This is a genomic window from Neorhizobium sp. T6_25 (assembly GCF_002968555.1).
Classification (GTDB): Bacteria; Pseudomonadota; Alphaproteobacteria; order Rhizobiales; family Rhizobiaceae; genus Neorhizobium.
Window position 1 is genome coordinate 1 of the sequence record NZ_PVBL01000037.1, and the last position, 49,233, is coordinate 49,233.

The window sequence follows — 49,233 nt, forward strand, 5'->3', positions numbered from 1 at the left end:
CTTCAACCGAATGAAGCACTTCCGCCGCTTCGCGACGCGCTACGACCGCAGAACCATTCACTTCCAAGGCTTCGTATATCTCGTGGCCACTATCATTTGGCTGCGATGAATGTCGATTCGTCCTAGGCCTTGAGCTGCTTCTTCAGCGCATAAAGCGCGTCCAGAGCCTCGCGGGGCGTCATATCGTCCGGGTTGATGGCCTTCAGTGCGTCCTCGACCTTGGACGGCCCGGCCCGCTTGGCCTCTTCGCGGCGGACCGCGACCTGGAAGAGCGGCAGGTCGTCGATCAGCTGGCTCGCGGGGTTCTTACGGTCGGAATCCTCGAGCTTGGTCAGCACGTCGCGGGCACGGGCGACCACCGAGTCGGGCAGGCCTGCAAGCCGCGCGACCTGGATGCCGTAGGACCGGTCGGCAGCACCGGGGCCGACTTCGTGCAGGAAGATCACCTCGCCATCCCATTCCTTCACCCGCATCGTGGCGTTGGAAAGCCGGTTCAGCTTTTCCGAAAGCACGGTCAGCTCATGGAAGTGGGTGGCGAAGAGGCCGCGGCATCTGTTCGCCTCGTGCAGGTGCTCGACCGCCGCCCAGGCGATCGACAGGCCGTCGAAGGTCGCCGTTCCACGGCCTATCTCGTCGAGGATGACCAGCGAACGGTCGGTCGCCTGATTAAGGATGGCGGCGGTCTCGACCATCTCCACCATGAAGGTGGAGCGGCCGCGGGCCAGATCGTCCGACGCGCCGACGCGCGAAAAAAGCCGGTCGACGATGCCTATATGGGCGGAGGCCGCGGGCACGAAGGAGCCCATCTGCGCGAGGATGGCGATCAGCGCGTTCTGGCGCAGGAAGGTCGATTTACCACCCATGTTCGGACCGGTGAGCAGCCAGAGCGCGCCGAACTCGCCGCCATTATGCGGCGAGAGATCGCAGTCGTTGGCGATGAACGGGCCGACGGACTGCCTGCGCAGTGCCTGCTCGACCACCGGGTGGCGACCGCCTTCGATCGCGAACATGCGCGAGGCATCCACGACCGGCCGGCGATAACTCCATTCGTCGGCGAGCATGGCAAGGCCTGCCGCGACGTCGATCACCGCCAGCGCCCGGGCGCCGGCCTTGATCGCCTCTGCCTCCGAGGTCACGGCTGCGACCATCCTGTCGAAGGCTTCGAGCTCGATGGTCAGGGCCTTGTCGGCGGCATTGGCGATGCGGCTTTCGAGATCGGCAAGTTCCGTCGTCGTGAAACGCATCGCACTTGCCATGGTCTGACGATGGATGAAGCGCGCCTTGCCCTCCGGCGTATCGGTCATCGTGCCGGAATTTCCGGCCGTCACCTCGATGAAATAGCCGAGCACGTTGTTGTGCTTGATCTTCAGCGACTTGATGCCGGTCTCCTCGGCATATTGGAGCTGGAGCGCGGCGATGACCCGGCGCGACTGGTCGCGCAACGCCCGCACCTCGTCCAGTTCCGAATGAGCACCATCGGCGAGGAACCCGCCGTCGCGCTTCAGGAGCGGCAGTTCCTGCGCCAGCATGTTGCCGAGCATGGATTCCAGATGAAGCGGCAAGGCCTTCAGGTCGTCGAGCGCCTGCCCCAGTTCCTCCGGCAGCATGGCCCTGTCGAGAAAGCCCGCGACACCGCGGGCCGCTTCCAGCCCCTGCAGGATACTGCCGAGATCACGCGGGCCGCCGCGGTCGAGCGCCAGGCGCGACAGGGCGCGTGGCATATCCGGCACGTGCTTCAGGCCGGAGCGCAGTTCACTGCAGAGCGACGGCTCTTCGAGCAGGAAGGAGATGGAATCGAGACGCCGGTTGATACGGTCTGGATCCGTCAGGGGCGACATCAGTCGTTCGGCGAGCAGGCGAGCCCCGCCGCCGGTGACCGTGCGGTCGATCGCCTTCAGGAGCGTGCCTTCACGCTCCCCGGACAAAGTCTTGGTCAGTTCCAGGTTGCCGCGGGTCGCGGGGTCGATGAACAGCGTCGAGGCGCCGCTTTCACGCTCGGGGCGTCCGAGCGGCGGACGTTCGGCGATCTGGGTCTTTTCCACATAGGCGACGGCAGCCGCGGCGGCGGCGAGCTCGGCGCGCGAAAAATTGCCGAACCCGTCGAGCGTGCCGACGCCGAAATAACGGGTGATGCGGCCCTCGGCGCTGGCGCTGTCGAAGAGCACGGACGGCTGCGGGACCGCGACCTTGCCGAGCACGTCGAAGACGGGCTTCAGCTCAGCGTCGTGAAACATCGTATCCGGCAGGATCAGTTCGCGCGGTTCGATGCGCAGGATATCGGCGAGCAGCCGGGACTGATCGGTCTCCGCCAGCCGGAAGACGCCGGTCGAGATATCGATCCAGGCGAGCGCCAGAAGCGGTTCGGCGGCACCCTTGATGCGGGCAAGCGCCATCAGGTAGTTCGACTCGGAAGGTGAGAGGAGTTTTTCCTCGGTAATCGTGCCCGGCGTCACCAGCCGGACGACGTCACGCTTCACCACCGATTTCGAGCCGCGCTTCTTGGCCTCCGCCGGGTCTTCCATCTGTTCGCAGACGGCCACACGGAAACCGAGCGAGATCAGCTTCTGCAGGTAGTCGTCGGCAGCGTGCACCGGGACGCCGCACATCGGGATTTCGCGGCCGAGATGCTGGCCACGCTTGGTGAGCGTGATGCCGAGCGCGCGAGACGCATCGACCGCATCCTCGAAGAACAGTTCGTAGAAATCGCCCATGCGGTAGAAGAGCAGCGAACCCGGATTATTCGCCTTGATCTCGATATATTGCTCCATCATCGGCGTCGCCGAGGCGCGGCTTTCCTCCGAGGCGAGCTCGGCAGTATTCAGGGCTTCGATGGGGAATCTTTCAAACTGGGTCACGGAACCGATTTTTTGTTGCGCGCTGGAACTTGCGACACTATCGATGAAGACACCTGAAAGACAACATCTGCCGCGGCCTAGAGGACGGCTGCCCACAAAAAGCTGGAGGAGACATGCCTGCTAAGGACAAGGCCACGGGGAAGGCCGCACGTGCGCGGGCTTCCGTGACCGAACAGGAAGCACTCGATTTCCATTCGGAAGGCCGCCCGGGTAAACTCGAAATCAATCCCACCAAGCCGATGGCCACCCAGCGCGATCTGTCGCTCGCCTATTCGCCAGGCGTTGCCGTGCCTGTCCTGGCAATCGCCGCAAACCCGGCAACCGCCTATGACTACACGACGCGCGGCAACATGGTGGCCGTCATCTCCAACGGCACCGCGATCCTCGGCCTCGGCAATCTCGGGGCGCTTGCCTCGAAGCCGGTGATGGAAGGCAAGGCCGTGCTGTTCAAGCGCTTCGCCGACGTCGATTCCATCGACCTTGAAGTCGATACGGAAAATGTCGACGAGTTCATCAACTGCGTGCGGTTCCTCGGCCCCTCTTTCGGCGGCATCAATCTCGAGGACATCAAGGCGCCGGAGTGTTTCATCATCGAGAGCCGCCTGCGCGAGCTGATGGACATCCCGGTCTTTCATGATGACCAGCACGGCACTGCGATCATCGCCGCCGCCGGCCTGATCAATGCGCTGGAACTGACCGGCCGGGACCTCAAGACCACCAAGCTCGTCTGCAACGGCGCTGGTGCTGCGGCAATCGCCTGCGTCGAACTCATCAAGGCGATGGGCTTCAATTCGGAAAACGTCATCCTCTGCGACACCAAGGGCGTCATCTATCAGGGCCGCACTGAAGGCATGAACCAGTGGAAGTCCGCCCATGCGGTGAACACCGCCAAGCGGACCCTCGCCGAGGCCATGAAGGACGCGGATGTCGTGTTCGGTCTTTCCCAGAAGGGCGCTTTTACCGAAGAGATGATCCGCTCCATGGCCGACAGGCCGATCATTTTCGCGATGGCCAACCCCGATCCGGAAATCACGCCGGAAGAAGTCGCCCGCATCCGCGACGACGCAATTATGGCGACCGGCCGTTCGGACTATCCGAACCAGGTCAACAACGTGCTCGGCTTCCCCTATATCTTCCGTGGCGCGCTCGACGTGCGGGCCAGCCAGATCAACGACGCGATGAAGATCGCCGCCGTCAAGGCGCTCGCCAATCTCGCCCGCGAAGACGTGCCCGACGATGTTGCCGCCGCCTACCAGGGCAACCGCCCCCGTTTCGGCGCGCAATACATCATCCCGGTCCCGTTCGATCCGCGCCTCATCTCGGCGATCCCGGTCGCCGTTGCCGAAGCGGCGTTGGAAAGTGGCGTCGCCCGCAAGAACATCGCCGATCTTGCCGCCTACGCCTCAGAACTCTCCGCCCGCCGCGATCCGATCGCCGCGACGACACAAGGCATCTACGAGCGTGTCCGCCGCTTCCCGAAACGCGTCGTCTTTGCCGAGGCAGAAGAAGAACAGGTCATGCGCGCGGCGATTTCCTTCACCAACCAGAAGCTCGGCACTGCCATCCTTCTCGGGCGTGACGACGTCATCCGCGCGACGGCGGAAAAGGCCGGCATCGATCTCGACCGTCCCGGCATCGAGGTCGTCAATGCACGCCTCTCCAATCGTGTCGATGCCTATATCGACCACCTTTATGCGCGCCTGCAGCGTGAAGGCTTCCTCCATCGCGATGTCCAGCGCCTTATCCATAACGACCGCAACCATTTCGCCGCGACCATGGTCGCCATCGGCGATGCGGATGCGATGGTGACCGGCACGACCCGCAATTATGCGACGGCCCTCCAGGACGTCCGCCGCTGCATCGATCCGAAGCCGGGGCACAAGGTGATCGGCATATCGCTGGTGATCGCGCGCGGCCGGACGATCTTCGTCGCCGACACGGCTGTCCACGACATGCCGAATGCCGAGGATCTCGCCGACATCGCCGTCGAAGCCGCCCGCGTCGCAAAGCGGATGGGTTATGAGCCGCGTGTCGCACTCGTTGCCTACTCGACGTTCGGGCAACCGATCGGCGAACGGTCGGAGCGGGTTCGCGAGGCGGTCAAGATTCTCGACCAGCGCCGCGTGGATTTCGAATACGACGGCGAAATGGGCGCGGACGTGGCGCTCAACTCACACCGGATGGAGCAATATCCGTTCTGCCGGCTCTCGGGCACAGCCAACGTGCTGGTCATGCCGGCGATCCATTCTGCCTCGATCTCGACCCGCATGCTGCAGGAACTCGGCGCTTCGACGGTGATCGGCCCGCTGCTTGTCGGTCTCGACAAGTCGGTGCAGATCACCTCGATGGGTGCAAAGGACAGCGACATCGTCAACATGGCGGCAATTGCGGCCTACAACGCCGGTACGTGAGTTTCTTGTAAACAGAACCCAGGTGGACTAAGTTTAGTGAACTAAGTCCACTTGGAGACTTGCTCCGTGAAAACCGTCAACATCCACGAAGCCAAAACGCATTTGTCGCGCCTCGTCGAAGAAGCGGCAAACGGCGAAGCATTCGTCATCGCCAAGGCCGGCAAGCCCATGGTGAAGGTCGTGCCGCTGGAGGAAGCGCCGGTAGAGGAACCGAAGAAGAAGCGTAGGATCGGCTTTCTGAAAGGCCAGATTTCAGTTCCGGACGACTTCGACACGATGTTCGCCAAGGAGATCGAAGACATGTTCTATGGCGAGGACAAGTGAGGATCCTTCTCGACTCGCACCTTCTTGTGTGGATATCCGAAGAGTCGCCAAGGTTGCCTAAAATCGTCGAGCGCCTTTTGGAAGATGGCGAACACCGTTTCTTTTTCAGCGCCGCAAGCCTCTGGGAACTTGCAATCAAGAGCGCACTCGGAAAGAGCGATTACCACGTTGATGTCATGCAGCTCTATTCCGAACTGCTGGACAACGAATATGAAGAACTCCCTCTGAGCAGCCGGCACGCTTTTGCCTTGGCGGGCCTGCCTCCCATCCACAAAGACCCATTCGACCGGATGCTGATCGCGCAGAGCATTTCGGAAGGCATGCTGCTGCTAACCTCGGATGAGACGATCGCGCGATATAACGGAACGATTCAGCTTGTAAGGTAATTTCACCGTGTGGGCAGAGGCCGTCATTTTAGCGGATAACTCAGCTCGCAAACCGTCCGGCGTCGGCGCCGAAGTGGGTGATGTAGCGGTCCGAGATCGAGGCAATCGGCAGGACAATCAGCACGTCGGTGGTGTTGAAGGCGTGGTCGATGACTGCACCGTCGCCCACCATGGCACCGAGGCGCAGGTAACCCTTGATCAGCGGCGGCAACAGGGAGAGTGCCTTGCGGGTGTTGACGCCTTCCATCGGCATCAGGTCCATCGAGCGATAGAGTTCCGGCAGTGCCGAAACCGCCCAATCGCCCTTGGTCGAGACCGTGTGGTGCAGGAAAGACAGCGCCATGGCGTGCTCTTCAGGCGAAACGCCCGGGAAGGACGCGCAGCCGAACATCGCGTTCATGCCGTGCTTCAGCGAATAGGCCCAATTGCCCTGCCAAAGCAGTTCGACGGTGCGTTTGGTGCGATAGTCCGGCAGCACGCAGGAGCGGCCGAGTTCCATGAACTGTTTGTCGGGATGACGCGCAAGCAGCGGCTCGATGTCGAATTCCGAGGCCGAATAGAAGCCGTTATTGGCCAGCGCCACTTCCTGGCGCAGCAGACGGTAGGTGCCGACGATCTGATCTTCGATGTCACCCTCGATTGCGTTGTCGACGACCAGAAGGTGGTCGCAGATCGCGTCAAAGGCGTCGACGTCGCGGCGGCGGCGCATGGCGTCCGGGCTCAAGGTCGCGTGCATTTCTTCAACGAAGACGCGGTAGCGAACCGCCTGCGCAGCATCGATTTCACGCTCGCTGCGGGCAAGCCGCGTTTCGAGCGTGCCAATGCGGCCGAAGACATCGCCGCTTACCGGAGCAGAGGCCGGCGCCTGGGTTGTTTCAGGTATCACTTTACGGTTCAGGAGTTCGATTGCCAAGGTGATTCTCCCCGTCCCGGTTTGATCACCGCCTTAAATCACTTCTCTGCGACAAGAACGTGACATTCGCTGTCACAATAGGTTCCAGGGATGATCGCGTCAACGCGCCTGTTGGCGCTCGGTGGAGAGAACTCCCAAAATTCGAACCTCCTCCAGAAGCGTCAGCGGATCGACCGGCTTTGCGAAGACGCGGCTGGCCCCATTCAGAAGCACCTCGCGATGCGTCGCTTCGCGGCTCTCGCCTGTCAGCACGATCACCGGGACCAGAGGCCGGACGCCCTCCTGCTCCTCGGCACGCAGCGCCGCCAGGAGATTGAAAACATCTCCTCCGGGCATGTACATGTCGGAAATGATGAGATCGAGCGGCGTGCCCCGGTTGAGTACCGTCTCGATCAGCGTGGGGAAATCGTCGACGAGACGGACCCGATGTCCGGCCTTTGTAAGAACCGAGCGGATGATCAGCGCGTTGACGGGGTCGTCCTCACCGAGCAGCACGTCGAGCCCTTCACCATGTTTTTCGATAACGGGCGGCGGGGGCATTGCCTGGTTGTCGTTCAGGGCGTCGCGCGTGCCGAAGCCGCGCAGGCGGCCGCTCAAGACGTCGATCAGGGATTTTTCCCGGAGCGGCCGGATAAGCCAGGCGTCGAAAAAATCCTGCGGCTGGGAAGCCCGTTCCTCGGGGTTGACGAGCAGGATGCGGTGGAGCGGCGCATGCGCCTTCTCATTTGCATAGTCGGAGGCCAGCCGGTGATCGACGATCAGGTCGGTATAGGGCAGCGGGCCCGTCTCGGCGCGGTCGATCAGCATCTGGGCGTCGGCCGTGTTGGCGACATGCCGGCAGCGGCCGCCAAGCGTTTCGATCGTCGCGACCGTCGCCTTGGCGGCAGGTCCTTCCGGGGCCAGAAGCAAAACCCGGGACATCGCCAGCAACTGGTTGCGTTCACCGGTACCCGATTGCGCCGTTTCCGCGAAATGCAGAGGGAAGCGGATCGTGAACGTGCTGCCGGTCCCCCTCTGGCTGGCGACGGAAAGCGAACCGCCGAACTCCGTCAGAATGCGCGAGGCGATGCCGAGACCGAGACCGGTGCCGCCGCTGCGGGCCTCGGCGGAACCCACCTGTTCGAATTCACCGAAAACCCGCGTCAGCTCATCGGCCGCCATGCCGGGACCGGTATCGATGACGGCAATGACGACGTTGCCGTCTTCGACCGCCGCCCGCACCAGCACGCCGCCACGGGCGGTGAATTTCACCGCATTGCCGATGACATTGAAAAGCACTTGCCGGATGCGGCCCGGATCGAGATCGAGAAGGTCGGGGAGATCGGCGGTCATCGTCGCGGCGATCTCGATGCGTTTCTCGTGGGCGCGCGGCGCCAGCATCTCGACGACGTTTTCGATGAGGTGGCGAAGATTCTCCGCCCGGTTGTTGAGCCGGAAGCGGCCGGCTTCCAGCGTCGAATAGTCGAGCAGGTCTTCGACTAGCTGCGCCAGCGCATAACCGGACTGGCGAATGCCGCTCAGATAGTTCTGCTGTTCCGCCGTCAGCTTGGTCTGGCCGAGAAGATGGGTCATGCCGAGAATGCCGTTGAGCGGCGTGCGGATTTCATGGACGACGGTGGCGATCTGCCGGGATTTCGCGGCGCTGGCCGCCTCCGCATTCTTCAATGCATGCTGGAGCCGGGGAACCGTGCGCTGGCGGCGCCACGCGGATATTCTGGAAAAGAGCGCGGCAAAGACGCCGCGCGGCGCCCTGTTTTCTTCATCCTGCCGCAGCCCCAGTGCGGGCACGACTTTTTCCGGCACCGGTTCGGCCATGTCGGCCGCGGCGGGAGACGCGAACGCCTTCGAGATCCGTGCATGTATGTCGGCGATATCTCGCATTGGGAAAGACTAACCGGGTTTCTTTCCCAATCCTTAGAGCAATCAGGTAAAATTTTACTGATCGGCCTTTTTCGGGCCGAACAGCTCGTCGAGGATGACCAGGCCTGCCCCGATGGTGATGAAACTGTCCGCCAGATTGAAGACCGCGAAGGACCACGTCTCGGTATGAAACAGGATGTAGTCGATCACGTGGCCATATGTGAAGCCGTCGATCAGGTTGCCGATCGCGCCGGCGATGATCAGCGCGAAGCCGCTGTGGGCGAGAGGACGATCCTTCGGAGTGCGGCGCCAGAGCCAGAGCACGAAGGCGACGATCAGCACCCGCATGCCGACGATGAATTCCCGCTCCATGCCGGACAGCAGGGAGAAGGCGACGCCGAGATTGTAGGTTCGGTAGAGCGCCAACACCGGCAGAAGCGGCACCGCCTCCTGCATCGGAAGATAATTCTCGACGGCGATCTTCACTGCCTGATCGAGAATGACGGCGATGACGATGACGATCAGAGCCACCAGAGGCCGCGAAAGAAGGGCTACGCGTGCGGTCATTTCTTCTCGTCCAGGGTCAGCAGATGGCGGCGGGCCTCGAAGAGCATCACGGCGGACGCGACGGCGAGGTTGAGCGAGTCCGCCCTGCCCTGCTGAGGAATCCGAACGGTGCGATCGGCAGCCCTGGCGAGATTATCCGGCAGGCCGGACTGCTCGTTGCCCATCAGCAGCACGACCGGCTTTTTCGAATAATCCACGGTGCGATAATCGACGGCGCCTGCGAGATGGGTCGCCACGACCTGGGTGCCGGAGCGCTTCTGCCAGATCAGGAATTCTTCCGGCGAACATTTGACGACCGGCACCGCGAAGACCGAGCCCATGGTGGCACGCACGGTTTCCAGCGAAAACGGGTCTGTGCATTCGCCGACCAGGATTACCCCGGTCGCGCCTGCCGCATCGGCGGTGCGGATGATGGTGCCGAGATTGCCGGGATCGCGCACGCGGTCGAGCGCGACCAGCGTCTCGTCCCTGCCCGGCTTCAGATCGTCGAGCCTTTTCCAGCGCTGCTCAAAAATGCCGACGACCATCTGCGGATTGTCGCGACGGGTGACCGAGGAGAGTACCTTCTCGCTGACTTCCAGCACCAGGCCGCCATGGGCGACGGTCTTTGCCGCCACCTGCTCGACAAGCGTCTTGCCCTTGGCCGCCTTGGCATAGACCAGCGTACGGATTTCCCAGCCGAGCTCCAGCGCGTCGATGACGAGCTTCAGGCCTTCGGCCATGAAGGTGCCGCTCTCTTCGCGGTCCCTCTTGTTGGTGAGCGCCTTGATGTCCTTGATGATCGGATTGGAAAGCGAGGTGACTTCCTTCACCTGGCCGACCCGCCGAGGTCCGGACTTGTGAAAATCGTCGTTCATGCCGGTACCCAGCGACTGAAAAGGGAAGTGGAAAGCGCGCGGCCCGGCGTCTTGCCGTCCAGCCCCGCCTCGCGGATGACGAGCTCGCCCGATTCCACGGCGCCGCCGGCGCCGCGCATCGTCTCGCGCATCAGCTCATGGATGGAATAGAAGCTGGCACGGATGGAATAAGCGGTCAGCACCAGGCCTATCGCCTTCGGTGACAACAGTTCGCGGCAGATGTCGAGCATCAGCGGCAGATGATCGAAAAGCTGCCAGACTTCGCCGTTCGGGCCGCGGCCGAATTTCGGCGGATCGGTGAGGATGATGTCGTAGCGGTTGCCGCGACGCTCCTCGCGCAGGATGAACTTCATCGCATCCTCGCAGATCCAGCGGATCGGCGCCTTGTCGAGGCGGGCGAGCGACTGGTTTTCCCGCGCCCAGCCAATAGCCTTCTTGGAGGCATCGACATGGGTGACTTCCGCCCCGGCAGCCGCCGCGACCAGCGATGCGACGCCTGTGTAGCCGAACAGGTTGAGCACCTTCACCGGCCGCTTCGCCTCCTCGATGCGGTTCTTCATCCACTCCCAGTGAACGATCTGCTCCGGGAAGACGCCGACATGGCGGAAGGACGTGAAGCGGCCGAGAAAATCGGTGCCGAGTAGCGACAGCGGCCAGGTTTCGCCCAGCGCTTCCTTGGTGAACCGCCAGCGGCCCATGCCGTCCTCGTCCGTGTCGCCGGTAAAGAGCGCATCCGCCTTTTCCCAGACGTGGGCGGGAAGAGACGGTTGCCAGAGCGCCTGAGCTTCCGGCCGGACGATGCGATAAGGGCCGTATTGCTCGAGTTTGAGCCCGTTGCCGCTATCGATCAGGTGAAAATCACCGGCACCGGACGATTCGAGAATGATCGGCACGCGCTCGGGCGGCCGCTCGCCGCTGCGCGGCAAAAGCGGACGGGTTTCCGCCGGTACTGCGGCCGGCGCGGGTTTGGCGGCCCTTTCCGGCGGCCGTGGGGCCTGCCTAACTGCCGCCGGTTTTGCGGTGGCGTGCCCGCGGGAGGACCGGTTGCCCGCCTCGCTCCGGGTTTTTTCACCCGGCCGCCTTTCCTTGTTCTTCAATACGTTCATCCGCCTGGATTTTGAGACTTGCGGCAGCAGATAGCATTTGCTCGCCATTCTTCAAAGCCGGGGAGCCGATGGCGGCGTGTTTTATTGATGACCCGGGCTGTCCGCCTTTTGTCCCCCTTGGCAAAGATCACCACCCTTGCAATAAGTCTGGCAACGATGGACGGAGGATCATCACATGGACATGGGCGGCGAAGAACGTATTGCAGCACCTCGCGACGTGGTCTGGGCGGCGTTGAACGACCCGGAAATCCTTCGCCAGTGCATCCCGGGTTGCCAGACGCTCGAACAGAAGTCTCCGACCGAGCTCTCCGCGACCGTCAAGTTGAAGGTCGGCCCGGTTTCGGCGAACTTCTCCGGCGAAGTGACACTCTCCGACATCAACCCGCCGGAAAGCTACACGATATCGGGCGAGGGCAAGGGCGGCATCGCCGGTTTTGCCAAGGGCTCAGCGACCGTTACGCTGGTCGAAGACGGCAGCGATACACTGCTGCGCTACTCCACCAAGGCTCAGGTGGGCGGCAAGATCGCGCAGCTCGGCTCGCGGCTGATCGATTCCACGTCGCAGAAACTCGCCGGCCAGTTCTTCGCGGATTTCAACAAGGCTGTGGTCGCCAAGGCCGCGCAAGCCTGATTCAGCTCGCGCCTCAATTCACCTGGAAGGAAGTTGGGTCGAGGCCGGCCGGCCAGCGACGACGGCCTTGTGCTCGTTCTGCCACCGGACTGCTTCGCGCGCTTCGACGCGAGCCTGCTTGCGGTGCTTGCCCTGGCTCCACCAGGTCACGAACGAGCCGATGAACATCCCGATCAGCAAGGCCAGGAACAGGAACAGGAAAAACGGTGCGCTCACCGCCAGTATGCCGTCTTCCGGCCGGAAGGGATTGAGCGCCAGGGTGACTATCTGGCGGTTCGCGACGGCGAGCACGATCAGCACTATGCCGAGCGGCACGAAAACCACGAGCGAGACGATCTTTTTGAACTTGTCCATAGGATTCTCCGGCAGCAGACTGCATGCTGTTTACCAGCATCTGTTGCAGAATAGGCGCGCTTTATGGGGTTTCAAGGGCAGCGCAAACCGCGCCGGAAGGATCAGTCCTCTTCGTCGTCAAGACCCGGATTCAGGCGCTCGCGCAGTTCCTTGCCTGTCTTGAAGAAGGGAACCCATTTTTCCTCGACGAAAACGCTCTCGCCGGTGCGCGGATTGCGGCCGGACCGGGAGGGGCGGTTCTTCACGGAAAACGCGCCGAAGCCGCGCAGTTCGACACGATTTCCGCCTGCCAGGGCATCTGTGATCTCGTCGAGCACGGCATTCACGATGTTCTCGACGTCGCGGTGGTAGAGATGCGGATTGCGAGCCGCGACGATCTGCACCAGTTCTGACTTGATCACGGTTGCCCCCTGAAAAGTTTAGATTTTCAACCGCGCCCAACCTGCCAAACGGAGACAAGACCGTCAAGAAACAACTTGTCTGCGCCGAAGGTGCGAAGGGCATCGGGAGTGATTGTCTGGCCGAAACCGGAGAGCTTGAACAACTCGCTGACGGCGCTCGCCAACCAGAAGGACGAGGAGGAATTACGCTCCTTCCAGTCGACGACCGGCAGGTCCTTGGAAACGCCGCGTGATTCAAAATAGGCGCGGATGTCCTCCTCGCCGCCCAGCTTGTCGACAAGCTTGGCGCTGAGAGCCTGGCGGCCGGTGAAGATCGTGCCGTCCGCGAGCTTAAGAACCTCGTCGCGCGGCAGCTTGCGGCGATCGGCAACGAGATCGACGAACCAGGCGTAGCTGTCCATGACCATGTTGCGGATCATTGTCTTGGCTTCCTCGCTTGCCGGATGGAAGGGCGATGGTTCGGCCTTCAGCGGGGCAGACTTGATCTCCTGCAGAGAGACGCCGATCTTCTTCATCACCTCGTCGATCTGCGGGTATTGGAAGATCACCCCGATCGATCCGGTGATCGAGCTTTCGCCCGCGACGATCTGGTCGCCAGCCATGGCGACCATGTAGCCGGCAGAGGCGGCCAAGGTGCGGATATCGGAAACGACGGGCTTCTTTTCGGAAACCTTCCGGATCGCCTTGAAGATGCGCTCGCCGCCATAGGTCGTCCCGCCCGGCGAAGAGATCGAGACGATCAGCGCCTTGGCCTGGCTGCTTTCGGCGATCTTGTCGAGGCGCTCCAGCAGATCCTTGTCATCCGTGATCATACCGGAGATTTCGATGCGGGCGACATGCGGCACCGCAGATCCGGCACCCTCACCGGCAACGACACGGTAAAGCGCGAATCCGATGCCAACGAGGAAAACAAGTGCGACGACCCGCCAGAAACTCAGCTTGCGGCGCAGGGAACGCCGGTCCGCAATTGCCATTTGATCCATAAAATCACCCTTCGAGCTGAACCGCCGTTGCTAAATAGGCTCTCTAGCGTGTTTTGCAGCAGACCACATCACGTTTTTATGTTGTCCATTATTGTTTGTTGATTGAATCAAAACCATATTGGCGGACAAAGCAAAGCTCGCAACCGCTCCATCCGGCACAACCGGGATGAGAACGAAGATGGGCTAGTAAGGAACTATCCGGCACTCATGCTGCAGCATATTCGAAAAACGGCAGGCTTTACGTCGGCGTTGGAGCCGCGCCCGGATGCCTATCAGGCGGCGCTGGCGCATTCCACGATCGTGCGCAGGCTCAAGATACTGCTGCCGATCCTGGCCGGCGTGATTTCGGCCGCCTTCATCGGGGTCTCGATCATCCGCGCCTATCTGCCGGAGAACCTCTCGATTGAAAACGCCCGGATCGAAAACGGCAAGATCGTCATGGAACGGCCGGCGATCTCTGGCCGCAACAAGGACGGCATCAGCTACTCGATGACCGCCAACCGCGCGCTGCAGGATATCCAGAACTCGAACATGATCACGCTCGAGGACGTCAAGGCCGCCGTACCGGTCAATGACGACGTGATCGCGCGGGTGACCGCGACCGCCGCCAACTTCGACCGCGGCACCGACATGCTCGATCTCAACTCCCCGTTCGACGTCAATATGAGCAACGGGATCACCGCCCGCTTCAAGTCCGCGCACCTCGATATCAACGCGGGTGTGATGGAATCACCCGAGCACGTCGATATCTCCATGAAAGAAGGCTCTATTGTTGCAGAGTCTTTAAAGATAACGGATAAGGGGCGTACCATCACCTTCAAGGGCCAGGTTCGCCTCCATCTCGATCCAGCCACCATCCGCAACCAAGGCAAGTAGAGCCCGGCCGTCATGATCAATCGCCGCCTTCTTACACGCAATACCGCAGTTCTGATCGCGGCAGGATTTATCTCCTGTCTGGCAGCGACCGCACATGCCCAGACCACCACCAGCCAGATGGAAGGCCTGAAGCTTTCCGGCGACCAGCCGATCCAGATCCAGAGCGACCAGCTCGAGATCAAGGAGCAGGAAAAGAAGGCCTATTTTACCGGCAACGTCCAGGTCGTGCAGGGCACGACCACGATGAAGGCCGGCAAGATGACGGTTCTTTATACCGGTGAAGGTGGTTCGGTGACCTCAGGCAGCGCCAATATCGACAAGATCTTTCTTGACGAGACGGTATTCCTGACCTCGGGAACGCAGCAGGCGACCGCCGAGAAAGGCGAGTTCGACATGAAATCCCAGACCTTCGTGCTTTCCGGCAAGCAGGTCGTGCTCTCGGAAGGCCCCAACGTCTTCAAGGGTTGCAAACTCACCGTACTGATGGAAACCGGCCAAGCCAAGCTCGACGCCTGTGGCGGGCGTGTGGAAATCCTGCTCGACCCGAAATCGCGACCAAAGCAATAATAGACATTTAACGTGAAAATACCGTTCCTCCCCAGTCTGTCGGCAAGGAAGCCGTCCGCGCCCGAACCCTTCGTCGTACGCGATAAAGCGCGCTACGAAGGTACGCTGGTCGCGCATGGTCTTTCGAAGACCTACGATACCCGTCGCGTCGTCAACGGCGTGTCACTGGTCGTGCGCCGCGGCGAGGCCGTCGGGCTGCTCGGGCCGAACGGTGCGGGCAAGACGACCTGTTTCTACATGATCACCGGCCTGGTGCCGGTGGACGAAGGCATGATCGCGATCAACGGCAACGAAGTCACCCACATGCCGATGTATCGCCGCGCCCGCCTGGGCGTGGGGTATCTGCCGCAGGAAGCCTCGATCTTCCGCGGCCTGACCGTCGAGGAAAACATCCGCGCGGTGCTGGAAGTGCACGAGCCCGACAGGGACAAGCGGGAGAGCAAGCTCGACGAGCTGCTGGAAGAGTTCCACATCAGCCAGCTGCGAAAATCGGCGGCCGTGGCGCTTTCCGGCGGTGAACGCCGACGCCTCGAAATCGCCCGGGCGCTTGCGACCGACCCGGCCTTCATGCTGCTCGACGAACCTTTTGCCGGCGTCGATCCTATTTCGGTCTCCGACATTCAGAACCTCGTACGCCACTTGACGGCGCGGGGGATCGGCGTTCTGATAACGGACCACAACGTCCGCGAGACGCTGGGGCTGATCGACCGGGCCTACATCATCCACGCGGGCGAAGTGCTGACGCATGGCCGGGCAGACGATATCGTCAACAACCCCGATGTTCGCCGTCTTTATCTCGGTGACAAATTCAGCCTCTAGGCGCGAATTGGTCGTTGCAGCGTGACAAAGAAATTTACTTTCCCGCACTGCAGCGCTTGACCAAATCTTTCAAAAAAGCAATTCTTGTGCCAGATGCAAATTTGGCCTTGTGGGGCTCGGCGAAGTCGAGCGTCCACCACTCCATGACCGGGTGGTTCAAGGGGATTGCAGGGGAGTTTCGCGTCCGCCATGGGTTTATCCGCTAATCTTTTCCTACGCCAAACCCAATCGCTGGTGATGACACCGCAGCTGATGCAATCCATCCAGCTGCTGCAGATGACGCATTTCGAGCTCAACCAGTTCATCGCCCAGGAAGTCGAAAAGAACCCGCTGCTCGAAATTACGTCAAGCGAGAGCGAAAACGACGCGGAAACAGGCTTCGAAACCGCCGACGACTTTGCCCCGACCGAAGGCCGCGACAGTTCGGCAGCCGCCGAAGTCGATAGCGACTGGTATGAGGGCTCCTCCTCCATCAGCGCCGAGAGGCTCGGCGAAGGGCTCGATACGGGCTTCGAAAACGTCTTCCCGGACGACGGCCCGGTGCGGCGCGCCGATGCGCCGGAGCTGCTCAGCCAGTGGAAATCGATGCCGGGCGGCGAGTCCGGCGAAGACTACGACCTGGATGATTTCGTCGCCGGCCAGGTGACGCTGCGCGACCACCTGAATCAGCAAATCCCCTTCCTGATCATCGATGCGGCCAGCCTCCTGATTGCTCAGCATCTCGTCGATCAGCTCGACGAGGCCGGTTACATGCTGGGCGACATTGAGGAGATTGCCGCCCGCCTCGGCAGAAGCGCCGAGAATGTGGAAGCCATCCTGCACTCGCTGCAGACGCTCGATCCGCCGGGCGTCTTTGCGCGATCGCTCAGCGAATGTCTGGCAATCCAGCTTCGGGAAAAGGACCGGCTCGACCCGGCCATGGATGCACTGATCAGACATCTGGATCTGCTCGGCAAACGCGACTTCGCCTCGCTTCGGAAGATCTGCGGTGTCGACGACGAAGACCTGATCGACATGCTGGGGGAAATTCGCGGCCTCAACCCGAAGCCCGGCGCGGGTTTCGAGCGCGGCATGTCGGAGACGATTTCACCGGATATCGTCGTGCGGGCATCACCCGACGGTGGCTGGATGGTGGAACTCAATCCGGACACCCTGCCGCGCGTTCTGGTGAACCACACCTATTTCCAGACGGTGTCCAAGAACTGCCCGAAAAACGGCGACGATCATAATTTCCTTTCCGACTGCATGCAGAACGCCAACTGGCTGACGCGCAGCCTCGACCAGCGGGCCAAGACGATCATGAAGGTGGCGACCGAGATCGTCCGCCAGCAGGATGCCTTCCTGATGCACGGCGTCGATCACCTGCGGCCGCTCAACCTAAAGACCGTTGCCGAAGCGATCAAGATGCATGAATCCACGGTCAGCCGCGTCACCTCCAACAAATACATGCTGACGCCGCGCGGCCTGTTCGAACTCAAATATTTCTTCACGGTGTCGATCGGCTCGGCAGAAGAAGGCGGCGACAGCCATTCGGCGGAGGCCGTGCGCCATCGGATTCGCCTGCTCATCGCTCAGGAGACGTCGGATGCGGTGCTTTCGGACGACGATATCGTAATCAGCCTGAAACGCGGCGGCGTCGAACTTGCGCGCCGGACCGTCGCCAAATACCGTGAGGCGATGAACATCCCCTCCTCCGTTCAGCGCCGCCGCGAAAAGCGTGCGATCGCCGGGGTTGGGGCATACTGAAACGCGGCCGAAACAGGCGGTTTTCCACAGGCCTACGTAGAAATCCCGAGACCGGCCACCGTTGACATTTAAAACATCGGGCGCTAGAAGCCCGCCGCAACTGCACGGGACATGGCACGAAACCTATCCCATCATCCAGACAGGCACCGATTGCAGCAATTTAGCGCGATGGCGTGTGAACGGCTTGGATGAGGGGACGGCTTGGCGTAGACTGGAACACGCAAGTCACGACAAGAAGGAAGAACTCCATGAGTGTGCGTGTATCCGGTAAGCATATGGAAATTGGCGAATCGTTCCGTCAAAGGATCGAGGAGCAAATCGGAGAAGCGGTTACAAAATACTTCGACGGAGGCTATTCAGGCCAAGTCATCGTGGAAAAGGCTGGTTCGCGCTTTTCTGCCGACTGCAAGGTGCATCTCGATACCGGGATCGTCCTGCATGCGGCTGGCGAGGCGAATGATCCGCAGATCAGTTTCGACGCCGCAGCACAGCGGATTGAAAAACGTCTGCGCCGCTACAAGCGGCGGCTCAAGGATCATCATGCCGGCAACCATGTGAATGGTTATGAGGAAATTGCCTACACTGTAATGGACAGCGTACCGGATGAAGGGGAGGAAGTGCCCGAGGATTTCGCGCCGACCATTGTCGCGGAAAGTTCGAAGCAGTTGAAGACGATGACGGTCGCAAGCGCCGTCATGGCACTTGATATGACTGACGAACCTGTTCTTCTGTTCCGCAGCCCCGGCAAGGAACATCTGAACATTGTGTATCGCCGCAATGACGGCAATATTGGCTGGATCGATTCCACCAATATCAAGAACTGACACCTGGGGAGAGCGTCGGAGACGGCGCTCCCCTTCGCCTAGGGCACAAGCTCTTGCGGCACGAAGGATGACGAGAATGGCATTGGCAGATTTGCTGCAGCAAGATGCGATTATTCCTGCCCTAAAGGTAAATTCCAAAAAGCAGCTATTGCAGGAGCTGGCGGCCAAGGCTTCCAAGCTGACGGGCGTGAGCGAACGAGAAATCTTCGACATCATCCTGCAGCGCGAAAGGCTCGGTTCCACCGGCGTCGGCCACGGCATCGCCATCCCGCACGGCAAGCTCAACAGCATCTCGTCGATCAAGGGTATTTTCGCACGCCTTGAAGCGCCGGTCGATTTCGAAGCGCTCGATGACGAGCCGGTCGATCTGGTGTTCCTGCTGCTCGCACCCGAAGGCGCCGGCGCCGACCACCTGAAGGCGCTGTCGCGCATCGCCCGCGTCCTGCGCGACCAGGACCTTGTCGCCAAGCTGCGCAAGACGGATTCCGCTTCGGCGATCTATGCCTTCCTCAATGAGGAGCAGGCAAACCACGCCGCCTGACCGCATACACATTCGTGGGGACGAAACGAGCCGCTCGGCCGCTGACAAAGCGCCGGGCGGTTTTGTTTGCATGCAGCCGTTTTAACGGGAAGATCTACGGGGACTTGGTGCAGGGACGCTTGCCGTCAGGGCCGCGAAGCCCCGATTGAGCGTCCGGCGCAAAGCGAAAAGCGGGCTGGCGCCCGCTTTTCAAAGCTTTCAGGCGTTCTTCTCGCCGGCAGCTTCCGCGGAGACTTCCGCCTTCGGGCCGCCCTTTGCAACACCGACCATGGCGGGGCGCAGCACGCGTTCGCCGATCGTGAAACCGGCCTGGACGACCTGAACGACGGTATTGTTCGGAACAGCAGGGTTCGGAATCTCGAACATGGCCTGGTGGAAGTTCGGATCGAACTTCTGGCCCTCCGCATCGATCTTCTTCACGCCGTGGCGTTCCAGCGCCGATAGCATGGAGCGCTCGGTCATCTCGACGCCCTCCAGGAGCGTGGTCAGCGAGGCATCTGCCGTGGCGCGCATTTCGGTCGGCACGGCGTCCAGCGCCCGGCGCAGGTTGTCCGAAACGGCGAGCATATCGCGCGCAAAGCCGGCCGCCGCATAGGACTTGGCGTCCTTGATTTCGCGTTCGGTGCGGCGGCGCAGGTTGTCCATTTCGGCTGCCAGCCGCAGGAAGCGGTCGCGCAGCTCGTTATTTTCGGCTTTCAGCAATTCCAGCGGATCCGGTTCGGCGGCAGGCGCCTCGGCATTTTTCTGGTTGGCCGCGTCCTCAAGAGCAGATGCAACAGCTTCAACCGTGTTCTCCGCGGCAGTTGCGTCAGGTCCGTTCTTGTTGGTTTCGTCGGTCATGACGGTCTCCGGTTATTCTTGGCTTGGATTTACGGGCTTGGATTTGTGCCCGATATCGAGGTTTAAAGTGAAAAAATCAAGGCTTGCTGGGAAAGTTGGGGCGGCTCCGTCGCGAATTCAGCGCGACAGCCTGGCAAGCAGCTGCGCAGTGTAATCCACCATCGGCACGATGCGCGAATAATTGAGCCGCGTCGGCCCGATGACGCCGACGGCACCGACGATCCGGTCTTCGCCGTCACGATAGGGCGCGACGATGAGCGACGAGCCCGACAGGGAGAACAATTTGTTTTCCGAGCCTATGAAGATTCGCACGCCCGGTCCCTTCTCGGCGAGATCGAGGATCTCGATCAGGCTGTCCTTCTTTTCGAGATCGTCGAAAAGCAACCGCAGGCGATCGAGATCGGCCACATCCGCCAGGCCTTCGAGCAGATTGGCCCGGCCGCGGACGATGAGCTGGGTCGGCTTGCCTTCCTCGCTGTCGCCGGACCAGACGGCAAGGCCGCGCTCGACCAGTTCCTGCGAGAGCGCATGGAGCTCGCCTTGCACCTGATCCTTGAGCGTCTTCAGCTGGCCGCGCAGTTCCGGAAGCGTCTGGCCGCTCAGGTGGGCGTTGAGGAAATTAGCCGCCTCGGTCAGCTGCGACGACGTCACGCCGGCCGGAAGTTCGATGATACGATTTTCCACCTGGTTATGATCGCCGACGAGCACCGCAAGCGCCTTGGTCGGCTCGAGGCGGATGAACTCGACGTGCTTCAGGACCGGGTCGCTCTTGGTGGTAATGACGATCCCGGCGCCGCGCGAGACGCCCGACAACATGCGACTCGCCTCCGCCATCAGGCTTTCCATCGGCTGATCGCGATCCGCAGCCCGAATCTGCCGGTCGATATTGGCACGCTCCTCGGCGGAGAGGTCTCCGACCTGCATGAAGGCATCGACGAAAAAGCGAAGCCCCGACTGGGTCGGTAGGCGGCCGGCGCTGATATGCGGGGAGTAGATGAGCCCGAGTTCCTCGAGATCGCTCATCACATTGCGCACCGACGCCGGCGAAAGCGATATGGGCAGCAGGCGGGAAAGATTTCGGGAGCCGAGCGGTTCGCCGGTCTCCAGATAGCTTTCCACGATGCGGCGGAAAATTTCGCGCGAACGGTCATCGAGCACAGAGCCGCTGTCCCTACCCGTCGATGCCGAAAATCCCATCTAAACCTTCACCGTTCCGTTGATGTTTCACAAAATATAGTCATTCGCCGCCCCTTCTCCAAAGGGAAAATCACCGCAGCCACAATCGACTACTGTACACGCATTAGGCCTTTTTCTTTGCAAAAGCTTGGCCGGAGCCGTAGAAGGCGAAAACAGAAATCCAGGGAGTGAAGCATGCGGCCTTCAGGCAGACAGTTGAACCAGATGCGCAAGGTCTCGTTCGAGCGCAATTTCTCCAAACATGCCGAAGGTTCCTGCCTCGTCAAGTTCGGCGACACCCATGTGCTGTGCACCGCGAGCCTGGAAGAAAAGACGCCGCCGTGGCTGCGCAACAGCGGCAAGGGCTGGGTGACCGCCGAATACGGCATGCTGCCGCGCGCTACAGGGGACCGCATGAAGCGCGAAGCCGCTGCCGGAAAGCAGGGCGGCCGCACCCAGGAAATCCAGCGCCTGATCGGCCGCTCCTTGCGCGCCGTCATCGATCTCGAAGCGCTCGGCGAAAAGCAGATCACCATCGACTGCGACGTCATCCAGGCGGATGGCGGCACGCGCACGGCCTCGATCACCGGTGGCTGGATTGCGCTCTACGACTGCCTGAAGTGGATGGAAGCGCGCTCGATGACCAAGGTCGACAAGGTGCTCAAGGACCATGTCGCGGCGATCTCCTGCGGCATCTTTGCCGGCCAGCCGGTAATCGACCTCGACTATATCGAGGATTCGGCTGCCGAGACGGACGCCAATTTCGTCATGACCGGCTCCGGCGGCATCGTCGAGGTGCAGGGCACGGCCGAGGGCAAGCCTTTCAGCCAGGAGGAATTCCTGAAGCTTTTGGCACTGGCTCAGGACGGCACGCAGGAACTGGTGGCGATGCAGAAGCAGGCGATCGCCTGAAACTCGCTGAAAGAGGTGCTGTTTGATCGAAGGCATTCTCGAAACCGCACTTTATGCTGACGATCTTGATGCCGCCGAGGCCTTCTACGGCGGCATTCTCGGCCTTCAAAAGGTTCTGCGCGCCGGCAACAGGCATGTGTTCTTCCGCTGCGGGCCGGGCATCCTGCTGATCTTCAATCCTGCCGAGACGGTGAAGCCACCACCGGCCGGTGCGTTGCCGGTTCCGCCCCATGGTGCGACGGGACCCGGGCATATCTGCTTTCGCATGACGAGCGAAGCGATTGACTTGCTCAAGGAAAAGCTCAACAAGGCAGGCATTGCCATCGAAAGCGATTTCCGCTGGCCGAACGGTGCCCGCTCAATCTATTTCCGCGATCCGGCCGGCAACAGCCTGGAATGCGCAGAGCCGAGGCTCTGGAATATCGAATAGGAATTATCATGCGCAAGCTCGATACGAAAACGATCGTCGTCGCCAGCCACAATGCCGGAAAAATTCGCGAGATTGCAGAGCTGATCGGTCCCTTCGGCTTTTCCGCGAAATCCGCCGCCGAGCTGAAATTCGAAGAGCCGGACGAAACGGGCACGACATTCGAGGAAAACGCCGCGATCAAGGCGCTCGCCTCCGCCAAAGCCTCCGGACTGCCGGCTCTGTCGGATGATTCCGGCATCGTCATCGACGCGCTCGACGGCGCACCGGGCGTCTATACCGCCAACTGGGCGGAGCGTGAGGACGGCAGCCGCGACTTTCAGATGGCGATGGAAAAGGTCGAGAAGGCGCTGGAGGAGCGCAGTGCAACAAGGCCGGAGCAGCGTAGCTGCCGCTTTGTGAGCGTGCTGTGTCTCGCCTGGCCGGATGGACACACGGAAATGTTCCGTGGCGAGGTGGAAGGCACGGTGGTGTGGCCGCCGCGCGGCACCCAGGGTTTTGGTTATGACCCGGTCTTCCAACCGCGGGGCTATGATATTACCTTCGGTGAAATGAGCAGTGATCAGAAACATGGCTGGAAACCCGGCGAGCCGGAAGCGCTTTCGCACCGCGCGCGCGCCTTCAAGCGTTTCGTCGAAACCTGCCTGGAGGCTTGAGGCGCTTTGAATTCAGCCGCCCCTCTCCTTCCCGATACCCTTCTGCCCGATACCGGCGAACCGGGCTTCGGCATCTATGTGCATTGGCCGTTCTGCGCGGCGAAGTGCCCCTATTGCGACTTCAACAGCCATGTGCGCCACCAGCCGGTGGACCAGCCGCGCTTCACCGCCGCCTTCCTGAAGGAAATGGAGGTGATGCGAGGCATGAGCGGGCCGAAGACCGTCACCAGCATTTTCCTCGGCGGCGGCACGCCGTCGCTGATGGATCCCGCCACGGTCTCGGCGATCCTAGACGGCATCGCCAGGCATTGGCATGTTCCTGACGGTATCGAGATCACCATGGAGGCCAATCCCTCCAGCGTCGAGGCGACCCGCTTCCGCGGCTATCGTGCTGCCGGCGTCAACCGTGTCTCGCTCGGCGTGCAGGCACTCAACGATCCGGACCTCAAATTCCTCGGTCGGCTGCATGACGTTGCCGATGCCCTGAGGGCGATCAGGCTGGCGCGGGAGATCTTTCCGCGCATGTCGTTCGACCTGATCTATGCCCGGCCGAAACAGACGGTCGAGGCCTGGGAAGCGGAACTGAAGGAAGCTATATCCTACGCGGTCGACCATTTGTCGCTCTACCAGCTCACCATCGAGGAAGGCACGCCCTTCTATGGCCTGCACAAGGCCGGCAAGCTGATCGTGCCGGATGAAGAGCAGTCGGCAACGCTCTACGAGGCGACGCAGGAAATTACCGGGCGGTTCGGCATGCCGGCCTACGAGGTTTCCAATCACGCCCGCCCTGGTGCTGAAAGCCGCCACAACCTGACCTATTGGCGCTACGGCGATTATGCGGGCATCGGACCCGGCGCCCACGGGCGCCTGATGCGCGGCAGAAACAAGATCGCCACCTCCACAGAACGGCGTCCTGAAACCTGGCTTGAACAGGTGGAGCGTGTCGGGCACGGCATGCTGGACGAAGAAATCCTCGGCTTGGAGGAACAGGCCGACGAATTGCTGCTGATGGGCCTGCGGCTGCGAGAAGGCGTCGATCTCGCCCGCTGGCAGCAGCTTACCGGCCGGGACCCGGACCCGATCCGCGAGGAGCGGCTGCTGGAACACGGCTTCATCGAGCGGCTCGGCAATTCACGGCTGCGCTGCACGCCGTCCGGCATGCTGATCCTCGACGCGGTGGTTGCGGATCTGGCTTGCTGAAATCCGGCCTCTAGGCTTTTACCGCCAGCACATGCAGCCAGTCGGTCGGCTTTTTGTCGTAACCGCTGCCGTGCACCTCATCGATATCGACAGACGTCCAGGCGAAAGCCCCGTAGGCCGCGCTTAGCCAGGCCTTGGACGGGTAGTTATAATAACGTCCGAGGCCATCATAACCTTCGGCTTCGCCAGCCTTGAAGCTTGCGTAGAAGACGCCGCCCGGGCGCAAGGCCTTGTGGATGCGGCCGAGAATGCCACCGAGCTCCGCCCGCGGCGCATGCAGGAGGCATGCATTGGCCCATATGCCGTCAAACGCCGAGACCGCATCGATCTCCCCGAAACGGAGCACGGCAACCGGCCTGCCCAGATGTCTGGTGGCCTCCTCCGCCATCTCCGGCGTGCCATCCGTCGGCGTGACGTCGAAACCCCGCGCGATCATGACCGCGCTGTCCCGCCCGCTGCCGCAGCCGAGTTCGAGGATGGCGCTGCCGGGCGCGAGTTTTGACAGGAAGCTATCGAGGCGGCGTGTGTTCGGCGCGGAACTCGCCGCGTAGGTCACCGCGTTTTGGCTATAGAAGCTGGCCGTCGGATCCTTTTCGATGGCCATTGATGATCCTCAGCGCTGCGACATCAGCAGCTTGGTGCCAAAGCCGACAAAGACCATGCCGACGCCGAGATCGATCTTCTTCTTGGCCTTGAGATAGGCCGCCGCCACCGATCGATGGGTTATCAGCGCGACCAGGAAGGTATAATAGACCGTCGAGACGGCGACCATGACGGCAATCGCCGCCAGGCCATACAGGAAGGGCGTGCCGGCCGGCATGGTCGCGGCGAAAAGACTGGCGACGAAGAGCGCCGATTTCGGATTGGCAAGATTGGTTGCCAGCCCCATCCGGTAGGCGGTCTTGAGCGGCACTTCGATGCGAGCCGCCACGATATCAGCCGATTGGCGCGACTTTCGCGCATCCAAGAATATCTTCAACCCGAGCCAGACGAGATAAAGCCCGCCGACGATCTTGAGCGCCACATAGGCGAAGGGAGCCGCCTGAAAGAGGGCATTGATCCCCAGCCAGCCGGCAAAACCCCAGCAGAGCGTGCCGGTGATAGTGCCCATCGCCGCCAGCATCGGCACGCGGCGCGGCGCGGTGAGCGCATAACGCATGACCAGAAGCGTATTGGGCCCTGGCGTTATGCACGCCACGGCCCAGATCGTTGCGACAGAGAGCAGAAACATGGATTTTAAGCGTTGTTCTCGTTGATCAGCCGTTTCAAGAGTTCTACCTCGTGGCTGAGCTTCGTGTCACCCGAAATCAAGTCCTCGATCTTGCGAACCGCATGCAGGACGGTCGTGTGGTCCCTGCCCCCGAAACGGCGACCGATCTCCGGGAACGAACGCGGCGTCAGCGTCTTCGACAGATACATGGCGATCTGGCGCGGCTTGACAATGACGCGAGTGCGGCGGTTCGAGACCAGTTCCTGTCGCGACACATTATAATGGCGGGCGACGATGCGCTGGATATCCTCGATGCGAACGCGCTTGGCTTCGCCTGCGCCCACCAGATGCGCGAGCAGCTCATCGACACGCTCGATCGACAGTGAGGGCTCGAAGGAGCGGCGGAACAGAAGCTGGTTGAACGCGCCTTCCAGCTCGCGACCGCTGGCGGTCACATTGCGTGCGACGTGGCTCAGGATTTCCGCAGGGATATCCAGCGACGGATCATCCTGACGGGCAGTCGCCAGGCGGCCCTTGATCATCTCGAGACGCATCTCGTAGTCCGGCGCTTCGACTTCGATCGCCACACCGCCCTGCAGACGCGAGCGGACGCGCGGATCGAGCGATTCCAGCTCCCAAGGCGCCCGGTCGGCGGCAACCACCACCTGCTTGGCGCTGTCGAGCAGCATGTTCAGGAGATGGCAGAACTCGTTCTGGATCATCTTGCCCTGCAGGAACTGCATGTCGTCGATGATCAGCAGATCGATATTGCGCAGCGAGTCCTTCAGCGTCAGCGCGTCGTTGTCGCGGATCGCGGTCGCAAAGCGCCACATGAAATATTCCGCCGTCAGGTAGACGACCCGCGGCATGCGCTCGCTGCCGACGGCCGCATTGGCGATCGCCTGCAGAAGGTGTGTCTTGCCGAGGCCGACGCCCGAATGAATGAAGAGCGGATTGAAACGGACAGCGCTGGCGCCCGCTTCAGCGATGGTCTTGGCTGCGGCAAGCGCTACGCGGTTCGATGGGCCTTCCACGAAAGTGTCGAAGGTAAAGCGGCTGTCGAGCGGAGAGCCGAACAGCGGTCCGGGAGCCTGGGTAGAACGCGACGGCGCAGCAGACGGCGACGGGAAAGTGGCGATCTTGCCAATCTCGCGGGGGCCCTGAGAACGCGGAAACGAGGCAACAACAGCAGGTTCCGGGGCCAGACTGCGCTCTTCGCCTGCCACAGGCGCCTTAGTGTTGCGGCTCGCGCTGCGCACCAGGATTTCCACCTTCAGGATCTCGGCGTCTTCCGCCTGGAATATGGTGGTGATGAGATCGAGGTAACGATTGTTGATCCAGGACTTCAGAAAAGTGGTGGGTACCGTGAGCCGGACAACGCTCTTTGAGACGGAATGCAGCTTCAAACGCCCGAACCAGCTTGCATAAACATCCTGACCGACCTGTGCCTTCAGACGCGCACTAAACCGCTCAAAAAGAGCATTATGCTTCATTTCCGTCGTTTCCCCTGCCGCCTGGGAGCAACTTGAATCAAATGCCTGCCGCGCGTGGTCCCCATTACCTGCACGGGCTGATATAGTATTCATATGCATAATTCGCCGCCTTCCAAATCTCGTAGCCTGGCGGTTCTCGTTAACGCCGCCAGAACAAACTTCGTTTCAAGGCATAGCAAACCGTTCCCAATCATTGAGAACCGTCGCCGCCCGTCCCCTTTGTTTCAAAACCTTCTCTCGTCCTCGCAGCCGATCGAAAGTTACGCCCAGCCCGCCTCGTGAACGGTCTGCGCTTGCGGGAGCCACCCCACATATACGAACGCCCTCATCCTCATGGTGAGCCGTCCGAACTTCTTCCACCTCCTTTATCCGGACACTGGGACCGGATCGCGTTGACAAAAATCGACCGTTTCCGGAAATGCCAATTTCCGGATCGCAACCGATGGTTATCAGGAAAACGGGAGAATTTACCCCGTTGCAAAGGGCAAAAGTCTGCCTGCCGTCAAACACGTGACGGTAATCGGCAGCCCTTTGAAGTAATCCCCGCGCCCCTTGCTGAAGGCCATTTAGGCAGGATCAAATGCCAAGATCAATGATGAATTTTACGCAAAATTAAGAGCCGGGCGTTGACTCCGCGAGCGTGATTTGAATGTCACAGAGGCATTCATGGAGAATCGCTGTTGAATCAATGGGATTCAAAAATGACATACATTCTGAACGATCGTTCACAGAAAAAATAAAAATCTTCTTGACTCCACCTGGGGGCATTTAGCCGTCGCCCAAGTCACCCATGGACTCATAGACCTCCAGTAACTCATTGATAAAAAAAGGATTTTTCTGTCACGCCGATGACACGAAATTGTTAATGAGCCGGATAAATATAAGGAAGCCTGAGAGAATCACAAAAAGCCCGGTCGAGAGGACCAGGCTTCATTATGATACAGTTTGTGAAATGATCAGGCCGAGAGGGCCTTCACACGTGCAGCAAGACGGGACACCTTGCGGGATGCCGTGTTGCTGTGGAGCACGCCCTTGGTAGCGGCGCGCTGGATCTCCGGCTGGGCAGCCTTGAGGGCTTCTGCAGCAACGGTCATGTCGCCGGAAGCGATGGCTTCCTCGACCTTGCGGATGAAGCCGCGAACGCGCGAGCGGCGGGACTTGTTGACTGCGGTACGGCGAGCGATCTTGCGGGTCGCTTTTTTCGCCGAAGTTGTATTGGCCATTTCATGCCTCTCTACGAATTCGAACCAAACTCCGCCGTTGCCGCGCCGGTCCTTGCGACCATCAATCCAGCAATTCGGGAGCAATAGAGGAAGCCATGATCAGGCTTTCCCAACTGTGGGCGGGCATATAACCGGAATACCCGCCCCAGTCAACGCGCATTTTGGCGGATGACCATCCGCTTTCGCGCGATTTACCGGTTGGAGAACTGCGGCTTGCGCTTTTCCACGAAGGCGGCCATGCCTTCCTTCTGGTCGCTGGTCGCAAACAGCGAATGGAAAAGCCGCCGTTCGAAGCGCAGGCCTTCGGCAAGCGTGCCCTCGAAGGAACGGTTGACGGCCTCCTTTGCCATCAGCACCGCGGCGCGCGGGAAGGAGGCGATCTTCGCTGCCGCCTCGACCGCCTCGTCGATCAGCCGATCCGGCGAAACGATCCGCGACACCAGCCCTGCCCGCTCCGCTTCCGCGACATCCATCATCCGGCCGGTCATCACCATGTCCATCGCCTTCGCCTTGCCGACCGCCCGGGTCAGCCGCTGCGAACCGCCCATGCCGGGAATGACGCCGAGCGTGATCTCCGGCTGGCCGAACTTCGCGGTTTCGGAGGCGATGATGAAATCGCACATCATGGCAAGCTCGCAGCCGCCGCCGAGCGCGAAACCGGAAACGGCGGCGATCATCGGCTTGCGGGTCGCGGCGATCGCCTCCCAGCCGGAGATGAAGTCGTTGACATAGGCCTCGACGAAATCGGTGCCCTGCATTTCCTTGATATCGGCGCCGGCGGCAAAGGCCTTTTCCGAGCCGGTGAGCACGATCGCCCCGATCGCCTCGTCCTTGCCGAAGGCGGAAAGCGCTTCGGTCAATTCGGCCATGACGATCGAGTTCAGCGCGTTCAGCGCCTTCGGACGATTGAGGGTGATGAGCGCGACGGCGCGCCGGGTTTCGGTCAGCAGGGTTTCGTAGCTCATCGAATGTCTCCTCTTAGCTCTTCTGCTTCTGGCAGCAGTTATTTCTGGCAGCGGTTATTTCTGGCAGACGGGGCAATAGAATGTGGAGCGGCCCGCCTGGGTGATGCGGGCGACGGTACCGCTGCAGCCCAGCGTGCGGCAAGCGCCGCCCTCCCTGTCGTAGACGGAGAAGGAGTGCTGGAAATAACCAAGCGAGCCATCCGTCTGGATATGATCTCTCAGCGACGAACCTCCGGCGGCGATCGCATCGGCAATAACGTCCCTGATCGACTGGTTGAGGAGGACCAGTTCCTTGTTCGGCCTGCCGGTCTTGGTCACGACACTGCCGGCTGCGCGTTTCGGCGAAAGATGCGAGCGCCACAGCGCCTCGCAGACATAGATATTGCCGAGACCCGCTATCACAGTCTGGTCGAGCAGCGCGCCCTTGAGCGGCTGGCTTTTGCCCGCCAATCTCGCGGCCAGATAGTCCACATCGAGCGCATTGCCGGTCGGCTCCGGCCCGAGCTCGGCAAAGGCCGGATAAAGATCGAGCTCGCTGCGCTTCCACAGCTGCATGAAGCCGAAGCGGCGCGGATCGTTATAGATGACGCGCAGTAGGTCTTGCTTCTGCCTCAGATGGAAGACGACATGATCGTGTTTCTGATCCTTCGAACGCGGATGGTGGAACTCGCCGAGCGCTTCGTTCTCGATCCGAAACGATCCCGACATGCCGAGATGGCTGATCACGGTCAGATCGTCCTCCAGGTCGATCAGCAGGTACTTGGCGCGCCTGCCGAGCGAGACGATACGGCGTTCGTTGACGGCATCGGCGAAATTCTCCGGCAGCGGAAAGCGCAGGTCCGGGCGATTGAGTTCCAGCCTGGCGATCACCGCACCTTCCATTGCCGGGGCGAGACCGCGCCGGACGGTTTCCACCTCTGGCAATTCGGGCATGATCGACTAACTTCCTGTTTCAACGACATCGCGCCTGGTCTATAGACCGGACCGGATGTCGCACCCATGTAAAGACACGCGCCACAGATAGCGTGCGATGACCGATTTCGCTATGGTCGCCGACCAGAAGAGAGACGTTAGGAGTTCACCGATGACTGAAGCCCGTACCAGCGCCGACGGCGGGATGGAAACGTCCTATGGCTTCCGCAAGGTCGCGGATGGCGAGAAACAGGGCCTCGTCAACGACGTCTTCCACAAGGTCGCCAAACGCTACGACGTGATGAACGACGTGATGTCGGCCGGCATGCACCGTGTCTGGAAGGATGCGCTGATCGCCTCGCTCAATCCGAGAAAGGACGTCGGCTACAAAACCTTGGACGTGGCCGGCGGCACGGGCGATATCGCTTTCCGCATCGTCGAGGCTTCCGACCGCAAGGCGCATGTGACAGTGCTCGACATCAACGGCTCGATGCTGGGCGTCGGGGCCGAGCGCGCCGAGAAGAAACGTCTATCCGAAAACCTCGCCTTCGTCGAGGCCAATGCAGAGTCGCTGCCTTTCGAGGCGAATTCCTTCGACGCCTATACGATCGCCTTCGGCATCCGCAACGTGCCGCATATCGACGTGGCGCTGAAGGAGGCCTATCGCGTGCTGAAGCGTGGCGGACGGCTGCTGGTGCTGGAATTTTCCGAAGTCGAGATGCCGCTTCTCGAACGCTTCTACGAGGAATGGTCTTTCAAGGCGATCCCACGCTTCGGCAGGATGATTACCGGCGAGGCCGAACCCTATCAATATCTGGTGGAATCGATCCGAAAATTCCCGAACCAGGAGAATTTCGCGGCGATGATTCGCAATGCGGGTTTTTCGCGCGTCACCTACACCAATTATACCGGCGGCATCGCGGCGCTGCATTCCGGCTGGAAGCTCTGAACGCATGAGCACGATCGGCGCTTATTTCCGGCTTGCCCGCGTCGGCTGGGTTCTTGTGCGCGAGGGTGTGGTATCGGCGCTGCCGACCCAGGACATGCCGCCTTCCGTCGGCCTCATCAAGGCGCTGGTGGAGCCCTTGGCGCGGTTTCGCTCCAAGACGCAGGCGCGCAGCGAGCGGCTGACCCGCGCCGTCGACCGGCTGGGGCCTTCCTATGTCAAGATCGGCCAGTTCCTGGCAACCCGTCCGGATGTGGTCGGCGTCGACTGGGCCGTCGATCTCGCCATGCTGCAGGACCGGATGGCCTTCTTCCCGACCGCGATTGCGAAAGCGGCGGTCGAGGCATCGCTCGGCCGAACGATCGGCGATCTCTATTCCTCCTTCGGCGAGCCGATCGCGGCCGCCTCGATCGCCCAGGTCCATCCCGGCGTCGTCAATGACAGGAAAGTGGCCATCAAGGTGGTCCGCCCGGGCGTGCGCCAGCGCTTCGCCCACGACATCGAAAGCATGTATCTCCTGGCGCGCATGCAGGAACGCTTCATGCGCTCCAGCCGCCGCTTGAGGCCCGTCGAAGTGACCCGGACGCTCGAACAGACCACGAAGGTGGAAATGGACCTGCGCCTGGAGGCTGCTGCGCTTTCGGAGATTGCCGAGAATACTAAGGACGATCCGGGGTTCCGGGTGCCGCTGGTCGACTGGGAACGCACCGGCCGCGACGTGATCACCATGGAGTGGATCGACGGCGTCAAGATGTCGGATGTTGCGAGCCTTCGCGCCGCCGGCCACAATCTCGAAAAGCTCGCCGAGGTGCTGATCCAGTCCTTCCTGCGCCACACGCTGCGGGACGGTTTTTTCCATGCGGACATGCATCCCGGCAATCTGTTCGTCGATTCCGCCGGCACGATCGTCGCGGTCGACATGGGCATTGTCGGGCGATTGGGCAAAAAGGAGCGCCGTTTCCTTGCCGAAATCCTCTACGGCTTCATCACCCGCGACTATATGCGTGTCGCGGAAGTGCATTTCGAGGCGGGCTACGTGCCGGCGCATCACGACGTGGCGAGCTTCGCCCAGGCAATCCGTGCGATCGGCGAACCGATCCACGGCCAGCCGGCCGAAACGATCTCCATGGCGCGGCTCCTGGCGCTGCTCTTCGAGGTCACCGACCTGTTCGAGATGCAGACCCGCACCGAACTGATCCTACTGCAGAAGACCATGGTCGTGGTCGAAGGCGTGTCGCGCATGCTCGATCCGCGCTTCAACATGTGGAAGGCCTCGGAACCCGTCGTGGGTCAATGGATCCGCGACAATCTCGGACCGAAACGCATTGTCTCGGACCTGCGCGATGGCGTGAAAGCCGCCGTCAAGCTTGCCGAAGCCCTGCCGGAAATCGCCGCCAAGACGGAGAAATTGCACCAGGAACTCGTCTATATGAGCGAGCACGGCCTGCGCTTCGATCCTGAGACGACAGAGGCCATCGGCAGGTCGGAGGCGCGGCACAATCGCTCAGGGCGCGTCGCGCTGTGGATCATCGCGCTGTCGCTGCTGTATCTCGCCTTCACGCTCAGCTGAGGTTTGTCCGGTCGCCTGATGATGCGAAAACCCTACTCCACAAGGGCTTTCGCCATATTGCAACTCCAAACCGGCCTTTATTCCGCCGAGTTCTTCATTCTCTGTTAAGGAATACATTCCTTTGGGACTTGGCCTTCCGGAGACGTTTCATGGCGCTAGGCGCAACTCAACGCTTGCATGACGGCGTCGCGGCCGTCGAGACGATGACCCGCTTCGCGCTTGCCGTGCTGGCGCTGGCATCCGGCGTCTACACCTATCTCGGTGCGCGCAGCATTCTCGACGGCTCGCCGACGGCCGTGTTCTTTGCGGCGGTCATCTACTCCGCCTCGGTCTCGGTCGGCATCTATGCCTTCTGGTCCTACATGGCCCGGTTCTATCCGCATGTGACGACCCGTGCCGGGCGGACGGCCATGCTCGGCGTCATGGCGGTCGGCGCTGCGATGATCCTTGCCATGTCGAGCTGGCTGAACGCGGCGGCGCTTGCCGGTTCCGCTGCCGTGGAGCAGCATCTTTCCGAAACGGTCGAGGACTATACCGCCGATCTCGACCGCGCCCACCAGAACGCACTCGCGGCGCAAAGCCTGTTGCCGGATATCCAGCGCGCGTCCGAGCGTTTCGCCCAGCTCGCGGGCGTCGAGCGCCAGTCCGGTTCGCTCACCGGCACGACCGGATCGGGGAGCGTCGTGCAGCTTCTCAGCCAGATGTCGGCGCAGATGAAGTCGCTTACAGCCAACATCAACGCCTCGCGCGAGCAGGTGGACGGCCTCTTCGCCCAAGGGCAGAAACGGCTCGAGACGATGCGTTCGCTGGTTTCCGCGCCGGGCACGATCGAGCCGCGTGCCGACCAGTTCTCCACGGAAGCCGTGGCGCTGACCGGCGTCATCACCTCGCTCGCCCAGACCTCGATCGCGCCGTCGATCCGCCGCGCGGCGGATGACCTGTCGCTCGGCTTCATCGCGCCGGTTCCGGATGGCGGCGCTGCCGATCTCGTCAACCGACAGAACCAGGTGATGGACACCGTCCGCACTTCGGTGACGGCGCAATCCAAGGCGCTTGCCAAGGCCGCCGACGAAATCCTCGCCCGGCCGCCGGTGCAGGAGCGCCGTTTCGTGCCGCTCTCCTCCGCCGAAGCCGTGCTGCATTATGCGCAGGACTTCATTCCCGCCTGGGCCGGCGCTATTTCCATCGACCTTCTGCCTGGCGTGATGGTGTTCATTCTCGCCACCGTGCATGGCGCGATCCGCCGCCAGGAGGAAAACCTGCCCTTCGCCGAACGGATCACCGCGGCCGAGCTTCTCAGAGCACTGGAAGTTCAGCGTGCCGTCACGGCAAGCGGGGTGAACATCGAGCAGGCGGTCGCCAAGGCGGAAGCCGACGACAAGGCATCGGCGCCAAGGCCGCGGCCGGCACCTGAATCAACGCCGGAACCAGCGTCTGAAGGCGAACCGAACAACATCACCGCCATCGACCTCAAGTCACGCAGCCGGGACCGGTCGCATGAGGATCGGTGAGGCGATCCGAAAGCTCGATGAAGGCGTCCTGATGCGCGGCGCCTTCTATATTCTTCTCTCGGCTGCTGCGGTTTTCCTCGTCGTCGATATTCGCGACATGACGATGATGAACGCCGCCTTGCCCGGCTTTGATCCGATGCACGAGGACCAGCCCGTACTGCCGCCGGCCTTGACCGAAGGCATGCCCGCCGCACCGCCGGTGCAGCCTGCCAGCCCCAAGGAAGTGCTGCGAAAGCCGATCACCTTCGAGCTTACCACGGGCGGCGTGCTGCTCGCCGAAGGGACGATCGACCCAGGCGCCGCCGCCCGCTTCTCAAAGGAGATCGAAACGCGCGGGGAGTATGTGAAGACGGTGACGCTCAATTCCCCCGGCGGCTCGGTGGACGATGCCCTCGCCATGTCGAAGCTGATCCGCGATAGGAAGCTCGACACGAAGGTAGCGTCGAAAGCGCTCTGCGCCTCTTCCTGCCCGATCGTATTTGCCGGCGGCGTCGGGCGTTTGGCGGAAAAGGATGCGGTGATCGGCGTGCACCAGGTGTTCAATGGAAGCAAAGACCGACCGTCGGCGGAACAGGCGATGTCCGCCGCGCAGGCGACCACCGCACGGGTCGCCCGCCATCTCGACCAGATGGGCATCGGCGCGGGTCTCTGGATCCATGCGCTCGAAACGCCTCCGGACAGGCTCTATTACCTGACGCCGAAGGAGATGACCGATTTCAAGCTGACGACCGAGCCGCTCGCGACGGCGAGGAAGAAGATCTAGCGTCCCGTTGGGCCTTGAGACCCCAGGTCAGCCCTGCGGCTTGATCTCCCGCTCGCAAAAGGTGATGCGGTTGCTGAACGGGTCGGTGACCGTCACCTCCAGGCCCCAATCCGCCTGTTCCAGCCCCGGCTTCATGTAATGGTAGTTCCTGCCGATCAGCTCCTGCTGAAAGGCGCGCGCACCCGTCATCGGCACGAAGACCCTGGCTCCCGGCGACGCGTCGCCCGCATGTTCGGAGAGGTGCATCAGCATGCCGCTTCGCGAGATCTGGCAATAGAGCGGGAAATTTTCGCCGAAGCGATGCTCCCAGTCTACTGTGAAGCCTAAGAAATCGCGGTAGAATTCCATCGCCTTGTCGACGGAGAATATCCGGAAGATCGGAATGGCCGGCTGGATCGAAACCGCATCCGGCTTCCTTTGCTGCGGCTCTGCCGCGTCGATCTTTGCAGCAAGGATATTCCAGTTGTCGTAGCCGAACTGCGCTGCAACCAGTTCCAGGACCTGGCTATGCGTCAGCTCGACCTTACGTTCGGCAAGCGCCTCGCGCAGGCTTTTCGCCATCAGTTTTGCATCGCGGAAATCGCGCATCTCATCATCCTTTCAACAGACGAACAAGGACCGGTCAGGTCCCATCAATCAGCGCCCGCATTGCTGATCCGTTCGTCATCGCTGGCCGGATTGGCAAAGGATGAGAGGCGGTGGATGCGTTCACCTTGGCGCTTGAGGGCGCCGCGGGCGGCTGGCCGCATCCGGCCGCAAACAGGATTAAAGCAGTCCAGAATCTAGCGCAAGATGTTCGGATTGCTTTAGCGTCAGTGCGTGACCGGTTCCGGGAAAATCCGGCCCTCCTTCGCCTTGGCGCTTGCCTTGAAGAGCGGCCGCGTCGGGCTGGTGACGACATCGATGGCTGCGGCAGTCGCGCTCTCGATCACCTCGCCGGCCACGCTTGCGGCAAGGGCCCGTCTGCGGCCGCTTGCCTTGCCGGGCTTGCGGATGTCGGCCCGCTCGTCGGTCAGGGCGGTGGCGGCAGCATTGGCGCCGGCGACGAGCGCTCTCGCCAAGATCTGCCGGCCGGTGCGGCTCGCCAGCATGTTGCGCAGCAATGACGACCTGCGCACGGATTTCGGCACCTTGAACCCTGCTATCTTCTTCGGAATAAAATTCTTTTTCATGACGGCTCTCCTTTGCAGCCGAACTCCCGTCAGCTGCAACCGTTCCGTGACGCCGTCCGTGGGAAGGCAATTGCAACTCGGCGGCCAAAGGCTTAGCTTCCCGCCATTCTGGCATCGGGTAATGGCATGGAACTCTCCGGCAAGCGCATCCTTCTGATCATCTCCGGCGGCATCGCGGCCTATAAGAGCCTCGACCTGATCCGCCGGCTTCGCGAGCGGGGCGCATTGGTTCGTCCGATCATGACCAGGGCGGCCCAGGAATTCATCACGCCGCTCGCGGTCGGCGCGCTATCCGCCAGCCATGTCTATATCGATCTGTTTTCCCGTGAAGACGAGCAGGATGTCGGCCATATCAGGCTCGCCCGCGACAACGACCTCGTGATCGTAGCACCCGCCAGCGCCGACCTGATGGCGAAGATGGCGCATGGGCTGGCGGACGATCTGGCGAGCGCCGTGCTGCTTGCCACCGACCGGCCGGTCCTGATCGCGCCCGCCATGAACCCGAAAATGTGGGCAGCGCCCGCGACCAGGCGCAATGTCGGGACGCTGAAAACCGACGGCATCCATTTCATAGGCCCGATGGCCGGCGAGATGGCCGAGAGCAACGAGAGCGGCACCGGCCGCATGGCCGAACCGCTGGAAATCGTCGCCGAAGCCGTCAAACTGCTGGACGGCGCATCGAAGCCGCTGGCCGGCAAAAAGGTGATCGTCACATCAGGCCCGACCCATGAGCCGATCGACCCGGTGCGTTATATCGCCAACCGCTCCTCCGGCCGGCAAGGCCATGCGATTGCCGCGGCACTCGCGAAGCTTGGCGCAGACGTGACGCTCGTCTCCGGACCGGTGACCATACCCGATCCGGTGGGCGTGAAGACCGTACATGTGGAACGCGCCGAGGAAATGCTGGAAGCGGTGACCTCCCGGCTGCCGGCCGATATCGCCGTCATGGTGGCGGCGGTCGCAGACTGGCGCGTCGCCTCGTCGGCCGGCCAGAAGATCAAGAAGCGGCCCGGCGAGGCCCCGCCTCCCCTGTTGCTGACCGAAAACCCTGATATCCTTAAGACCGTGGGTCATCACGAAAAGCGGCCCAAGATCGTGGTCGGCTTTGCCGCAGAGACCCAGGATGTCGAAAAGAACGGCCGGGCGAAACTCGAACGCAAGGGCGCCGACCTGATCGTTGCCAACGACGTGTCGCCGGAAACCGGCATCATGGGTGGCACCCGCAACCGGGTGAAGATCATCAGCGCCAAAGGCGTCGATGAATGGCCCGATCTCGACAAGGACGAGGTGGCGGAGCGCCTCGCGGCGCTGATCGCTTCGAAGCTCGGATAGATTTCAGGCCGCTTCGGAAAGCGCTTTCGGCCGGAAGAGCGCGACCTGCATGCCATCGGCATCCACGACGACGGCGCTGCCGTCCGGGATTTCCACCCAGGTATCGACCTCGTCGTTCAGCGGCTCGGACACCAGGCAATAACCCGTTTCGCCGCCCATCGGCGCCGCGTAGAGCGTTGGCGGTTTGTGGTCGGTGGCGTAACGCACCGCGTAGAGTTCCCGGCCGTTGGAATAGGCGGCGGTGAAGCGCACCAATGCCTCACCCGATTTTTCGATCGACAGGTCCTCGACCGTGGCGATCGCCTTTTCCATTGCCTGGAACGGATCGGTATCCAGGCCGAACTGCAAGGCGAGCAGGAAGAGAAGTTCGGAATCCGTCGTGCCGTTACGGGCATCGAACAGCGCGTCCGAGAGCATGCCCTCCATATGTCGGCGGATGCGCTCGAAGCCGGAGATCTGGCCGTTATGCATGAACGACCAGTGGCCCTGGACGAACGGGTGGCAGTTGTCGCGCCGCGTCGCGCCATGGGTAGCCGCCCGGACATGGGCGAGGAAGAGCGGCGAACGGATCTGCCGCGCCAGGCTCTTCAGATTGCAGTCGGACCAGGCGGGCAGGATGTCGCGGTAGCGGCCGGGTTCCGGCCGGTCCCCATACCAGGCAATGCCGAAACCATCACCATTCGTCGCGGTCTTGGCGCGGGTGGCGCAATGAGACTGCTCGATCAGGGAATGGGCCGGCGAGGAGACGAGTTCTTCGAGATAAAGAGGTTCGCCGCGATAGGCTGCCCAACGACACATGGGTCTTTCTGCTCCGACATTGCCGCCCGTCCGCGGCCTGAGAATCCAGGAACTTCAGGGTCTCTACAAAGGCTTAATGAAACATGAATTCGGGGGTTACATGCCAGTTTCTTACTAAAGAATGTATCACTTTTTGCGACAAGGCGTGATCTTTCGAGGTTGCCGCGGGAATTTGGCGGCCTAGATAGAGGCTCATGTCGCGTAAAGAACAGCCGAGCCCAGCTACAGCAGAAGCGCCCCTTCCGGGGGATCCCGTTCTCGCCAGGCTCATGCTCGAACCCGAGGGATGGGCGCTGTTTCTCGATATCGACGGCACGCTGATCGAGCTTGCCGAGACCCCGGACGCGATCGTCGTACCGGCGGAACTGCCCGAAAACCTGCATCGTCTTTCCATGAGGCTTGGCGGCGCGCTGGCGCTGGTCACGGGCCGGGCTCTTCCCTATGCCGACCAGCTTTTCACGCCGTATCAGTTCCCGATCGCCGGCCTGCATGGCTCCGAGCGCCGCGATCCCTCCGGGGCGATCAGCCGCGTCGAGATCCGCGCCGCGTTCGAGGATCTGAAGGCGGCTCTTGTCCGCGAGGCCCGCCAATGGCCGGGTGTTCTGGTGGAGGACAAGGGTGCGGCCGTCGCCGCTCATTATCGCCAGGCACCGGAGCAACGGGAAGCTGTCGAGGCGGCCATGCCCCGCTACCTCGATATGGCGGGCCCGGACTTCACGCTCCAACACGGCAAGATGGTAATGGAAATCCGGCCGGCCCAGGCGAGTAAGGGCCACGCCTTGCAGGCCTTTCTCGATCAGCCACCCTTCAAGGGCCGCAAGCCGATCGCGATCGGCGACGACGTGACCGACGAGGCGATGTTCCGCACCGCCAACGAACTCGGCGGCCATTCCATCCGTATCACCGAGACACCGGGTGACACGGAGGCCAAATCCACCCTCCCCTCGGCCGCTGCCTTGCGCGCGGCAATCAAAGCGCTTGCGAGTGGCGTCAAGCCCGACGCCGCGTGAGCTGAAAGGACAATACCTTGAGCCGACTTGTCGTCGTTTCGAACCGTGTCTCCCTGCCGCAGAAAAGTGGCGATGCTCCAGCCGGCGGGCTGGCTGTCGCGCTGCAGGCCGCTCTGGAAGAGCACGGCGGCATCTGGATGGGATGGTCCGGCAAATCCAGCGGCGCGAAGGAACCGGCGCCGCTCGACATGCAGCAGCATGGCAACATCACCTATGCGCTCACCGATCTCACCAAGACGGACGTCGAGGAATATTACCACGGGTTTGCCAACCGCGTGCTCTGGCCGATCTGTCATTACCGGATGGATCTCGCGGAATATGGACGCAAGGAGATGGCGGGTTATTTCCGCGTCAACCGCTTCTTCGCCCACAAGCTGGCGCCGCTCATCCAGGAAGACGACGTCATCTGGGTGCACGACTACCACCTGATCCCGCTGGCCGCGGAACTGCGCCAGATGGGCCTCAAGAACAAGATCGGCTTCTTCCTGCACATTCCCTGGCCGCCGGCTGACGTGCTGTTCACCATGCCCGTTCACGAGGAGATCATGAAAGGGCTGTCGTATTACGATCTGGTCGGGTTTCAGACGGATCACGATCTTGCGAATTTCGCGGGCGGGCTCGTGCGTGAGGGCATCGGCGAGGCGCTTGAGGGCGGAAAGCTCACCTCCTACGGACGCACCTTCAAGGGCGGTTTCTATTCGATCAGTATCGAAACTGCCGCCTTTGCCGAATACGCAAAGAAAGCGGCGAGCAATATCATGGTGCGCAAGGCCAAGCAGAGTATCGAAGGGCGCGATCTGATCATCGGCGTCGACCGGCTGGATTACTCGAAGGGGATCACCCAGCGGATCGACGCCTTCGAGCACTTCGTCAAATCCAACCCCGCCCATCACAACCGTGTCACCTACCTGCAGATCACCCCGAAATCCCGCTCCGAAGTGCCGGAATACGAGCAGATGCAGCGCATGGTGGCCGAGCAGGCAGGGCGCGTGAACGGTGCGATCGGCACGGTCGACTGGGTACCTATCCGCTATATCAACCGCTCGATCGGCAGGCCCGTTCTGGCGGGCCTTTATCGGCTCGCCAAAATCGGGCTGGTCACGCCGCTACGCGACGGCATGAACCTGGTCGCCAAGGAATATGTCGCGGCACAGGATCCGGAAAATCCAGGCGTCCTGGTGCTGTCGCGTTTTGCGGGTGCGGCGCGGGAACTGCGTGGGGCGCTGCTGGTCAATCCCTATGACATCGAAGGAACCGCGAATGCGATCGCGCGCGGCATCAACATGCCGATCGAGGAGCGCAAGGAGCGCTGGGGCCGCATGATGGAGCACCTCCTTGAACACGACGTCACCCGCTGGTGCGACGACTTCCTCAAGGATCTTACAGCGGCGTAAGCTCCTCAAAACTCTGAAGGTCACCCCGGTATCACGTCCGCCAAGTGCCTTGGTCATGGCGTCCCAAGAACGCCATGACTGCGCATGAATATAGGCGATCACGCCGCCTGCTTCAGAGATCCGAGCGCTTCGTCGAGGCTCACGTGGCCGAGGAACTGGCCACTCGTCTGCGCTTGTTCCTGATGTTCGATGGCCCAGGCGAACCGCACCGCCGGGTCCTGCTGCAGACGCTCGTAGAGCGCATTGAGCCCCGGAAACTGCCTCCGGTCGACGACCTGATGGAAATCGTTCCAGCGGGCGATGCCGGCGAAATAGGCATCCGCAAAGCTCTTCTCGTCGCCGAGCAGCCATTCGCGGCCACCAAGGAGCGTTTCGAGCTGCGCATGCGCCTTCTCGACCTTAGCGATACCATAAGTGCGAAGCGCCTGCTTGGCCTGCGGGTCGAGTTCATGCTCCACCGTGTGCCAGAGCGGACCGAAGGCGTTGAAAAAGGCGGTATTGAGGAAAGCCAGCATCTGGTTCAGCCGGTCGAATTTTTCCGACTTCGGATCGAAACCCCAGCCCTTGCCCACCGTGCGCGCGGCGATGTGGTTGAGGATCGCCATACTCTCGCTCATCACCCGGCCATCCGGCAGCATCAGCGACGGTGTTTCGCCGATCGGATTGACCGGCTTGTAGGCCTCGCTCGAAACCACGGCCGGCATTTCGACGCGGCACAGCCGATAGGGCGCGCCGGTCCATTCGAGCGCGACGATCGAGCCGAAGGAACATCCTTCCGGAACGCCGTAAAACAGGATCGGTGTCATTTCATACTCCCTGGATTGAATTTTTGAGGCACCAACAATATGATTTCGTGGACGCCGGCGCGGTAGACGTCAATTTTCCGCCTTTAAGTCTACAAGCATGGAAGCTGAGGATGACTTTGCCCAACCTCAACGATCTCTATTTCTTCGTGCAGGCAGTGGAGCACGGCGGCTTTTCCGCGGCAGGGCGCCGGCTCGGCGTGCCGAAATCCACCGTCAGCAAACGCGTGGCGGAACTCGAGGATCGGCTCGGCGTGCGGCTGATCCAGCGGACGTCCCGCAGTTTCTCGCTGACCGATCTCGGCCGGGATTTCTTCCGGCACGCGCAGGCGTCTGTGATCGAGGCGGAGATGGCGGAAACCATCGTGCGTACCCATCTCGGCGAGCCGAGCGGCATCGTGCGGATGACGGCGGCGGTGCCGACCGCGCAATTCATCCTCGCCGATCATCTGGCCGAGCTTTCGGCACGATATCCGAAACTGCATCTTTCGCTGCATGTCAGCGACCGGTTCGTCGATATCGTTCAGGAAGGTTTCGATATCGCGGTCCGCAGCCACCAGGCGCCGCTGCCGGATTCGACGCTGCTGCAGAAGAAGCTTGCGACCGACCCTTTTTTCGTCGTCGCCTCACCGGATTATGTTCGCACCCATGGCGAACCCATGCGGCCGGAGGATCTCGCCGGGCAGAGGGCGGTCACCGCCGGCCCAACGGACATGGTCTGGAAGTTGGCCTCCGAGGCTGGCGAAGCGGTCGTCGTGACACCCAGATCCATGCTTTCCGCCGACGAGCCGTTGGTGATCATGAAGGCAACGATGGCAGGCCTTGGCCTGACCTGCCTACCGACTTCCGTCTGCCGCGGGGCGCTTGCCGAAGGCAGGCTGATCCGCCTGTTGCCCGATTGGACGGCCGGCAGCATTACCACGACGATCCTGATGCCGCATCGACGCGGGCAGCTTCCGGCGGTGCGCGCCGTCGTCGACTTTCTCAGCGAACGGATCGGCGCCTAAAAGGACTTTCATTTCGGCGACTTGGCGGCTACCCATGGCCGTTCCATTCCCAAGAGGCCATCATGTCGATCGAACACACCGTCACGCCAGAACGTATCGCGGAAACCGAAACGCTCATCCGTCCGCATATCCGCCGCACGCCGGTGATGCGCGTCGATATGCCGGATTTCGGCGGCACACCGCTGCCGATCGACCTGAAACTCGAGCTGCTGCAGCATTCCGGCTCGTTCAAGGCGCGCGGCGCCTTCACCAACCTTTTGACGCGCAATGTCCCGGCGGCTGGCGTCGTCGCCGCGTCCGGCGGCAATCACGGGGCGGCAGTCGCCTATGCGGCGATGCGGCTCGGCGTGCCGGCGCATATCTTCGTGCCGAGCGTGGCCTCGCAGGCAAAGATCGACCTCATTCGCTCCTATGGCGCGGAGCTGGTGGTCGGCGGCGATCGCTATAATGATGCACTGGCGGCGAGCCAGACCTACGTGGCGACGAGCGGTGCAATCGCCGCCCATGCTTATGACCAGGTGGAAACCCTGCTCGGCCAGGGCACGCTTGGCAAGGAGATCGAGGACGACCTGCCGGAGATGACGACGCTGATCGTTGCCGTCGGCGGCGGCGGTCTGATCGGCGGCATCGCCTCCTGGTTCCGCGGCCGGGTGAAGATCGTCGCGGTGGAATCCGACGGCGCGCCGACGCTTCACGAAGCCTTCAAGGCCGGCCGACCGGTGGATGCGCCGGCCGGCGGCATCGCGGCGGATTCGCTGGCGCCGAAGCAGGTTGGCGAGCTGATGTTCCCCGTTGCCCAAAAATTCCTCCAGCCGCCGATCCTGGTGACCGACGACGAGATTCTCGCCGCTCAGAAGGCACTGTGGGCCGGCGCCCGTATCGTTGCCGAACCCGGCGGTGCCGCAGCCTTCGCCGCGCTGCTTTCCGGCAAATATGTTCCCAGCCCCGATGAACGCGTCTGCGTGCTGGTCTGCGGCTCCAACACGACGGCGGTCAAGTTCGACTGATCATTCCGGCGGCAGGGGCACGTTCGGCCAGTCCGTCGTGACCTCCGCCTGAACCGGCCGGTCGAGATAGGTGGAAAGTGCGATATAGCTGCGGGTGCCGCGCACACCGGGCAGCGAATGGATCTGGCCGAGCAGGAATTCGAGCGCCTGCGGATTTTCCATCCGCACCTTGAGGATCACACTCGCATCGCCGGCCACGGAATGCAGCTCCTCCACTTCCGGGAAACGGGCGATCTGCATGAGCCGCTCGCTCTTGCCCCAGCCCGCCGCCTCCACATGCACGAAGGCTGTGAGAGGCTTGCCGACCGCCGTGCCATCCAGCCGCGCCACAGTATCGCGGATCACGCCCGAACGCTTCAACCGCTTGACGCGCTCATGTACCGCAGGCGGTGACAGGCCCACGATTTCTCCCAGCGCCACATAGCTCCGGTCCGCATCGGCGGCGAGTGCTGCTAATATCCTTCGGTCAAAAGCGTCCAGTGGGGCAGGCCCCCGCCGCTTCGGCCGAACATCCTCTGTATTTTCCATCCCATCGCCTCTTCAGCTTTTCTGCCGAATGGTATTCGGCAAGAATGAGGCATTACCAGATGAAATTCCAGAGGAAGCAAGATGAAGATGATCGCCCATAACCCAGAGGATGGCGTCTATGCCGCGACGCCTGACTATGTGCACGCCATGGAAGTGCGCAGCCCCGACCGCTTTCTTTTCGTCAGCGGCACGATGGGCCTCGACGAACACGGAGCGGCGGGTGCCGACCTGGAAAGCCAACTCCGCCTGATCTGGTCGAACCTCGACCGGATTCTTGCCGAAGCGCGGATGACGACCGACAATATCGTGCGGCTGACCAGCTATCTGCGGCACGCCTCCCATGTGGAGGCAAACCAGAATGCGCGGCTTTCAGCACTCGGCGGCCGCCTCGTGCCGACGACCGCCATCGTCGTCGAGACCCTGCGCGACGACTGGCTGGTGGAGATCGAGATCATTGCCGCGGCGTGAGCAGTCTCACGCCGCCTTGGCGACCTGATATTCCTTGATCGCGACCATCTTGATGGCAGGATAACGCTCCGACTCGTAGCGCAGCGAGAAACTGTCCTGCGCCAGGAAAACCGGATCGCCATCGAGATCGCGGGCGATATCGCCGCGCTTTACCGTCAGGAATTTCTCGAGATCGGCGGGCTGCTCTGCCGAGATCCAGCGGCAGATCGAAAAGCGCGACATTTCGAAGGAAACCGGCAGGCCGTATTCGCCCTGTAGCCGTTCCTTCAACACGTCGAGCTGCAGCGCGCCGACAACCCCGACGATGGCCGGCGAACCGTCTTCCGGCGAGAAGAGCTGCACGACGCCCTCTTCCGCCATCTGCTGCAGCGCTTCCTTGAGCTTCTTCGCCTTCATGGCGTCCTCCAGCCGCACACGGCGGAGGATTTCCGGCGAGAAGTTCGGTACGCCCTGGAACACCAGTTGCTCGCCTTCGGTCAGCGTATCGCCGATGCGCAGCGTGCCGTGGTTCGGGATGCCGACCACATCACCCGCGTAGGCGGTATCGGCCAACTGGCGCTGCGACGCGAAGAAGAACTGCGGCGCCGTCAGCCCGAGCTGCTTGCCGGTGCGCGACAGCCGCGCCTTCATGCCACGCTCCAGCTTGCCCGAGCAGATGCGCGCAAACGCGATACGGTCGCGGTGGTTCGGGTCCATGTTCGCCTGGATCTTGAAGACGAAGGCCGTCATCTTGTCGTCGGTCGCGTGCACGGTGCGGATGTCCGCCACCTGGTCGCGCGGCGGAGGGGCGAAATCGCCCAGCGCATCGATGAGATCGCGCACGCCGAAATTCCGCAAAGCCGAACCGAAGAAGACAGGCGTCATGTGGCCTTCGAGGAAAGCCTTGCGGTCGAACGGCCGGCAGGCCTCGATCGCCAGTTCGGTCTCCTCGACGAAGGCGGCGCGTTCGTTTTCCGGCAGGCGGTCGGCAACGCTCTGGGGTCCGTTGACCGGGGTCGCCTTGACGTCCGTATCCGAGCCGCGAACCGTGTTGTCGGCCAGGTTATAGGAACCACAAAAAGTCTTCGAACGGCCGATCGGCCAGGTGACCGGAGCAGTATCGAGCGCCAGCTTCTCCTCGACTTCATCGAGGATCTCGAACGGATCGCGGCTTTCACGGTCCATCTTGTTGACGAAGGTGATGATCGGGATATCGCGCATGCGGCAGACTTCGAACAGTTTCAGCGTCCGCGGCTCGATGCCTTTTGCGGCGTCGAGGACCATGACCGCGGCATCCACCGCCGTCAGCGTGCGATACGTGTCGTCGGCGAAGTCTTCGTGGCCGGGCGTATCGAGGATGTTGAAGACGTTGCCGTTATATTCGAAGGTCATCACCGAGGTGACGACAGAGATGCCGCGTTCGCGTTCGATCTTCATCCAGTCGGACCGGGTCTGGATACGGTCCTTCTTCGCCTTCACCTCGCCGGCGAGCTGGATCGCCCCGCCGAACAGCAGCAGTTTTTCGGTCAGTGTCGTCTTGCCCGCGTCCGGATGGGCAATAATTGCGAATGTGCGGCGGCGGGAAACCGCCTCGGCAATCGTTTCGGGCATTTTTTCTAGATCCTTTACGTTGCGCGTATCTAACGACTCCGTGGATAACTTTCAATTCGTGTTTGACCGGAGGGACAGTGGGTCGACAAATGACATGATGAACATTCACGCCCCCTCCTCGCCGAAGCTCAATCTCGTCCGTCTCCCGCACGGCGCCGGCCTCGATCTGCCGACCTATGAAACCGCGGGCGCCGCCGGCATGGACCTGCGCGCCGCCGTCGAGGACGGCATGCCGCTGACGATCGCGCCCGGCAAACGGGCACTGGTGCCGACGGGCTTCATCTTCGAAATTCCGGAAGGGTTCGAGGCGCAGGTGCGGCCACGCTCAGGCCTTGCCTTCAAGAACGGCATCACCTGCCTCAACACGCCAGGCACCATCGACAGCGATTATCGCGGCGAGGTGAAGGTGCTGTTGATCAATCTCGGCGACGAGGATTTCGTCATCACCCGCGGCATGCGGATCGCGCAGATGGTGATCGCGCCGGTGACCCAGGCGCGGGTGGCCGAGATTACGGAAACCTCGACGACAGCCCGCGGTGCCGGTGGCTTCGGCTCGACCGGTCTTTGAACGCAAAGGCGTTTTCGTTCCCGACCACTTCCGGGAACAAAATTTCCATTTCTCTTGCCGTCCGGTTCCGCCTTGCTGGCATTCGTCGGGAACACGCCCTAACTTCTCTCCAAACTCAGGGAGAGCACCATGCCAGAGACCAGAAAGCCGGGCCGCGGCCGCATCTATTCCTCGATCACCGAAACCATCGGCGACACACCGATCGTGCGCCTCGACAAGCTGGCCAAGGAAAAGGGCGTGAAGGCCAACCTTCTGGCCAAGCTCGAATTCTTCAACCCGATCGCTTCGGTAAAGGACCGTATCGGGGTGGCGATGATCGAAAGCCTGGAGGCCGAAGGCAAGATCGCACCTGGCAGGACGACGCTGGTCGAGCCCACGTCCGGCAATACCGGCATCGCGCTCGCCTTCGCGGCAGCCGCCAAGGGCTACAAGCTGATCCTCACCATGCCGGAAACCATGTCGATCGAGCGCCGCAAGATGCTCGCCCTGCTCGGCGCCGAACTGGTGCTGACCGAAGGGCCGAAAGGCATGAAGGGTGCGATCGCCAAGGCGGAAGAACTCGCCGCTTCGCTTCCGGATGCAATCATCCCGCAGCAGTTCGAAAACCCGGCCAACCCGGACATCCACCGGAAGACGACAGCCGAGGAAATCTGGAACGATACCGACGGCAAGATCGACATCTTCGTCTCCGGCATCGGCACCGGCGGCACGATCACCGGTGCCGGCCAGGTGCTGAAGGAGCGCAACCCGGCACTCAAGATCATTGCCGTCGAACCGGAAGAATCGCCGGTCCTCTCCGGCGGACAGCCCGGGCCGCACAAGATTCAGGGCATCGGCGCCGGCTTTGCGCCAAAAATTCTCGACACGCACATCTATGACGAGATCGTCACCGTCAACAGCGGTGAGGCCATGGAAATGGCCCGTCTGGTGGCGCGGCTCGAAGGCGTGCCGGTTGGCATCTCCTCCGGTGCAGCGCTGCAGGCCGCCATCGAAGTCGGCGGCCGGGAGGAAAATGCCGGCAAGACCATCGTCGTCATCATTCCCTCCTTCGCCGAGCGTTATCTGTCGACGGCGCTGTTTGAAGGGTTGGGCGGTTAGCTGCACTTCTCAGGTCGTCATCCTCGGGCTTGACCCGAGGATCCATGGCCAAGCCCAGCAGGGTTGACTACGTTAGGGCGCGTCGCCAGGCGGATGGATCCTCGGGTCGGGCCCGAGGATGACGACGGAAGGGTATGCTATCCGCGTCTCCCTAAGCGGCGATCCGCCTAAGTGGAGCTTGGTCATTGGTGACGACCCGCCCTGGCCGCAGAGCAATTCATCGCCATCTCTTGGCCCTCGCAACCCCATCCCTAACCTTCTGCCTCACGCCGCAGCCGTCGCCAGCCGTTCGCCGACCATGCGATAGGAAATCGCCTCGGCGAGATGAATGCGGCCGACCGTGTCCTTGTCGTCGAGATCGGCGAGCGTGCGGGCGACTTTCAATATCCGATGGTATCCGCGGGCCGAGAACTTGAGCTTTTCGGCCGCATCCCTGAGCAGCTGGAGACCGCCGGGATCGGGTTCGGCGATCTTCTCGATCAGCGCCGTCGAGCAGCGGGCATTGGTAAGGACGCGCGGATAACCGGCCTGTTCGAACCGCTCACGCTGTCTGTCACGCGCAGCCGCCACGCGCCTGGCGACATCCGCGCTGCTTTCCGCCGGCCTCGGGCGAATGAGATCGGCGGCCGAGACTGCTGGCACGTCGATGCGAATATCGATACGGTCCATCAGCGGCCCTGAAATGCGCCCCTGGTAGTCCGACATGCATTTTGGCCCGCGTGCGCAGGTATGGCCGGGTTCGCCCGCCATGCCGCAGCGGCATGGGTTCATGGCGGCGACGAGCTGGATGCTGGCGGGATAGGAAACCCGGTGATTGGCGCGGGCGATAATGCACTCGCCAGTCTCCAGCGGCTGGCGGAGCGCATCCAATGCCTGCGGGGAGAATTCCGGGAATTCGTCGAGGAACAGCACGCCGTGATGGGCGAGCGATGCCTCCCCGGGCCTTGCGCGCAGGCCACCACCCACCAGCGCTGCCATGGTGGCCGAATGATGCGGCGTGCGGTAAGGCCGGCGATCGGAAAGCTTACCGCCGGAAAGCTGGCCGGCGATCGAATGGATCATCGACACTTCCAGCAGTTCGGCGGCAGAAAGCGGCGGCAGGATGGACGGCAACCGGGCGGCGAGCATGGATTTTCCGGAGCCGGGAGGGCCGACCATCAGAAGATTATGGCCGCCGGCGGCGGCGACTTCCAGTGCCCGCTTGGCGCTTTCCTGACCTTTGATGTCGACGAGATCCGGCAGATTGGCAGGCAGGGCGCGAATTGCCGGCTGCGGGCGGGAGATGACCTGGGTGCCGCGGAAATGATTTGCGAGCGCGATCAGGCTGCGTGGCGCGACGATATCGATCTCGGCCCCTGCCCAGGCGGCTTCCGCGCCGCTGTCGGCCGGGCAGATCAGCCCCTTTCCCAGCGCGTTGGCGGCGATTGCCGCCGGAAGTGCGCCGGCCACAGGCGCAAGCGTGCCGTCGAGGTTCAGTTCTCCGAGCACGACATAACCGGTGAGTGCTGACCTGCCACTGAACTTTCATCCGACTGCGATTAGAGCCTCGGCGGCTTTGAATACGCCAAATGGCGCGGTGGGAGCAACCGGCGGAAACGCGAAGCTTTCATCTTGCGCAGCGTTGGAGCCGGTT

The 49,233-nt window shown here is 61.9% G+C and carries 49 protein-coding genes and 1 pseudogene; 26 read left to right on the top strand and 24 right to left on the bottom strand.

Annotation, left to right across the window (positions count from 1 at the left end; all coding sequences use genetic code 11):
* Positions 1-122 precede the first annotated feature (122 nt).
* Positions 123-2,771 carry a DNA mismatch repair protein MutS gene (gene mutS / locus C5L10_RS30750; RefSeq protein WP_245448312.1) on the bottom strand — a complete coding sequence of 883 codons (2,649 nt, stop codon included), beginning with the start codon at positions 2,769-2,771 and terminating at the stop codon, positions 123-125.
* Between the two features lie 197 nt (positions 2,772-2,968).
* Here mutS and C5L10_RS30755 point away from each other — a divergent pair, with 197 nt between their 5' ends.
* The 3 genes from C5L10_RS30755 to C5L10_RS30765 all read left to right on the top strand — a co-directional run bounded on the left by C5L10_RS30755 (position 2,969) and on the right by C5L10_RS30765 (position 5,976).
* Complete coding sequence (locus C5L10_RS30755; RefSeq protein ID WP_105432800.1) at positions 2,969-5,266, top strand: NADP-dependent malic enzyme; 2,298 nt, start codon at positions 2,969-2,971, stop codon at positions 5,264-5,266.
* A gap of 66 nt (positions 5,267-5,332) precedes the next feature.
* Positions 5,333-5,590 (top strand): type II toxin-antitoxin system Phd/YefM family antitoxin, encoded by a 258-nt coding sequence (locus C5L10_RS30760; protein ID WP_105432801.1) that lies wholly within the window; start codon positions 5,333-5,335, stop codon positions 5,588-5,590.
* Complete coding sequence (locus tag C5L10_RS30765) at positions 5,587-5,976, top strand: type II toxin-antitoxin system VapC family toxin (protein ID WP_105432802.1); 390 nt, start codon at positions 5,587-5,589, stop codon at positions 5,974-5,976. Before C5L10_RS30760 ends, C5L10_RS30765 begins: the two co-directional genes overlap by 4 nt.
* A 40-nt stretch (positions 5,977-6,016) precedes the next feature.
* On the opposite strand, the gene C5L10_RS30770 is transcribed toward C5L10_RS30765, so the two are convergent.
* The 5 genes from C5L10_RS30770 to C5L10_RS30790 form a co-directional block, all read right to left on the bottom strand.
* Complete coding sequence (locus C5L10_RS30770) at positions 6,017-6,889, bottom strand: GNAT family N-acetyltransferase (protein WP_105432803.1); 873 nt, start codon at positions 6,887-6,889, stop codon at positions 6,017-6,019.
* Positions 6,890-6,988: 99 nt separating this feature from the next.
* On the bottom strand, positions 6,989-8,770 hold the full coding sequence (locus C5L10_RS30775; protein WP_105432804.1) for a hybrid sensor histidine kinase/response regulator: 1,782 nt from the start codon (positions 8,768-8,770) through the stop codon (positions 6,989-6,991).
* 54 nt (positions 8,771-8,824) lie between these two features.
* Positions 8,825-9,316, bottom strand: coding sequence for a signal peptidase II (gene lspA / locus C5L10_RS30780; RefSeq protein WP_105432805.1), 492 nt, complete (start codon positions 9,314-9,316; stop codon positions 8,825-8,827).
* A complete protein-coding gene (locus C5L10_RS30785; RefSeq protein ID WP_105432806.1) occupies positions 9,313-10,173 on the bottom strand; it encodes an RNA methyltransferase in 861 nt (286 codons plus the stop codon). Before C5L10_RS30785 ends, lspA begins: the two co-directional genes overlap by 4 nt.
* Complete coding sequence (locus C5L10_RS30790) at positions 10,170-11,279, bottom strand: class I SAM-dependent methyltransferase (protein ID WP_105432833.1); 1,110 nt, start codon at positions 11,277-11,279, stop codon at positions 10,170-10,172. Before C5L10_RS30790 ends, C5L10_RS30785 begins: the two co-directional genes overlap by 4 nt.
* 175 nt (positions 11,280-11,454) lie before the next feature.
* Here C5L10_RS30790 and C5L10_RS30795 point away from each other — a divergent pair, with 175 nt between their 5' ends.
* Positions 11,455-11,910, top strand: a complete 456-nt coding sequence (locus tag C5L10_RS30795; RefSeq protein WP_046630421.1) for a carbon monoxide dehydrogenase subunit G — start codon at positions 11,455-11,457, stop codon at positions 11,908-11,910.
* An 18-nt stretch (positions 11,911-11,928) separates the two neighbouring features.
* Here C5L10_RS30795 and C5L10_RS30800 read toward each other — a convergent pair whose 3' ends face one another.
* The 3 genes from C5L10_RS30800 to sppA form a co-directional block, all read right to left on the bottom strand.
* Positions 11,929-12,264 (bottom strand): lipopolysaccharide assembly protein LapA domain-containing protein, encoded by a 336-nt coding sequence (locus tag C5L10_RS30800; RefSeq protein ID WP_105432807.1) that lies wholly within the window; start codon positions 12,262-12,264, stop codon positions 11,929-11,931.
* A 101-nt stretch (positions 12,265-12,365) separates the two neighbouring features.
* A complete protein-coding gene (locus C5L10_RS30805) occupies positions 12,366-12,665 on the bottom strand; it encodes an integration host factor subunit beta (protein WP_007759833.1) in 300 nt (99 codons plus the stop codon).
* Positions 12,666-12,691: 26 nt separating this feature from the next.
* Complete coding sequence (sppA, locus tag C5L10_RS30810; RefSeq protein ID WP_105432808.1) at positions 12,692-13,648, bottom strand: signal peptide peptidase SppA; 957 nt, start codon at positions 13,646-13,648, stop codon at positions 12,692-12,694.
* A 207-nt stretch (positions 13,649-13,855) separates the two neighbouring features.
* On the opposite strand from sppA, the gene lptC reads away from it, so the two are divergent.
* The 6 genes from lptC to ptsN all read left to right on the top strand — a co-directional run bounded on the left by lptC (position 13,856) and on the right by ptsN (position 19,021).
* Positions 13,856-14,524 carry an LPS export ABC transporter periplasmic protein LptC gene (gene lptC / locus C5L10_RS30815; RefSeq protein WP_046667403.1) on the top strand — a complete coding sequence of 223 codons (669 nt, stop codon included), beginning with the start codon at positions 13,856-13,858 and terminating at the stop codon, positions 14,522-14,524.
* Positions 14,525-14,536: 12 nt separating this feature from the next.
* Complete coding sequence (locus C5L10_RS30820) at positions 14,537-15,091, top strand: LptA/OstA family protein (protein ID WP_046630413.1); 555 nt, start codon at positions 14,537-14,539, stop codon at positions 15,089-15,091.
* A 12-nt stretch (positions 15,092-15,103) separates the two neighbouring features.
* A complete protein-coding gene (gene lptB / locus C5L10_RS30825; RefSeq protein WP_371412008.1) occupies positions 15,104-15,910 on the top strand; it encodes an LPS export ABC transporter ATP-binding protein in 807 nt (268 codons plus the stop codon).
* Positions 15,911-16,099: 189 nt separating this feature from the next.
* On the top strand, positions 16,100-17,656 hold the full coding sequence (gene rpoN / locus C5L10_RS30830) for an RNA polymerase factor sigma-54 (RefSeq protein ID WP_105432809.1): 1,557 nt from the start codon (positions 16,100-16,102) through the stop codon (positions 17,654-17,656).
* 248 nt (positions 17,657-17,904) lie between these two features.
* A complete protein-coding gene (gene hpf / locus C5L10_RS30835; protein WP_105432810.1) occupies positions 17,905-18,480 on the top strand; it encodes a ribosome hibernation-promoting factor, HPF/YfiA family in 576 nt (191 codons plus the stop codon).
* Positions 18,481-18,556: 76 nt separating this feature from the next.
* Positions 18,557-19,021, top strand: coding sequence for a PTS IIA-like nitrogen regulatory protein PtsN (gene ptsN, locus C5L10_RS30840; protein WP_038539110.1), 465 nt, complete (start codon positions 18,557-18,559; stop codon positions 19,019-19,021).
* Positions 19,022-19,219: 198 nt separating this feature from the next.
* Here ptsN and grpE read toward each other — a convergent pair whose 3' ends face one another.
* Together grpE and hrcA are read right to left on the bottom strand one after the other, a co-directional pair.
* Entirely contained in the window at positions 19,220-19,861 is a 642-nt protein-coding gene (grpE, locus tag C5L10_RS30845) for a nucleotide exchange factor GrpE (protein WP_037079486.1), read from the bottom strand.
* A gap of 117 nt (positions 19,862-19,978) precedes the next feature.
* Positions 19,979-21,058, bottom strand: a complete 1,080-nt coding sequence (gene hrcA / locus C5L10_RS30850; RefSeq protein WP_105432811.1) for a heat-inducible transcriptional repressor HrcA — start codon at positions 21,056-21,058, stop codon at positions 19,979-19,981.
* Between the two features lie 174 nt (positions 21,059-21,232).
* On the opposite strand from hrcA, the gene rph reads away from it, so the two are divergent.
* The 4 genes from rph to hemW are packed head-to-tail and all read left to right on the top strand — an operon-like array spanning position 21,233 to position 24,232.
* A complete protein-coding gene (gene rph / locus C5L10_RS30855; RefSeq protein WP_038583334.1) occupies positions 21,233-21,949 on the top strand; it encodes a ribonuclease PH in 717 nt (238 codons plus the stop codon).
* A 22-nt stretch (positions 21,950-21,971) separates the two neighbouring features.
* Positions 21,972-22,379 carry a VOC family protein gene (locus C5L10_RS30860; protein ID WP_105432812.1) on the top strand — a complete coding sequence of 136 codons (408 nt, stop codon included), beginning with the start codon at positions 21,972-21,974 and terminating at the stop codon, positions 22,377-22,379.
* An 8-nt stretch (positions 22,380-22,387) separates the two neighbouring features.
* Positions 22,388-23,032: an RdgB/HAM1 family non-canonical purine NTP pyrophosphatase gene (gene rdgB / locus C5L10_RS30865; protein ID WP_046630401.1), complete on the top strand. Its 645-nt coding sequence runs from the start codon at positions 22,388-22,390 to the stop codon at positions 23,030-23,032.
* Between the two features lie 6 nt (positions 23,033-23,038).
* A complete protein-coding gene (gene hemW, locus C5L10_RS30870; RefSeq protein WP_105432813.1) occupies positions 23,039-24,232 on the top strand; it encodes a radical SAM family heme chaperone HemW in 1,194 nt (397 codons plus the stop codon).
* A 10-nt stretch (positions 24,233-24,242) separates the two neighbouring features.
* Here hemW and C5L10_RS30875 read toward each other — a convergent pair whose 3' ends face one another.
* The 6 genes from C5L10_RS30875 to mutM form a co-directional block, all read right to left on the bottom strand.
* Positions 24,243-24,836: a bifunctional 2-polyprenyl-6-hydroxyphenol methylase/3-demethylubiquinol 3-O-methyltransferase UbiG gene (locus tag C5L10_RS30875; protein WP_105432814.1), complete on the bottom strand. Its 594-nt coding sequence runs from the start codon at positions 24,834-24,836 to the stop codon at positions 24,243-24,245.
* A gap of 9 nt (positions 24,837-24,845) precedes the next feature.
* Positions 24,846-25,463 carry a LysE family translocator gene (locus tag C5L10_RS30880; RefSeq protein WP_105432815.1) on the bottom strand — a complete coding sequence of 206 codons (618 nt, stop codon included), beginning with the start codon at positions 25,461-25,463 and terminating at the stop codon, positions 24,846-24,848.
* Between the two features lie 5 nt (positions 25,464-25,468).
* The gene (gene dnaA, locus C5L10_RS30885) at positions 25,469-27,034 is read right to left on the bottom strand and encodes a chromosomal replication initiator protein DnaA (protein WP_105432816.1); all 1,566 of its coding nucleotides are present in this window, start codon (positions 27,032-27,034) and stop codon (positions 25,469-25,471) included.
* Between the two features lie 857 nt (positions 27,035-27,891).
* Positions 27,892-28,158, bottom strand: coding sequence for a 30S ribosomal protein S20 (gene rpsT / locus C5L10_RS30890; protein WP_038594489.1), 267 nt, complete (start codon positions 28,156-28,158; stop codon positions 27,892-27,894).
* 191 nt (positions 28,159-28,349) lie between these two features.
* Complete coding sequence (locus tag C5L10_RS30895; RefSeq protein WP_105432817.1) at positions 28,350-29,123, bottom strand: enoyl-CoA hydratase; 774 nt, start codon at positions 29,121-29,123, stop codon at positions 28,350-28,352.
* 54 nt (positions 29,124-29,177) lie between these two features.
* Positions 29,178-30,056: a bifunctional DNA-formamidopyrimidine glycosylase/DNA-(apurinic or apyrimidinic site) lyase gene (gene mutM, locus C5L10_RS30900; protein ID WP_105432818.1), complete on the bottom strand. Its 879-nt coding sequence runs from the start codon at positions 30,054-30,056 to the stop codon at positions 29,178-29,180.
* 151 nt (positions 30,057-30,207) lie between these two features.
* On the opposite strand from mutM, the gene ubiE reads away from it, so the two are divergent.
* The 4 genes from ubiE to C5L10_RS30920 all read left to right on the top strand — a co-directional run bounded on the left by ubiE (position 30,208) and on the right by C5L10_RS30920 (position 34,825).
* Positions 30,208-30,984, top strand: a complete 777-nt coding sequence (gene ubiE / locus C5L10_RS30905) for a bifunctional demethylmenaquinone methyltransferase/2-methoxy-6-polyprenyl-1,4-benzoquinol methylase UbiE (RefSeq protein WP_046630388.1) — start codon at positions 30,208-30,210, stop codon at positions 30,982-30,984.
* Between the two features lie 4 nt (positions 30,985-30,988).
* Positions 30,989-32,551, top strand: coding sequence for a 2-polyprenylphenol 6-hydroxylase (gene ubiB, locus C5L10_RS30910; RefSeq protein ID WP_105432819.1), 1,563 nt, complete (start codon positions 30,989-30,991; stop codon positions 32,549-32,551).
* A 149-nt stretch (positions 32,552-32,700) separates the two neighbouring features.
* Positions 32,701-34,062 carry a hypothetical protein gene (locus C5L10_RS30915; protein WP_105432820.1) on the top strand — a complete coding sequence of 454 codons (1,362 nt, stop codon included), beginning with the start codon at positions 32,701-32,703 and terminating at the stop codon, positions 34,060-34,062.
* Positions 34,049-34,825 carry a hypothetical protein gene (locus C5L10_RS30920; RefSeq protein WP_105432821.1) on the top strand — a complete coding sequence of 259 codons (777 nt, stop codon included), beginning with the start codon at positions 34,049-34,051 and terminating at the stop codon, positions 34,823-34,825. Before C5L10_RS30915 ends, C5L10_RS30920 begins: the two co-directional genes overlap by 14 nt.
* A gap of 27 nt (positions 34,826-34,852) precedes the next feature.
* On the opposite strand, the gene C5L10_RS30925 is transcribed toward C5L10_RS30920, so the two are convergent.
* Both C5L10_RS30925 and C5L10_RS30930 read right to left on the bottom strand, forming a co-directional pair.
* Complete coding sequence (locus C5L10_RS30925) at positions 34,853-35,413, bottom strand: glyoxalase superfamily protein (RefSeq protein WP_105432822.1); 561 nt, start codon at positions 35,411-35,413, stop codon at positions 34,853-34,855.
* A gap of 224 nt (positions 35,414-35,637) precedes the next feature.
* Positions 35,638-35,997, bottom strand: coding sequence for a hypothetical protein (locus C5L10_RS30930; RefSeq protein ID WP_105432823.1), 360 nt, complete (start codon positions 35,995-35,997; stop codon positions 35,638-35,640).
* Positions 35,998-36,123: 126 nt separating this feature from the next.
* On the opposite strand from C5L10_RS30930, the gene coaBC reads away from it, so the two are divergent.
* Complete coding sequence (gene coaBC, locus C5L10_RS30935; protein WP_105432824.1) at positions 36,124-37,329, top strand: bifunctional phosphopantothenoylcysteine decarboxylase/phosphopantothenate--cysteine ligase CoaBC; 1,206 nt, start codon at positions 36,124-36,126, stop codon at positions 37,327-37,329.
* A 3-nt stretch (positions 37,330-37,332) separates the two neighbouring features.
* Here coaBC and C5L10_RS30940 read toward each other — a convergent pair whose 3' ends face one another.
* A complete protein-coding gene (locus tag C5L10_RS30940) occupies positions 37,333-38,127 on the bottom strand; it encodes a class II glutamine amidotransferase (protein WP_046630369.1) in 795 nt (264 codons plus the stop codon).
* A gap of 194 nt (positions 38,128-38,321) precedes the next feature.
* Between C5L10_RS30940 and otsB the strand changes: the two genes are divergently transcribed.
* Together otsB and otsA are read left to right on the top strand one after the other, a co-directional pair.
* The gene (gene otsB, locus C5L10_RS30945) at positions 38,322-39,137 is read left to right on the top strand and encodes a trehalose-phosphatase (protein ID WP_105432825.1); all 816 of its coding nucleotides are present in this window, start codon (positions 38,322-38,324) and stop codon (positions 39,135-39,137) included.
* Positions 39,138-39,154: 17 nt separating this feature from the next.
* Positions 39,155-40,531 carry an alpha,alpha-trehalose-phosphate synthase (UDP-forming) gene (gene otsA, locus C5L10_RS30950; protein ID WP_046667383.1) on the top strand — a complete coding sequence of 459 codons (1,377 nt, stop codon included), beginning with the start codon at positions 39,155-39,157 and terminating at the stop codon, positions 40,529-40,531.
* A gap of 98 nt (positions 40,532-40,629) precedes the next feature.
* Here otsA and C5L10_RS30955 read toward each other — a convergent pair whose 3' ends face one another.
* On the bottom strand, positions 40,630-41,337 hold the full coding sequence (locus tag C5L10_RS30955) for a glutathione S-transferase family protein (protein ID WP_105432826.1): 708 nt from the start codon (positions 41,335-41,337) through the stop codon (positions 40,630-40,632).
* A gap of 110 nt (positions 41,338-41,447) precedes the next feature.
* Here C5L10_RS30955 and C5L10_RS30960 point away from each other — a divergent pair, with 110 nt between their 5' ends.
* A complete protein-coding gene (locus C5L10_RS30960) occupies positions 41,448-42,341 on the top strand; it encodes a LysR substrate-binding domain-containing protein (protein WP_105432827.1) in 894 nt (297 codons plus the stop codon).
* Between the two features lie 62 nt (positions 42,342-42,403).
* The gene (locus tag C5L10_RS30965; RefSeq protein WP_105432828.1) at positions 42,404-43,348 is read left to right on the top strand and encodes a threonine/serine dehydratase; all 945 of its coding nucleotides are present in this window, start codon (positions 42,404-42,406) and stop codon (positions 43,346-43,348) included.
* Here C5L10_RS30965 and C5L10_RS30970 read toward each other — a convergent pair whose 3' ends face one another.
* Positions 43,349-43,876, bottom strand: coding sequence for an Lrp/AsnC family transcriptional regulator (locus tag C5L10_RS30970; protein ID WP_105432829.1), 528 nt, complete (start codon positions 43,874-43,876; stop codon positions 43,349-43,351).
* An 81-nt stretch (positions 43,877-43,957) separates the two neighbouring features.
* Between C5L10_RS30970 and C5L10_RS30975 the strand changes: the two genes are divergently transcribed.
* On the top strand, positions 43,958-44,344 hold the full coding sequence (locus tag C5L10_RS30975) for a RidA family protein (RefSeq protein ID WP_105432830.1): 387 nt from the start codon (positions 43,958-43,960) through the stop codon (positions 44,342-44,344).
* A gap of 6 nt (positions 44,345-44,350) precedes the next feature.
* Here C5L10_RS30975 and C5L10_RS30980 read toward each other — a convergent pair whose 3' ends face one another.
* The gene (locus C5L10_RS30980) at positions 44,351-45,934 is read right to left on the bottom strand and encodes a peptide chain release factor 3 (RefSeq protein ID WP_105432831.1); all 1,584 of its coding nucleotides are present in this window, start codon (positions 45,932-45,934) and stop codon (positions 44,351-44,353) included.
* 97 nt (positions 45,935-46,031) lie between these two features.
* Here C5L10_RS30980 and dut point away from each other — a divergent pair, with 97 nt between their 5' ends.
* Both dut and cysK read left to right on the top strand, forming a co-directional pair.
* Entirely contained in the window at positions 46,032-46,502 is a 471-nt protein-coding gene (dut, locus tag C5L10_RS30985; RefSeq protein ID WP_105432834.1) for a dUTP diphosphatase, read from the top strand.
* A 129-nt stretch (positions 46,503-46,631) separates the two neighbouring features.
* The gene (cysK, locus tag C5L10_RS30990; RefSeq protein ID WP_105432832.1) at positions 46,632-47,600 is read left to right on the top strand and encodes a cysteine synthase A; all 969 of its coding nucleotides are present in this window, start codon (positions 46,632-46,634) and stop codon (positions 47,598-47,600) included.
* Positions 47,601-47,864: 264 nt separating this feature from the next.
* Here cysK and C5L10_RS30995 read toward each other — a convergent pair.
* Positions 47,865-49,106: pseudogene (locus C5L10_RS30995) on the bottom strand (YifB family Mg chelatase-like AAA ATPase); the annotation flags it as partial.
* Positions 49,107-49,233 lie beyond the last annotated feature (127 nt).

Bases quoted from the DNA above. Each gene is read 5' to 3' on its own strand.
- hrcA (WP_105432811.1), bottom strand. From the start codon at position 21,058: ATGGGATTTTCGGCATCGACGGGTAGGGACAGCGGCTCTGTGCTCGAT.
- rph (WP_038583334.1), top strand. From the start codon at position 21,233: ATGCGGCCTTCAGGCAGACAGTTGAACCAGATGCGCAAGGTCTCGTTC.
- dut (WP_105432834.1), top strand. From the start codon at position 46,032: ATGAACATTCACGCCCCCTCCTCGCCGAAGCTCAATCTCGTCCGTCTC.
- C5L10_RS30755 (WP_105432800.1), top strand. From the start codon at position 2,969: ATGCCTGCTAAGGACAAGGCCACGGGGAAGGCCGCACGTGCGCGGGCT.
- lptC (WP_046667403.1), top strand. From the start codon at position 13,856: ATGCTGCAGCATATTCGAAAAACGGCAGGCTTTACGTCGGCGTTGGAG.
- C5L10_RS30980 (WP_105432831.1), bottom strand. From the start codon at position 45,934: ATGCCCGAAACGATTGCCGAGGCGGTTTCCCGCCGCCGCACATTCGCA.
- C5L10_RS30880 (WP_105432815.1), bottom strand. From the start codon at position 25,463: ATGTTTCTGCTCTCTGTCGCAACGATCTGGGCCGTGGCGTGCATAACG.
- C5L10_RS30970 (WP_105432829.1), bottom strand. From the start codon at position 43,876: ATGGAAAATACAGAGGATGTTCGGCCGAAGCGGCGGGGGCCTGCCCCA.
- C5L10_RS30895 (WP_105432817.1), bottom strand. From the start codon at position 29,123: ATGAGCTACGAAACCCTGCTGACCGAAACCCGGCGCGCCGTCGCGCTC.
- lspA (WP_105432805.1), bottom strand. From the start codon at position 9,316: ATGACCGCACGCGTAGCCCTTCTTTCGCGGCCTCTGGTGGCTCTGATC.
- sppA (WP_105432808.1), bottom strand. From the start codon at position 13,648: ATGGATCAAATGGCAATTGCGGACCGGCGTTCCCTGCGCCGCAAGCTG.
- mutS (WP_245448312.1), bottom strand. From the start codon at position 2,771: ATGATGGAGCAATATATCGAGATCAAGGCGAATAATCCGGGTTCGCTG.
- C5L10_RS30925 (WP_105432822.1), bottom strand. From the start codon at position 35,413: ATGCGCGATTTCCGCGATGCAAAACTGATGGCGAAAAGCCTGCGCGAG.
- C5L10_RS30960 (WP_105432827.1), top strand. From the start codon at position 41,448: ATGACTTTGCCCAACCTCAACGATCTCTATTTCTTCGTGCAGGCAGTG.
- hpf (WP_105432810.1), top strand. From the start codon at position 17,905: ATGAGTGTGCGTGTATCCGGTAAGCATATGGAAATTGGCGAATCGTTC.
- C5L10_RS30920 (WP_105432821.1), top strand. From the start codon at position 34,049: ATGAGGATCGGTGAGGCGATCCGAAAGCTCGATGAAGGCGTCCTGATG.
- C5L10_RS30975 (WP_105432830.1), top strand. From the start codon at position 43,958: ATGAAGATGATCGCCCATAACCCAGAGGATGGCGTCTATGCCGCGACG.
- C5L10_RS30915 (WP_105432820.1), top strand. From the start codon at position 32,701: ATGGCGCTAGGCGCAACTCAACGCTTGCATGACGGCGTCGCGGCCGTC.
- C5L10_RS30790 (WP_105432833.1), bottom strand. From the start codon at position 11,279: ATGAACGTATTGAAGAACAAGGAAAGGCGGCCGGGTGAAAAAACCCGG.
- ubiE (WP_046630388.1), top strand. From the start codon at position 30,208: ATGACTGAAGCCCGTACCAGCGCCGACGGCGGGATGGAAACGTCCTAT.
- cysK (WP_105432832.1), top strand. From the start codon at position 46,632: ATGCCAGAGACCAGAAAGCCGGGCCGCGGCCGCATCTATTCCTCGATC.
- C5L10_RS30965 (WP_105432828.1), top strand. From the start codon at position 42,404: ATGTCGATCGAACACACCGTCACGCCAGAACGTATCGCGGAAACCGAA.
- C5L10_RS30800 (WP_105432807.1), bottom strand. From the start codon at position 12,264: ATGGACAAGTTCAAAAAGATCGTCTCGCTCGTGGTTTTCGTGCCGCTC.
- C5L10_RS30875 (WP_105432814.1), bottom strand. From the start codon at position 24,836: ATGGCCATCGAAAAGGATCCGACGGCCAGCTTCTATAGCCAAAACGCG.
- C5L10_RS30940 (WP_046630369.1), bottom strand. From the start codon at position 38,127: ATGTGTCGTTGGGCAGCCTATCGCGGCGAACCTCTTTATCTCGAAGAA.
- otsB (WP_105432825.1), top strand. From the start codon at position 38,322: ATGTCGCGTAAAGAACAGCCGAGCCCAGCTACAGCAGAAGCGCCCCTT.
- rpoN (WP_105432809.1), top strand. From the start codon at position 16,100: ATGGGTTTATCCGCTAATCTTTTCCTACGCCAAACCCAATCGCTGGTG.
- C5L10_RS30930 (WP_105432823.1), bottom strand. From the start codon at position 35,997: ATGAAAAAGAATTTTATTCCGAAGAAGATAGCAGGGTTCAAGGTGCCG.
- C5L10_RS30785 (WP_105432806.1), bottom strand. From the start codon at position 10,173: ATGAACGACGATTTTCACAAGTCCGGACCTCGGCGGGTCGGCCAGGTG.
- C5L10_RS30775 (WP_105432804.1), bottom strand. From the start codon at position 8,770: ATGCGAGATATCGCCGACATACATGCACGGATCTCGAAGGCGTTCGCG.
- C5L10_RS30820 (WP_046630413.1), top strand. From the start codon at position 14,537: ATGATCAATCGCCGCCTTCTTACACGCAATACCGCAGTTCTGATCGCG.
- dnaA (WP_105432816.1), bottom strand. From the start codon at position 27,034: ATGCATATGAATACTATATCAGCCCGTGCAGGTAATGGGGACCACGCG.
- ptsN (WP_038539110.1), top strand. From the start codon at position 18,557: ATGGCATTGGCAGATTTGCTGCAGCAAGATGCGATTATTCCTGCCCTA.
- mutM (WP_105432818.1), bottom strand. From the start codon at position 30,056: ATGCCCGAATTGCCAGAGGTGGAAACCGTCCGGCGCGGTCTCGCCCCG.
- ubiB (WP_105432819.1), top strand. From the start codon at position 30,989: ATGAGCACGATCGGCGCTTATTTCCGGCTTGCCCGCGTCGGCTGGGTT.
- C5L10_RS30795 (WP_046630421.1), top strand. From the start codon at position 11,455: ATGGACATGGGCGGCGAAGAACGTATTGCAGCACCTCGCGACGTGGTC.
- rdgB (WP_046630401.1), top strand. From the start codon at position 22,388: ATGCGCAAGCTCGATACGAAAACGATCGTCGTCGCCAGCCACAATGCC.
- coaBC (WP_105432824.1), top strand. From the start codon at position 36,124: ATGGAACTCTCCGGCAAGCGCATCCTTCTGATCATCTCCGGCGGCATC.
- grpE (WP_037079486.1), bottom strand. From the start codon at position 19,861: ATGACCGACGAAACCAACAAGAACGGACCTGACGCAACTGCCGCGGAG.
- C5L10_RS30955 (WP_105432826.1), bottom strand. From the start codon at position 41,337: ATGACACCGATCCTGTTTTACGGCGTTCCGGAAGGATGTTCCTTCGGC.
- rpsT (WP_038594489.1), bottom strand. From the start codon at position 28,158: ATGGCCAATACAACTTCGGCGAAAAAAGCGACCCGCAAGATCGCTCGC.